The sequence below is a fragment of the Saccharibacillus qingshengii genome, assembly GCF_013185195.1.
Classification (GTDB): domain Bacteria; phylum Bacillota; class Bacilli; order Paenibacillales; family Paenibacillaceae; genus Saccharibacillus; species Saccharibacillus qingshengii.
The window spans coordinates 1-57671 of the sequence record NZ_JAAZWC010000024.1 but is presented as its reverse complement, the minus strand read 5'-3'; the positions used below and the strand labels follow the sequence as shown (position 1 = coordinate 57671).

The following is a 57671-nucleotide window of genomic DNA, read 5'->3' as shown; positions in this document are numbered from 1 at the left end:
CTACCGTAACTTCTTTGCTGCGGCCGAAGTCGCCTTCATAGCGGAATTTGACTTTCTGGCCGTCGGTTCCGTACAGAATCTTGTTCGTTTGTTCCGCAGTCAGCTCGGATACCGGCACGTTGGTCGGAATCTTGTAATGTTCGCACATGGCGGCGAGGAACTGCGGATAATAATTGGACAAGCCTCCGCTCCAGGCGGTAAAAGCGCCGTCTTCGATCGATTTGCGTTCGTCCGGCACCAGCAGTTCCGGATCGACCACCATCTTGACGCCAAGTCCGTCACAGTCCGGGCAGGCGCCGAACGGGCTGTTGAACGAGAACATGCGCGGCGCCAGCTCGTCCATACTGAATCCGCAGATCGGGCAGGCGAAATTGGAACTGAATCTCAGCTCTTCCTGGCCCATGATATCGACCAGCAGCTGACCGCCGGACAGCTTCAGCGCCGTCTCGATCGAATCGGCCAGACGGGTCTGAACGTCTTCCTTGATCACGATCCGGTCGACGACGATCTCGATCGTGTGCTTCTTGTTTTTCTCCAGCTCGATAGTCTCCGACAGATCGCGCAGTTCGCCATCGACTCGGACACGGACGAAGCCCTGCTTGGAGATTTCGGTGAACAGGCTTTTGTGCTCGCCTTTTTTGCCCGCGATAACGGGAGCCAGAATCTGCAGCCGGGTCTTCTCGGGGAACTGCATGATCCGGTCCACCATCTGCTCGACGGTCTGGGAAGTGATCTCCACACCGTGGTCCGGACAGTGGGGCTTGCCGATCCGCGCAAAAAGAAGCCGCAGATAGTCGTAAATTTCCGTAACGGTACCGACGGTCGAACGCGGGTTGCGGCTCGTCGTCTTCTGATCGATCGAGATCGCCGGCGACAGTCCGTCAATCGAGTCGACGTCCGGTTTTTCCATCTGGCCCAGGAACTGCCGCGCGTAAGCGGACAGCGACTCGACGTAGCGGCGCTGCCCTTCGGCGTAAATGGTATCGAACGCGAGCGAAGACTTGCCCGAACCGCTCAGGCCCGTCAGGACGACGAAACGATCGCGGGGGATCGTGACGTCTATGTTTTTTAAGTTGTGTGCTCTGGCACCTTTGATTACGATATTTTCGCTTGCCACCGGCCTCAACCTCCACATAAATCATTCTGTTTGTCTACTTTCTCGGCAGGACGCTTTTTCAAAAAAGAACGTTTGCCGGCTGGCCAATCGTCTGCGCTCGGAGAGACGCTGCGGGTCCGGCCGTATCCTTACGATCGCGTGTTGAAATCGGATTTCTTGGATGATGTTCTCTAGGGGGAGAAATCCGATTTCAAAGGCGAGCGCTGCGCTTCTTCAGGATACAGCCTCCCCCTGCGCTGCTGCTCGCCGTACGCTTCCGGTAGATCCGTGCGGCCATTCTTTTTGGAGAGCTTTTCTGCAGGAAAGTATTGTTCTTGGGAAAAAGATTGCGTCCGCACGGATGCGGACGCTGTATATGAGATAGAATAGGCATGATGTCGGAATAAAAAACCAGGGTATGCGGCGGCTCAGTCCGCCGCGCGGAGTTCCAGCAGAGCGTCGCGAAGTTCCGCGGCGCGTTCGAAGTTGAGGTTCTTGGCGGATTCTTTCATTTCTTTCTCCAGACGCATGACCAGCTTCTCGCGATCCCGTTTCGTCAGCTTGGTCGTTCCGTCGATGCCCGACAGGAAGTCGCTGCCGCTCTCGGCGGCTTTGGTCGCTTCGATGACATCGCGCACTCTCTTCTTGATCGTCTGCGGCGTAATGCCGTGCTGCAGGTTGTGTGCGTGCTGGATGTCGCGCCGGCGCTGCGTTTCGTTCATCGCTTTTTCCATCGAGTCGGTGATCTTGTCGGCATACAGGATAACCCGGCCTTCCGAGTTCCGGGCCGCCCGGCCGATTGTCTGGATCAGCGAACGTTCCGAGCGCAGGAAGCCTTCCTTGTCGGCGTCGAGGATCGTGACAAGCGAGACTTCCGGAAGGTCGAGACCTTCGCGCAGCAGGTTGATGCCGACAAGCACATGGAAGACTCCGAGCCGCAGATCGCGCAGAATGGCAATCCGCTCCAGCGTCTTGATGTCCGAATGCAGGTAGCGGACCTTGATCCCGACTTCCTTGAGGTAATCGGTTAAATCTTCGGACATTTTCTTCGTCAGCGTCGTGACGAGCACGCGCTCGTCCTTCTCGATCCGGTCGCGGATCTCGCCGATCAGATCGTCGATCTGTCCGTCGGTCTTGCGCACTTCGATGATCGGGTCCAGCAGACCCGTCGGCCGGATGATCTGTTCGACCATCGTCGGGCAGTGCTCGATCTCGTACGGACCCGGCGTCGCCGAGACGTAGATGAGCTGGTCCGCTTTCTGTTCGAATTCCTCGAACTTCAGCGGACGGTTGTCGAGTGCCGAAGGCAGACGGAAACCGTAGTCGACCAGAACGTTCTTGCGCGCCTGGTCGCCGTTGTACATCGCCCGGATCTGGGGCAGCGTCACGTGCGATTCGTCGATCACGATCAGCAGGTCGTCCGGGAAGTAGTCCATCAGCGTGTACGGCGTCGCCCCGCGTTCGCGGAAAGTCAGCGGACCCGAATAGTTCTCGATGCCGGAGCAGAATCCGACTTCCTTCATCATCTCGATATCGTAGCGCGTACGCTGTTCCAGCCGCTGCGCTTCGAGCAGTTTGCCTTCTTCCTTGAACACGGCAAGGCGCTCTTCGAGTTCCCGCTCGATATTCGTGATGGCGATCTTCATCTTCTCTTCGCGGGTGACAAAGTGGGAAGCCGGGAAAATCGCGACGTGATCGCGTTCGCCGGTGATTTCGCCGGTCAGGACGTTAATCTCGCTGATCCGTTCGATTTCGTCGCCGAACAATTCGATCCGGACCGCGTGCTCTTCGCGCGAAGCCGGGAAGATTTCGACCACGTCGCCGCGGACGCGGAACGTGCCCCGGACAAAGTTGATATCGTTGCGCTGGTACTGGATATCGACCAGGCGGGACAGGATCTCCTGCCGGGACTTCTCCATGCCGACGCGCAGCGACAGCAGCAGATTGCCGTACTCCTGCGGCGAACCGAGACCGTAGATGCACGATACGCTGGCGACGATCACGACGTCGCGGCGTTCGAACAGCGAACTGGTCGCGGAGTGGCGGAGCCGGTCGATCTCCTCGTTGATGCTCGAATCTTTTTCGATATACGTATCGGAAGAAGGAACATAGGCTTCCGGCTGGAAATAGTCATAGTAACTGACGAAGTAGTCGACGGAGTTGTTCGGCAGGAATTCCTTGAATTCGCTGGCCAGCTGGGCGGCCAGGGTCTTGTTGTGGGCGATGACCAGTGTCGGACGGTTCAGCTTCGCAATCGTCTGGGCGATCGTGAACGTCTTGCCCGTACCCGTCGCTCCAAGCAGCGTCTGGTGTTTCTTTCCGGCGTGTATGCCCTCGACCAGCTGGTCGATCGCACGCGGCTGGTCGCCCTGCGGTGTGAATTCCGAGACGATCTCAAACGGTTTGTTGCTGATTACAATATCGCTCATTGGCCCTATTTCACCCTCGTCGTTTGAAGTGATAGTATTTGAAGCAGAGAATACGAAAAACCGGCGCATCGCTTTCGTTTGACACGCCGTTCGGATGCTTATATTGTAAATAACCACATTTCCGCATGGAAAACTTGCACCGGCTAAGCGGCTGTCGATCGAAAATGCGGAAAAGACTGTAGGTGCCGCGTTTCCATGCCTGCAAAAAGCCTTGAAAATAAAGGCGGCGTTCGTTGTCGAAGAGCTTCGGCTTTGCCGGAATCCGGACAAAAAATGGCACAGTTCGGCAGCGAAGAACAAAATTCTCCGCTCGTCGAACATCCCGGAATAGGAATGCTTGTTCCCGTTAAGTATACTCTCTTTTTGTCCCTGATGCAATTATTTATGAAAACGGAAGACGCTCATTTCAAGCTTTTGCTGCAGAGAGGAACGAATGCATGGACATTACGACTGTTATCGGAATTATCGCCGGATTTGCCGCTTTGATCGGCGGATTCTTGTGGGAAGGAGGGCAGGCCGGAGGCCTGCTCCAGGGCGCTGCCGCCCTGATCGTATTCGGCGGAACGGCGGCGGCGGTAGTCATCAGCTTCCCGTGGAAAAGACTGCGGCAGCTCCCCGAAGCGCTCCGTCTGGCTTTTGGTTCGCGCCCGTCCGACTCCGAGGAATTGATCGAAGATCTCGCCGGCCTGTCTTCCGTCGCCCGGCGTTCGGGGATTCTGGCGCTTGAACAAACGGCGGAAACGCACGAACATCCTTTTATGAGGGAAGGTCTCAGCTTGATCGTGGACGGAAGCGACCAGTCGCTGATCCGGCATATTCTTGAACTCGAGATCGACAAACGCCAGGACAAGTTCGACGGCTATGCCAAAATTTTCGAATCCGCCGGAGGCTATGCGCCTACCATGGGAATTATCGGAACCGTGATGGGATTGATCCGCGTGCTGGGCAGCCTGACGGAACCGGCGAATCTCGGTTCGTCGATCGCCGTCGCTTTTATCGCTACCCTGTACGGAGTCGCCAGCGCCAACCTGATTTTCCTGCCGATCGCATCCAAGATCCGGGCGCGCGGCGAAGAGGAGGTTCAAGTGATGGAGATGATGCTCGAAGGCCTGCTGTCTGTCCAGAACGCGGAGAATCCGAATCTGGTCCGCAAGAAACTCGGCACTTACCTCGACGATGAACGCAGCGATAGACCGGCCGGAGCGGTTTCGCGATGAGCAGACGCCGCCGCAAACGCCGGGAAGGCCCCGCGCATCAACAGGAACGCTGGCTGATTACGTATGCCGATCTGCTGACGCTGCTGCTGATCTTTTTTATTATCATGTATGCGGTCAGTACGATCGATGCGGAGAAATACGAAGCCGTCTCGGGATCGCTGCAAACGACGTTTCAAGCCGGTACCAGCATTCTGGATGGCGGACCGAAAATCACGGGCGAACAGGGGCAGCAGATCCCCGGCAGCGAAGGAGATGACGAAGGCACGGGCGGAGAACAAGCCCAGATCGAACCGGTGCCGGAAGACGAGCCGACCACGCGCGAACTGGCTTTCCGCGAACAGGAACGGCAGCTGGCCGGCTTCCTTCAGACCATTCAATCCTATGTGGAAGAAAACAACCTGCAGGACCAGATTTTTGTCGCCGACAAACCGCAGGGGATCTCGATCACGCTGAGCGACCGCTTCCTGTTCGATATCGGCCGGGCCGATCTCAAAAGCGGCGCCGCGGGTATTCTGGATCGGCTGTCGAGCTTGTTCGGCACGATCGGCGCGACGATCAGTATCGAAGGCCATACCGACAACCAGCCGATCAAAGGCGGACGGTATGCCGATAACTGGGAGCTGTCGGGCGATCGGGCGCTGTCGGTCCTTCGCTACTTTATCGATGTCCGCAGCCTGCCTCCGTCCCAATTCCAATATGCCGGTTACGCGGATACGCGGCCGGTCGGCAACAATGCTACCGTGGAAGGCAGACAGCAGAACCGGCGGGTAGAGATCACCGTGCTCCGCCAGCTTCAGTCCGACGGTGCCGCGGCGCCGGCTGCCCCGGCCGGATAGATTTCGCAGAAGCGTATTTCAAAACTCGAAAAAGCCCCGGCCGAACCCCGTATACTGCGAGGTTTGGCCGGGGTGTTTTCGTCTGCCGCCGCTTCAGGCGGCGCGTTCGCCCGGTTTCAAAATGACGGAGCCGATTGCGAGCAGCACGAACGCCATCAGCAGCAGAATCAGCAGGGGCATGGCCGCTTCGTGCAGTCCTCCGCCATCCGCCACCCGCTGCACCGCTTCGATCGCCCATTTTTGGGGCATGAAATTCGAAGCGGTCTGCAGATAATCCGGCATAATCGAGATCTTCCAGAAACAGCCTCCCAGCATACAGGTCGGCGTAATGATAAAGGTGTTAAGCATCGGGGCATTGTCGGGATTTCGCACGATACCGGCCAATGCGCTGGCAAGTCCGATCGTCACCAGCATAAAAGCCGTCAGCACGGCGGCATGCAGCCACAGCGGAACCCCGTAATCGTAACGCAGCACTCCCCGCGTGACGAGCAGCAGCAGGCCGATCTGCAGCCAGCCCAGCACGAAACATCCGAGGAAATTGCCCAGCGCAATCTGGAGCGATCCGGCCGGTGCCGTGAAAATGCGGGCCATCGTGCCTTGTCTGCGGTCTTCGAGAATAAGCGATACGCAGGTGCCGGCCAGTCCCATCAGAAACAGCAGCGTGAACCCGATCACATTGTGGATGCCGTCTTTCGGATAGAGCTGCGGGTCGGTCACCACCGCGCGGACAGCTTCGTTTTCCTGCGCTTCAAGCAGTTCGCCGAAACGTCCGGAGACCTCTTCCGGCGAAGACGAACCGCTTTCCGCCGCTTCTTCCCGGACCACCGCCGCCGCATCGGACAGCCGTTTATGTTCCGAAGCCACGGACAGCTTCAGCAGCATCGAATCTTCGGTCGGATTCAATTGATAATAGATCGGCGCGGCGGAGCCTCCCTCGATCAGGGCGCGGCTGTATCCTTCCGGAATCACGACGCCGAACTGCAGATCGCGATCCGTCACGCCCCGCTTGATCGCCGCCTCGTCCGGTTCGGCCTGAAGTTCCCGGCCTTCGCGGACAGCCAACCCGGCCAGAAGCCGCTCGCCCGCCGGTCCGCTGTCCAAGTTGACGTAAGCGATCGGCGCATCCGGCGAGGATATTCCGCCGCCCAGCAGTCCCACGGCCCCCGATACGACTGCTACCGGAAGAATCAGATACGAGAGAATGCCCCTGAAGTTTCCCAAAGCCCGCTGAACCAGATTCCGGGCGATCCATATGCTATTCATACGCGTACCCCTTTCTTCCGTATACCGTAAGCGCCAAGGCAAGCAGCAGTGCGCTGATGAGCGCCAGTATGGCGATCGAAGCTCCGATATGCCCGGCCGGTTCGTGCAGCATCATACGCAGAATACTTTCCGAAGCCCAGCGGTTTACCGTGAAATTGCCGATCTTTTGGATCCAGCCTTCAAAAGGAACATATCCTCCGCTGAGAAACGTCATGGCCACGATCAGCCCCTGCATGATCGAAGCGCTCTGCGGCTGCGTCGTTGTCAGGAACGTAACGGTAATTGCCATGCCCATCGTGAAAACGATCATCAGCAGGCATACCGCCGCCAGCATCCACGGCCGCCCGCCCCAATCGACGCCAAAGCCCCATTTGGATATCAGGATAATGTTGAGCGACTGAAGTCCCGCTACGGCACCGGCCGCCGCCACTTTGCCCGCGAACAGATGAATCGGCCGGATCGGCATGGCATACATCCGCTGCAGCGTCCGGTTTTCCCTTTCCCCGTGCAGGCTGCCGCTGAGGCTGAGTCCCGAATACATCATGAACATCACCAGCATGGAGGCCGCATAATATTGAAACGCCGTATAACTCCCGCCCTCCGCTCCGAGTACGCCGTCCTGCACCTGCGCTAACGCAGCGGGCAGCTGTTCGTAGGTCTGCAGCGCCTGAGGCCCCAGCAGCTTGGCTGCCGCCGAACGGTCGTTCAGCGCATCGATAAACGGCCGCAGCACATTTTCCGCTACCCGGTTCTCCGAATGGCTGCTGCCGCGGATAAGCTCCAGCGAAGCGGCCCGGCCAGACACCACCGCCCGATCGAAGCCCGGAGCTGCGATCAGCGCATAATCGGCTTCTCCGGTCCGCAGATTCTCCTGCGCCCGCTGCCGATCCGGCACTTCGACAACGTTCAGATAACGCGCCACGCCTTCGTCGGACAGGTAACCGTCCAGCAGCGGCGAGTCTTCGCTTTTGACCAGCGCAAGCGTAACCGGATCAATCTTCGCGTCTTCGGCTCCGCCCATGTCGTTTACGCTTCCCAGTGCCGTCCCCAGCAAAGAGATGACGATCAGAGGCAGCAGGAACATATTGATCAGCACCCTGCGCATCCGCAGCGTCCGTTTGAGCTGATTGAGCGCCACGATATAAAAAGTTCGCATCGTCTATTCCTCCTCAGTCTCTCAGCGTGCGTCCGGTCAAATTCAGGAACAGCGATTCGAGATTCGGCGCTTCGCATTCGAGCGAGCCGATCAGCGCTTCGTGCCGGGCGCAGATAAACAGCACATCCTGCAGACTGCGCTGCGCCGAAGACAGGTAGAGCGTGATCCGGTCTCCGTCGGCCTCGACCGCTTCGATCCGCGGATGCTCCTTCAGTTCTCTCAACAGTTCTTCCGTAACCGGCGTGACCTGCAGCAGAATGCGTTCCTGCTGAGCGGCGCGCTCGCACAGCTCCGACTGGGTGCCGGAAGCGATCAGATGTCCGCGGTCGATGATCGCGACCCTCGAACTGACCGCTTCGACTTCTTCCATGTAATGACTGGTATAAATGACGGTCGAACCCGCCCGGTTCAACTCGCGCACCGCTTCCAGGATATGATTGCGCGACTGCGGATCGATCCCGACGGTCGGCTCATCCATAATGACGAGCTTGGGCCGGTGCATAATCGCACAGGCGATATTCAGACGCCGCTTCATGCCTCCCGAGAAAGTCGCCGGCAGCTCCTTGGCCTTGTCTTCCAGACCGACGAATTCCAGCGCTTCCTTCACGCTCTGCTTCAGCAGGGAACCGCGCAGGCCGTGCAGCCGGGCAAAAAACATCACGTTTTCTTCGGCGGGCAGTTTCTCGTACAGCGCCAGATCCTGCGGCACCAGGCCGAGCATGCGTTTGACTTCCATCGGCGATTCTTTGACCGAGAGGCCGCCTACCCGGACCTCGCCGCTGTCGATTCCGATCAGCCCGCAGATCATCCCGATGGTCGTACTTTTTCCCGCGCCGTTCGGTCCGAGCAGCCCCAGCACTTCGCCTTCTTCGATATTCAAATTCAGATGATCGACCGAAATCCGGCTTCCGTAACGCTTGACAACATCTTTGATTTCTACAAAAGACATCTTCTTGTCCCCTTTCGCGGTTTCCGCTTCACTGGTTATATCCGTATTGTACGGGGCTTTCTTTATTGGCACAGGTACAGAAAGTCATGGGTTGGACGCAGGGAGATGACCAAAGTCACCTCCGCTCCGGCCGGACCCGCATGCTATAATCGAAAAAAGACAAGGTGCCGCGGCAAAATGCAGGGATAGCGACGGGAGTGGAAAATATTGAGGTTTGCGATACGCGGAGTTCTGATTTTGATTTCGGCCGCCGCAGGCCTGTACACGGCGCCAAGCGGGGAGATCAAAACGTATGTAGCGGGCGTTCTGCTGTTTGCGGCTCTGACGGCTGCGGAACGTTTGGGTCTGCCGGAGCGGCTGCGGACTGCGTTTCAGGTCGTGCAGATTCTGATTTCTTTCTGGCTCGTCGAACGTTTCGGCCCGGCTCTGCTGTTTCTGTCGCTGTCCAGTCTGCCCGGTTATATGCAGAGCGATCCGTTTTCCAAAGGGCTGATGGCCGCCGGCCACCTGCTGGCTTTGAACCTTGCGCTCGCGGGAGCGGAAATCTCCGTGCGGCTCAATGCCAATCTGGCTTTTCTGCTCAGCGCCGTTCTGCTTCTGATGCTTGAGATCAGCGAACGCCGCCGCCTTGAAGACGTGGTGCGGTACGACGAGCTTCGGATGCATCATTTCGAACTCGGCGAAGAACGCGAGCGCCTGGCGGCTTTTGCCCTGCGAATCGAAGAAGAAGCCCAGGACGAAGAACGGGTACGGCTTGCGCGCAAACTGCACGACGATATCGGTCACCGGCTGATCCGGATCAAGATGATGATGGAAGCGGCGATGCGCATTCTGCCGACGGAGCGCGAGCGGGCCTCCGGCATGCTGGAACAAATCCGCAGGCAGTTGGAAGAAAGTATGGAAGAAATTCGGCTGTCGGTCAAAAAAGGAACCACGGTCAGCCGGGCCGAGCACGAATATGCGCTGGACCGGCTGCTGGACGATACGGGCCGCGAAACCGGCATGCGGACGACGTACCGTATTCAGGGCATTCCCTACGCGCTGTACCCGAGCTACCGCGTCGCCCTGTATCAGAATGCCCGGGAGTCGCTGACCAACGCGCTGCGGCACGGTCGGGCGGAGTACATCGAACTGACCCTGATCTATGAGCCGGATGCCGTCACGACAAAAGTGTGCAGCGGCCAAGCCGGCGACATCAAACCAGACGACCTGCAGACCCAGGCGGCGCCGACGGTCCGGGCCGGTATGGGCATCCGCGGTATGACCGAGCGCACCCGTCATCTGGGCGGCGAACTGCGAATCGATCCGGGTCCGCCTTTTACCGTGGTGACGCGGCTGCCGATTCGTACGGGTACGACGGAATAAGCACGGCCGAAGAACGCTTCACCTACCCCGAATAGAAAAAGCGAAAAAGAAGGCAGCGGACTGCCTTCTTTTTCGCTCCAAGGAGGAACAATCATGATCCGGATCATCATCGCGGACGACGACATTTTTATCCGGGAAAGCCTGCAGATCATGCTGGGCATGGATCCCGGGATCGAGGTGAGCGGCTTGGCCGGCAACGGACGGGAAGCGCTGCTGCTGCTCGAACAAGGACTGGCCGTGGATGTGGTCCTGATGGATATCCGTATGCCGGTCTGCGACGGGGTCGAAGGAACCCGGCAGATCAAAGCCCGCTTTCCTAAGGTGCGGGTATTGGTCCTGACGACTTTTGACGATGACGAGTTCATCGTCGAAGCGATCCGCGGCGGCGCCAGCGGCTATCTGCTCAAGAATATCGCGCCCGACCGGATCATCCAGGGAATCAAGACCGTGCACGAAGGCAGTATGCTGATCCACCCCGATATCGCGGCCAAGCTTGCGGGCCTGCTGCTTCCTTCCCCTCCGCCGGTCCAGGCGCCCGCTGCGGAAGGCTCCGAAGACCCGGATGCTTCCTTACGTTTGGCGGCCTACGGCCTGACCCCTTCGGAACGGCAGGTGGTCGGCCTGATCGCCGAAGGACTGTCCAATCGCGAAATTGCGGGCCGGCTTTATCTGAGCGAAGGTACCGTCAAAAATTACATCACCGAAATCTTGTCCAAGCTGTCGCTGCGGGACCGGACCCAGATCGCGATCTTGTATCTGCGGGGACGTTAGGCTACCGTGTGGAGCGGTTCTTGGCCGGAACTCTTGTCCGTCTCCGCCAGACCGTTCTCCTCTGCGGCTTCTTCGAGACGATCCGGTTCGGCGGACTGCGGCGCAGCGCCTTCTTCCCCGGGCGATGCTTCCAACGTGAAACGGGACAGGGTCGTCTGCAGCTCCTCGGCCAGTCCGGAAAGGAATTTTGCGGATCCCTGCACTTCTTCCATGGTGGACAGCTGCTCTTCTCCGGCGGCACTGACCTCCTCGATCCCGGCCGCCCCTTGGCGGGCAATCGCGTTGACTTCGCGCATAGCCTCGGCAATCCGCGAAGTCTGCTGCGAGAGAACGCGAATCAGCCCGCTCGTCTCGCTTGTCTCCTGCCGCACTTCGGAGACCGTGCTGCGGATTCGTCCGAACACTTCCGAGATCTCCCGGCCGCTCTCCACGCCGAGCCTGGCCCGATCCGCCCCTTCGTTCAGCGAGATTACCGCAGCTTCCGACTCTTCGCGAATCGCGGCAATGATCTCCCCGATCGTCCGCGTGGAAGCCGCCGCACTCTCGGCCAGCTTGCGGATTTCCTGGGCGACGACCGCAAATCCCCGGCCCGCTTCCCCGGCTCTTGCCGCTTCGATCGAAGCGTTAAGCGACAGCAGATTGGTCTGCCTCGCCACCTGATCGATCAATACGGCGGCCGTGCCGATCTCCTCCGAACGGCGGCGCAGGCTGGTCACCACGTCCAGCGCGTGAGTGACGCTGTGGTCGATCTCGTTCATCCGGCCGATCGTTTTCTCAAGCTCCCGGCTGCCCAGCTCCGCCGCGGCATTCGCGGAGTCTACCGAGACCGCCACTTCTTCGCCGCTTCGATCCAGCTGCCGCATGCCCTTCTCCATCTCGTCGACGAACCCGCCGACATCGGCAATGGTATTGACCTGCTGCTCGAATCCGGCCGACAGCTCCGAAGACGAAGTGGCAATATGCGCGGCGGCTTCGGTCGTCTGCTCCGCCCCCGCGGCAAGCTGCTGCGAAGAAGCCGACAAGGTTACGGCGCTTTCGTCGACCCGGCGGATCATATCGCGCAGCCCTTCGATCATCCGGTTGAACGACAAGGTCACCTGCCCGATCTCGTCGCGGAACAAATAGGTGCCCTGCACGCTCAAGTCGCCGGCTTCCGCCTGCTGCATCAGCTTCTGCATCCGGTGCAGCGGCAGGGAAACCAGGCGCGAGATCAACAAACCGCCGGCCGCGATCAGCAGGACGCCGACTCCGATACAGATCACAATAAGAAGGGTCGAACTTTGAGCCAGCTCGGTTGAAGCTTCATTGCTGCTCTGCGCTTCTCTCAGCAGCTGCGAGTTGAGTTTGTTCATCGTCTGGTTGACCTGTTCGCGAATCGGCTGCAGCTCTTCTTGGAACATACGGTAAGCTTCTTCGCTCTGGTTGCGCGTCGCCAAGTCCACGATCCGGGAGCGGACGTTAAAATAGTTCGGTGTCAGCTGATTGTATTCGGCATACAGTGCCTGGGCGGCCGGGCTCAACTGGATTTTCTCCAATTCGGCGTAGGCCATCGCATTGCGGGCCGTTCGGTCGCTGATGCCCATCGACAAGTTCTGGTCTGCCGTATAGTCTTCGTTTAGCATCATTTCCATCACATAGGCTTCGATCGCGCTGTTGTTCGAACCGACCTGCCCGATCGCATTGAGAGACCGCAGATTGTTCTGATACATCGTCTCCGAAGTCTCCGCCATCTTTTTCATCGTGGCAAACCCCGTGTATCCCACTGCCACAAGCATGACCCCGGACAGCAGTACCAGCAGCAAAATCTTTGTTTTCACCTTCAGGTTTCTCATGTGCCCCACCGCCCTTTTTCATCTAGTCCCTTGTCAACACTAAAGGTAAGGTTACGCTCCCCTGAGATTTCGTACTTGAAGCGTGTACGAAGTCTCCGACGGAATTGTTATTTCAGGCGAACGTAAACCTCCGATTAAGAGTTGAAAGGATAGTAGTCTAAAAGTCTCTTACTCGCTTATTTTTCTTCATTCTATCAGCTTCCCGTAAAATCTGTGCGCGAATTTTATGAATAAAGTTCCAATTTATCGTCGTTTTTTCGTGTAAACGGATACATATCCAGATGGTATTCAGAGTCTTAAGAACTACCTGACTTCAAGCGGCAGATTCGGATTAAAAAAGCGCAAAAAAAGACGGAATTTTCACTGGGAAAATTCCGTCTTATCCGGCTGATTCGGCAGAGGCTGCTGTTCGTTGGAAGAAACCTGTTCCGCAACTTCCCGCTGCGCCGGGTCGGCCGCGGCTTCGCTGCGCGGCAGCCTGTCTGCAGGCTGCGGTTCGGCCGGTTTCTCTTCACCGCCCCGGGGAGCGGGAAGAACCGCGGCCGGAAGCTGAAGTCTTTCCGAAGACCCCCGCCCCTGCTCGGCCTGCACGCTCCACAATCCCGGCAGCGAAAGCGGACGGAACGGCTGCTCCGAAGCCGAAGACGCATCCGGAGCAAACACAAAGCCAAGCTGATGGTGGTCGCCCGCATAGATCGGCCGCTGCAGGAACTTGCTGTCTCCCCTGCGGTTCTGAACTTCAAGCTTGCAAAAAGCCGAATTGATCCGCAGCGCTTCATGCATCTGCTGCGTAGTGCCTACCGGAAGTCCGTTGACTTTTAGCAGCGTCTCGCCGGGCAGAATGCCCATGTCTTCGGCCGGACTGCCGGGCTGAACAGCCAGGATCTTGAGCCCGCGTCCGGAGTGCGCGTACATCGCCGGCTGTCCGTCTTCTTCGCGGACACCGTCGCGGATCAGCGCTTCGCGCAGCACGATACCGGCGACGGCGGCAATCACCGTCATCGGCGGCCAGAATACGGCCCCGAGCGCCAGCACCAGCAGCGCCGCGCCGAACATAAGACCGCGCCGCGCCGCGCGGGCGGCTTTGCGCTCCGGCAGCAGCGTCCAGGTCGCTTCCGCCATGCCCAGCATGACGGGAAGGGCGAGCAGCGTATAGCTCGCCGCCTCCGGCAGACCCAGCCACGTATTCAGCGGCGGCTGCCAAGGCAGAGGACCGATCGGCCCGCCTTCGGCCGGCACAAGCAGCAGCGTCGGCGCAAGCCAGAGCATGCGCAGGACGTAAGCCCCGACCGGGCGGCCGCGCTTGCCCGGGATGTACGTCGGCAGGGCGAAGTCTTTGCCCTGCCAGGCGATCAATCCGCTCTCCGCCAGATGCAGCAGAGCAGCCAACAGCAGCAGCGCGGCGATGTTCAAGCCGCTCAAGGCGGCGAGGATGCTGCCTGCGGCGCCCTCATCCGGCAGTCCGGGAATCAGACGCAGCACGAACTGCAGGGCGCCCAATACGCCTACCGCGTAAGCGAAGTTGGCGAACCGGATCCGGAACACCAGCAGTACAAGGGCAGTGACCCAGAGCAGGGTCGCGCCCTGCACCGTCAAAGTGAATCCGAGTCCGGCCATGATCAGCGATACGAGCGCACCGGCCCCTATTCCGCCGAGCAGTGCACGCGCCGCATATCCGCCGTATCCATGCAGGCGGATATGGAAAAGCTTTCGCTCCAAAATGCCTTGACGGCGATAATATAACAGCAGAATCAACAATCCTGCCCAATAGAAAGGCTGAATTACAAGTTCCAGCAGTGCCGACAGGATGATTTCCAGGTATTCGTTCATCGGTTTCTCCTTTTCGTCCCGCTTCTAAAAAAGGGAAGGCTTACGCCTTCCCTTTGTTCAAACCGCTATGTTTAGGAGTTCGACGCCGGAGCAAGCGTTTCCTGCTTCAATTCTTCGATCGCTTTGTTCAACTGGGTGTCGTGGGTCGGATCGGTAATTTGTTTAAGCGTAGCGGCTTCGAGAGCGGCTGCCGTTTTGGCTTCGATCATGCCGCTGACCGTCAGCTTTTGCGCTTTCTGGAAAGCTTGAACCTGCTTTTTGGTCTCGGCATCGAAATAACCGTCTTTGCGTTTGGTCTCGTAACCGAGTCCGCTCAGCATGATCTGCGCGCTTTTGACATTTTCGTTGTTCATGTTGTACTTGAGCGTTTTCTCTTTGTTGATCGGCGCCACCTTGAAGTAATCCGGCTGGCTGACTTTCTCATCCGGTTTGATTCCTTTTTCGTGAATCCATTCGGCGTCCGGCGTCAGCCATTTGGCGATGGTAATCTTGAGCAGCGTTCCTTTGCCCAGGCTGTCCGAAATACTCGTCTGCACGGTGCCTTTGCCGAAAGAGTTTTCTCCGAGCAGTTTCGCTCCCGCGGATTCTTTCAATGCGCCCGCCATGATCTCCGAAGCGCTTGCGCTGCCGCCGTTAATCAGCACGGTAACCGGATAATCCTTGCCTTTGGCCCGACCTTCGGAACGGACAGCCTGACGTGCGCCGCCGCGTGTTTCTTCCTGTACAATGATGCTGCCTTTCGGCACGAATTGTTCGGCCATGTCGACCACGACGTTAAGCAGGCCGCCGGGATTGTTGCGCAGGTCGATGACCAGGCCTTCCATGCCCTGCTTCTCCAGCTTGGTCAGTTCCTGTTTGAAGCGCGCCCCCGTATTGGCCGAGAACTGCGTCACTTCGATCACGCCGATTTTGCTTTTTTCCATATGCGCATTGACGGTTTCAAGTTCGATATCGTCGCGCGTGATCTCGAATTTGATCGGGTCCTGCGTTCCCGGACGCTGAACCATAACGGTGACCTTGCTGCCTTTCGGACCGCGAATCTTCGACACGGCCGTCTGCAGATCAAGGCCCGCCAACGACTTGCCGTCGACCGAGAGCAGAACGTCTTTGGCTTGAATGCCCGCCTTCTCGGCCGGAGATCCCTTGATCGGCGATACGACCGTCACTTTCTCGTTCTTGAGTTCGACTTCGGCGCCGATTCCCGTGAACGAGCCTTCGATCGATTCGTTGAATTCGCTTGCCTGTTCGGCTGCCATGTACGCGGAATAAGGATCGTCCAGCGCACCGACGATGCCGTTAATGGCTCCCGTCACCAGCTTCTCGTGGTCCACATCCTTATAATAGTTGTCTTCGATCAGCTTGACCGCCGCATTGAGTTTGTTTATTTCGGTCGTATTGAGCCCCGTGCTTGCGCTCGCTCCGCTGCTCGCGAAGATCGGATAGTTCGTCAAGGCAAGCACCGCTCCCCCTCCGATGATCATTGCGACAATGACCAACAGAATCGCTGTCCGTTTTTTTATCATGGTGCAAGCCTCCTTGGCAGAATCCTCGAATTGTCGTGTTTTCTATTGTGTACGATGCCCGGAAAAAGCGCAAGACCCGCCCGGACATACGCCGGGCGGGAACTTGAAGTGCTGGGGCTTACCAGCCCAGATAAGGTACCGGATCGATCGGTTCGCCGTTCTGCCGCACCTCGAAGTGCAGATGGGGCCCCGTCGAATTGCCGGTCGAACCGACTTCGGCGATCTTCTGTCCGCGCTGGACCGTTTGTCCCGAAGAAACCATGATGCCGCCGTCGCGAATATGGCCGTACAGCGTCCAGATTCCGTTGCCGTGGTCGATCACGACCGTATTGCCGTAACCGTTCCACCACTGGGCGACCGTAACGACGCCGCCTTCGGCCGCATGAATATCGGTTCCCTGCGGAGCCGCCATATCCACGCCGGTGTGCTTTTTCACTTTGCCGGTGATCGGGTGGACGCGCGTTCCGAAGCCCGAAGACATCCGGAAGCTGTCGACCGGAGTCAGCATTGCGCCGCCGGAAGAAGCCGAACCCGACGAAGTCGAAGGTGTTTCCGGCGTTGGTGACGGCGACGGTGTAGGCGCCGGATCACCCGTTTTGTACGAATAGTCGCCTGCGGAAGGAGCCTGGGCCGCTTGAACTTCGGCCGCCGCACGCGCCGCTTCGGCTTCCGCCTGCCGCTGTTCTTCGGCTTTCTCCGCCGCCGCAGCCGCACGCGCTTTCTCCTGGGCTACGCGAAGAGCTTCTTCTGCCGCGGCTCTGCGCCGGGCTTCTTCGATCTCGCGCTTCTCGCGTTCCAGATCGGAGCGCTTGGTGGCGAACTCGACCAGCATGGAATCCTGCTCCTGGCTGATTTCACCCGCTTCTTCGATATCCAGTTCAAACTTGGCAATCAGCTTGCGCTTCTCTTCTTCCTTCGCATCGAGCTCTTTCTTGTGGGACTCGACTTCGGCCAGAAGGGTCTTCTGGCGGGCATGCTGGCTTTCCAGTTCCGACTGCTTCTCGATCACGATCTCCTGGTCGCGCTTGTGATCTTCCAGAATCGTGTTGTCCTGCCCGATGATCCGCTTAATCGAATCGGCCCGGCTCAGGAAGTCGCCGAAGTCGGCCGAAGCCATCAGCACATCCAGATAGGAAACGGCACCGTCGGTATACATCATCCGAACCCGGGTATCCAGCAGTCCTTCGCGCTCAAGGATACGCTGCTTGGCGGCTTCGAGTTCTTTCTCGGTCTGCTGCAGCTGCATTTCGGTCTCCGACAGCTCCATGCTGACCTGGGTCAGCTTGCTGCCGACCGCTTCGATATTCGCGAGGACCTGTTCCAGATACTCGTTGGTTTTGTTTTTATAATGCTCGGCTTCCTGCTTGTCCGATTCGGCCGCTTTTTTTTGCGCCTGTGCTTCTTTTTCTTTTTGCTGCAGTTCCTGAAGCTGACGGTCGATCTTGTCCGTCGAAGGCGCGGCATGCAGACTTGCGGGTTGAACGATCACTGCGGCCAACAACACGCCGGCCAATAACGAAGCTGTTTTTTTCAAAGCGGGTTCCCATCCTTTTTTCCGAATTGTTGGGGCAGCTTACCGTCAGACCTTCAAAAACTTACGGATCGAAATGGTACTGCCCCAGGCTCCGATCAGGAATCCCAGCCCAAGGATCAGAATACTGAACCAGAGCCAGATCTCGTGAAGGGGAATCATCGTAAACAGGGAGGCTTTCCAGCTGGATGCGGCCAGCTCTACCCTGGAATATCCGTACAGCAGAATTGCCAGCGTCAGCGCTGAACCCGTCATGCCGACCAGCACGCCTTCAATGAAGAACGGCCAGCGGATAAAGCGGTTGGTCGCACCGACCAGCTTCATGATCGCGATTTCTCTCCGGCGGGCGATAATCGTGACTTTGATCGTATTCGCGATCAGGAACATGGCCATGACGCCGAGTCCGATCACGAGCACCAGTCCGACGACCCGGATGGTCTGCGTCCACTGGAACAGCCGTTCCGCCGTTCCTTTGCCGTAATCGACTTCGTAAATCGGCGCTTCCGGGCGTCCGTCGTTCAGCGCCAGAATCTTGTCCGCCACGAACGGCACCGTCGTGGCCTCGATGACCTGAACCTTGTACATATCGGGAAGCGGGTTCGTTCCCGTCTCTTCGTATCCTTTGACCATGGCATCGCCGAGGGTCTCGCGCATCTCCTCGAGCCCTTCTTCTTTGGAGACGAAGGTGAGTTCCTGCACTTCCGGCATGTCCCGGATCTCTTGTTCGACCCGGTCGCGGTCGGCCTGCTGAATGTCGAGATTCAGATATACGCTGATCTCTACCTGCCTGTCGACCTCGTCGGCCGCCCGGTCCAGGTTCAAGACGAGCAGCAGCGCGACGCCGAGCAGCGAAAGCGAGACGACGATGGACAGCATCGAAGCGACCGACATCCAGCCGTTGCGGAATACGTTTTTCGTGCCCTCGCGAAAGTGCCGCAGAAGGGTGTTAAAATTCATAACCGTATTCTCCCCTCAGCTGGTCGCGGACGACGTGTCCGTTCTCGATCGCCAGTACCCGTTTGCGCATCGTATTGACGATTTCCTTGTTATGGGTCGCCATGACGATGGTGGTGCCGCGGAAATTGATCTCGTCAAGCAGCTGCATGATGCCCCAGGATGTCTCGGGATCCAGGTTGCCGGTCGGTTCGTCCGCGACGATCACCGACGGGTTGTTCACGATCGCACGGGCGATCGCGACCCGCTGCTGCTCGCCGCCCGACAGATGGGCCGGTTCGCGGTTGGCTTTGTTCTTCAGCCCGACCAGGTCGAGCACTTCCATGACTCTCTTCTTCATGATCTTTCTCGGCGCTTCGATGACTTCCATCGCGAATGCCACATTCTCGTAGGCAGTCAACTTCGGCAGCAGCCGATAATCCTGGAAAATAACCCCGATATTCCGGCGCAGCAGCGGAATATTGCGCTGCTTGAGCTTGCCGAGGTTAAATCCGTTTACGGAAATCTGCCCCTTTGTCGGAACTTCTTCCCTATAGATCAGCTTCATGAACGTCGATTTGCCGGCGCCCGAAGGACCGACGACGTAGACGAATTCGCTGCGGTCAATCTGGAGCGAAACCCCTTGAAGCGCATGGGTTCCGTTCGGATATGTCTTCCACACATCCTGCATGTCGATCACGGTATCACTTCCCGAATTTGGATTTGAAGCTCAAGGCGCAATCGCGTCCCCCGCGCGCCTCTCGTTCCTTGGTACCGCCTGTCCGGCACATTCCATCTATCTTACAGCCCGACCGTCGATCGTCAATCGGTCGTACAGCCTATGCTCCTGCTTATGTATCCCATTGTAACAAATTTGTAGGGGCATGAGTAGAGAGCCGGACTTCCCATCATGCATAAAGCCGGGGGGAGGTTTTTCTTATTTTCTTGCTCTTGAAAAAAAGCCCCGGGCACGCTAGCAAGCGGCTCCGAAGCTTACGGGGGGCTTCCCCGGCACTAACGTTATGGTTTTGTACGTCATTGATTCCCAGTATAACCGATGCCGAAGGCGGCCGTCCAGTTTGTTTCGTGTCGGTTATGGGGCAGGATCCACAGCGGCGTCTGTCGCGGCAGGATCAGCGACTGCGGTCGAGGGGAGGTAGCTGGCTGTGAAGGTAATGGTCGCGGCCAAAAGCGTATTCGGCTGCGCAGGCTGTTGAAAAGCAATCGAATCCACAGTCGTGACGCGATCCGTTTTTTGAACGAGATCGATCCAAGTACGCAACTGCGTATAATTTCCTTCTACGTTAACCGTGACGTAAACCGTATTCAAACCATTCGCACTCAGGACCTGGGAAATAGACGTTCCGGCCGTTGCGTCACTTTCGCCTCCATAAGCAAATGCAGCATCGGATAAACGGACGCTTGCTTGTTCGCCGATTTGCTTAATATCCAAAATCAATTGCTCGGCATCCGCATTCGGCGGGAGTGCCGCAGCAATCGCTTCTTCTGTCAGGCTGTCGTCTTGCGACTCTTGATCACGCTCGTCAATCTTGCTTTGCAAAAGAGCATTCTGCTGGTTAAGGCTGGAGATTTCGCTTTCCTGCGTATTCCATAGCTCGACCTTCGGTTTGATCGCAAGCATATAGAACGCAAGGATCAGAAGAAAAAGCCCCGTGATGCCAAGAATAATACCTTGTCTATTGTTAAGGATTCGTTGCATCATCGTTCACTTCCTCCAAATCCGTATTATCCGCGCCGGAACCGGCTTCCGGAATCAAAGCATTTGCCGCTTCGCCTACCGCAGCGGTTGTCGTGTTCGGAAGCATGTTGATCCGATATACGGCTCCGTACAATCGCGCCGCTGCTGTTCCCGTATCCGTCTCTTGATAAAGTCTGGAGATGGAAGCATCAACCGTAAAGCTCATTTCTTTCAAACTAGCCAGAAAAACGGATGCCTGATCCATCTGCGTAAAGTCTACGGTCAAATCAATCGAAGTACCTTGCTGATAAGCAATATTGCGGATAATCCCTCTTTGCGGAATCGCGCTATTGATCTCGTTCAGAACCGCAGCCGCATCCGTGCGCGTTTCCAAAATAGCCTGAATAAGCTTTTGCGGCGAAGCCGCACCCGTATTGGATTCCTGCAGTTTAAGCTGCTTGACCTGAAGTTCCGTATTCAATTGTTCCATCTGCACGACCTGGGCTTCCGTCTCGTTCTGTACGGACACATAGTAGAAGACGGTTCCTCCCGCAGCCAAAATCCAGACCAAAAGCAACGCGCCTAACGCGTAAGGAAGCGTCTTGGTTTCGCGGTCTTTGCGAGGCAGTAAGTCAATCAAGCTATTCTTCTCGTCTCGTAAGGCTGCGCCTACCGCTACCCGGTACAAGTTGAGCGAAGGATCTTCCTGCTTGCCCGGCGAAGATTCCAGTTTCAATTCATGAATTTCGATCTCTGCCAATGCCTGACGCAGTTCTCCGACCAGTTGGCGCCGATTGGCTTCCGTTCCGGTCACGACCAGTTCGGTAATTCGCGCGGCGCCGTCATGCAAACTATATTGATAGAAATTAAGCATCCGGGAAATTTCGGCTGTAATCTCGACAAGCTGCTCCATCGAGAGTTGGTCTTCGGCCAATGAAGACTTTTGCGCCAAATAAGATTCCGATTCGAACAACGGAACTTCTTGTTCGATATCGAGCAGATTGATCGTGCGCAGGAAGATCGGATGTCCTTCGCGGAACATGTAGACATCCAACTGAGCATGTTCAAGATGAACGAGCATCGTATCCGTAAAAGGATGCCCCTGCGAAATCTCGGCCATACGAGACAATGCGGTTGCGGATACTTCCACACTGTCCGTTTTAATGCCCGCGTCGTCCAAAATCTCGACATATTCGGAAATCAGTTTTCGAGGCGCGGCGAATACGAGCACACGCGTGATCTCTTCTTCGCGACCGTCTTCTTGGACCTGTTTCTCGCGTCCGATCGGAATAAAGTCATACACGGGTTCTTCGAAAGGAAGGTGCAACCCCGTCTCCACTTCAAGCGCCACAAGCTGCTGGACTTGCTTGGGTTGAACGGCCGGAATCGCCATTTTGCGAATGATGACTTGAGAAGGCGGCACGGACAAAGCGACGCGGCTGCCCTTTAACCCTTCTTGCTCCGCCCACTGACGAATTTGAATACGCAGCTTTTCCTCGTCGGCAATCTGATTTTCGATAATCGTACCGGAATCGAGAGGCAGAAAACTCTGTTTTTCGACTTCCCAGGTTTTGTTGTTTTTAAGTTGAATGAAGCGGACGCCGTTCTGTTCGATCGTAAGTCCCGCTTTTTTGCTTCCGAATCCCAGCATGCCGAGTATGTCCTCCTAACCGATCAGCGAGAAATATCCACTGATAATTTGCGTTCCGTAAAGATAAGCAATCAAAGTACCCAGCGCGAGCCACGGTCCGAACGGAACGGGCTGTTTGCGTTGAACAATTTTCGAAGCGATCAGTATTAAGCCGACGATCGTTCCGAATGCGCAAGCCAACATAAAAGCCAATATTGCAGGTCCAATGCCCAGCACAAACCCGCACAAAGCAAATAGCTTAACATCTCCCATCCCCATACCGCCTTTGGTCAGCAGCACGATCAACAAAATCAATCCGCCGCCGAATACGCCGCCGAGTATGTAATGCCACCATGCCGCGTCCATAAAAACAAAACGAAGCACGATCAAAATCGGCGCAAAAAAAAGCAGCACTTTATTGGGAATCCGCATATATTTCAAATCCGCGACCGTAACAATAACGCATAGGCTGGCAAGCACAATCCCGATTGCCATTGCGCCCGTCAGACCGAAGCGGAGAAACATCCATAAGAAAAGTAGCCCGGCTGCCGCTTCGAATAACGGATAGACCGGTGAGAATTTGACGCCGCAGTGTCGACATTTACCTTTTGAAAACATGTAGCTGAATACCGGAACCATATCTTTTGCGCCCAGTCTCGTGTTGCAGCTTCCACAACGCGACGGCGGGTGAATGACGGACTCACCGAGAGGGACCCTGAGTCCGACGACATTGAAAAAAGAACCGAATAATAGGCCGACGATGGTGATGTAGATCGCGATGAAAATGGTCATAAGTCATGGAGGATTGGAATAAGGCGCTTCCCGCCAAAAGGTTGTTCCAATCGCTGTTACCCTCCAATTTCTTGATTAGGTTATGCCGAAAGGCGAAATTAGAGCGTAAAAGCGACTGCTCCGGTTTTTCACAATTTTTTTGGCATTCTGCTGAGATTCCAATCTTAGACGAAGAGGTAGAAGAGTAAACATAAAGAGAAACCGGAAAAACGGTGGTTTTTCCGGTTTGTTAAACATTTTACTTTTAAAGTTAAGGGGTAGTTTCTTCAGCTGGTGCCGCTGGTTCAGCTCCTAGAACTTCTTCTGCGCTGTAAGCACCTTTAGTACTTTTCAGATTTACCGATTTAAGCTCACCTTTTTCAAATACAACTTCTCCTGTAGTATCAAGTTTATTTTTGGTACTTGGAAGAACAACTGTTTTTTCAAGGTATCCAGCTGTTTGAAGTTCCTCAACCGTTACCTTGGCTGTCGTATCGAAAGCACCGTTCTTTTCACCAATGATGTACATACGCGAAGCGTCATAAACTTGTCTTGCTGTCGAGAGGTCGGCGTCTTGACGCGAGTTGTTGATAATGTTACCAATCAGTGGAATTGCAATAACTGCGATGATTGCGATGATGATAAGAACAGCCAAGAGTTCGATCAAGGTAAAGCCTTTTTCTTCTTTACCCATTTTTGCCCATACGCGTTGCATGAATGTCGACTTGCCGGATTCTTTCACTTCTACTTCGTTAGCCATTTCTACTGCTTGATTCATCTAATCTTCACTCCCGTGAGTTAATTTTCCGGAGAATCTCCGGTATTGCCATTGACCCCAAATTAGGATCAGATCGCGGCGCCGTACATATCCGAATCAAAATTCGGCACTTCACACAGAGCCGCGCGCTTTTTAACCGATACTACCGTACAGTGTAAACATCGGAAGCATGATAGCGGCCATGATGACACCGATCACCGCTGCCAAAAATGTAATAAGTAACGGCTCTAGTAAAGACTTGAGACGATCAACCGTATTATCTACGTCCATTTCGTAAAAATCAGCAACTTTACCAAGCATATCGCCCAAAGCGCCAGTTTCCTCACCAATCGCGATCATCTGGGTGACGAGCGGCGGAAATACCCATGATTTTTCCAAAGGAGCCGATAACGACCGTCCTTGGCGAAGCGAATCGCCCGCGCTGCGGATTACGTTACCGATCACTTTATTGCCCGCTACGTCTTCGACAATCGTTAATGACTGGAGCACAGGAACCGCACTTGCATACAATGAAGAAAAGGTACGAGTGAACTGTGCAATCGAGCTTTTTTGATTCAACTTGCCGAATACCGGAACTTTCAGCTTCATGTAGTCGATCCAGTAGGAGCCTTTATCTGTTCTTTTCGCAATAAAGAATGTAGCAATCAATATCAAAATCGCCAAGCCCCAAAAATACCAGTGATGCTGAATACTGTTGCTTAGTGCAAGAACTGCTATCGTAATCGCGGGTAGCTCCGCGTCGAACGAAGCAAACATTGTAATAAACTGCGGTACAATCGCCCAAAGCAGATACACCGTAGATACGATCGCAAGAACTGCTACTGTCGCCGGGTAAGTTAGCGCCGACTTTACTTTTTCGCGAGTCGAGTGCTGCTTTTCGAAAAAGAACGCCAGACGGTCCAACGTCCCTTCCAGATCCCCGGTCTCTTCCCCCGCGCGCACCATGCTCACGAACAACGAAGGAAAAATTCGCTTATGCTCTTGTACGGCTTGCGAGAACGGAATCCCTTTGAGCAGGCTCGATGAGACTTGGATCAACGCGCCTTTGAGCGCTTTGCTCTCTGTCTGTCCCGCCAAGATCGTAGTCGCATCCACGATCGTAATCCCTGCACGGATCAAGGTCGCGAACTGACGGCAATAGATAATGAAGTGAATCGACTTGACCGGATTGCCGATATAGATTTCTTTCGACAATACCGTATTGTTTTTCTCGACGAGCGAGAAGACTTTCAATCCGCGTTTGCGGAGTTCTTCCATCGCGGCGGCTTTGTCGCTCGCGTTCAACTTTCCTTTGAGCTGCTTGCCGCTGCCGGTTCGCACCTGATATTCGAACTGCGCCATCAGGCGGTCACCTCCGTCATGTATTCTTTGGCGGCGGTCGGATCAACCTGTCCGCGCTGCAAGTGTTCGCGGATATTCATCTCCAGCGTATGCATGCCGTGTGCCTTGCCCGTTTGCATCACGCTGCGGATCTGGTGGATCTTCTCCGAGCGGATCAAGTTGGCGACAGCCGGTGTGTTGACCAGAATCTCGGTTGCGCATGTTCGTCCTTGACCACCACGGTTCGGAAGCAATCTTTGCGAGATCACTGCTGTGAGAACCGATGCAAGTTGCGTACGAACTTGAGGTTGCTGATGGCCGGGGAAAGCATCGATGATCCGGTCGATCGTCTTGGGCGCATCCGTCGTATGCAGCGTTGCCAATACCAAGTGCCCCGTCTCCGCTGCGGTAATCGCCGCCGAGATCGTCTCCAGGTCCCGCATTTCCCCGACCAAAATGACGTCTGGATCTTGCCGGAGCGCAGCTCTCAGCCCGTCCGCGAAGCTTGCCGTATCCAATCCGACTTCCCGTTGGTGCACCAGCGATTTGCGATGCTCGTGCATGAACTCTATCGGATCTTCCAGCGTCACAATATGTTTGCTGCTCTTGCTATTTACATCTTGGATCATGGCTGCCAATGTCGATGACTTGCCGCTTCCCGTCGGGCCGGTAACCAGAATCAGTCCCTGCGGCCGATGGGCGAGTGCAGCCAGTGAAGCAGGTAATCCCAATTGTTCCATTGTCGGAATTCGTTCGGGGATGGAACGAGCCGATATGGCCGCGTATCCCTTTTGCCGATACACGTTGATCCGGAAACGATCGGCTCCCGGCAGCGCATAAGCGAAGTCCAACTCGCCTTCCGTACGGAACCGAATCGCCCGTTCCTCGCCAAGCAGCTCATCGGCCATGCTTTCCGCTTCTGCCGGACTGACGATACCGCCGGCCAAAACCATCAGCGAGCCGTGAATCCGCACATTTGGCGGAGCACCGACTGCAATATGCAAGTCGGATGCGCCTTTAGCGTGCATTTCGCGCAGCAGCTCCTCGATTGTCCGTGTTTGTTCGTTCATCCTCAGCAGCTCCTCGCCATTGTTCGATGCCCTTCCGTTAATGGGCGACGGTTTCTTTCATGACTTCCTGCAACGTCGTGATGCCCATGCCGACTTTGCGGAAGCCGTCTTCGAGCAACGACTTCATGCCTTCTCTTTTCGCAACGTCACGCATGTCTTCGATACTGCCGGATTCATTGACCAGACGCCGCATGGAATCTGTCATAGGCAGAACTTCGTGAATGGCTACCCGACCGCGATAACCTGTCGTACTGCAATTGCCGCATCCTCTGCCTTTGTACAATTTATCGGCGAAAATCCCGTTACTCTGCATAAGAATTTTTTCCTGTTCCGAAGGCGTGTACTCCGTTTTGCATTCCGGGCATATTTTCCTGACCAGACGTTGAGCCACGACTCCAATGAGCGATGAAGCAATCAGATAGGGCTCAATGCCCATGTCCCGAAGCCGTGTCACACTGCTTACCGCATCGTTGGTGTGAAGCGTAGACAGAACCAAGTGACCGGTGAGCGAGGCACGAACCGCGATCTCTGCCGTCTCCGTATCCCGGATTTCCCCGACCATCACGATGTTCGGGTCCTGCCGGAGAATGGAACGCAGACCCGCCGCAAACGTCAAGCCTACCGCCGGGTTCACGTGAACCTGGTTAATGCCTTCGATCTGGTACTCGACCGGATCTTCGACCGTAATGATGTTCGCTTCTTCGGTATTCAAGTGGCTTAGTGCCGAATACAGCGTCGTCGTTTTGCCGCTGCCGGTAGGACCCGTAAGCAGCAAGATACCGTAAGGACGTTCGATCATTTCTTTGAACACGGTCGTATTGCGGTCATCGAATCCAAGCTTATCCATCGACTGTACGCCGGTCGTCAAGTCGAGCAACCGAAGCACGATCTTTTCGCCGTGCACGGTAGGCAATGAAGATACCCGAATATCGATCATGCGATAATCGACCTGCATCTTGATCCGGCCGTCCTGCGGCAGACGCCGTTCGGCGATGTTCAGCTTGGCCATGATCTTGAGGCGCGCGGTAATAAAGCCCTGCATCTGCTTGGGAATCATCCGTTCGGTTCGCAGCGATCCGTCGATCCGATAACGGATCGCCAGATTGTTCTCGCCCGGATCGACATGAATGTCGGATGCCCGCAGTTGAGCGGCCTGCTGGATCATCTGGTTGACCAGTTTTACGATCGGCGAATCTTCGTCGGTGATCTCGGTCTCCTCGATCTCTTCCGCGCTCGGCAGCTCGCCCATCATGAGGTTCATCGAGTCGCGCATGCCGTAATGCCGGGCGATCGCGCGCTGCAGTTCGTCCCGCGTACAGATGGCCGGCTCGATCCGGAAACCCGTGCTCATCCGCAAATCTTCGATCGCGAAATAATCAAGCGGATCGGCCATGGCGACCATCAGCTTCCCGCCTTCTTTCATGAAAGGAAGCACTTGATAGCGCTTGGCCATGCTTTCCGGAATGATCTGCGTGATCGCCGGGTCGATCTGGTATTTAAACAGGCTGACGTGGGGAATTCCGAGCTGGAACTCCAGCACTTCGATCAACTGCTGCTCTGTGATGGTGCCCTGCGCGATCAGGTGGTCGCCGAGCTTACGCTTGGTTTCCCGCTGCTCGACGAGCGCCTGCTGCAGCTGCTCTTCGGAAATAATACCGTTCTCGACGAGCAGGTCGCCGAGCCTTTTTTTAACGATTGCCATTCCCGCTTCATCTCCGCCTATATTTATTGAAATTTGAGATTCAAACTTTGTCGTTTCCAACCGAAATAGATTAAGGATTAACAGGCGCCTGAGACAAATGGTTCACCAAAATTGGGACCGACGGCCCGAAGCGTCTTTTTATATATCGTAGAATCGGGAGGGTTTTTTAAGAGGATTTGAGAAAAAAATCGAAAAATCGTGTATACTCGCAATTTCATACATTTTTTTTCGAGTACTGAGTAAATAGTATTGAGAACGTAAGTCTTATGACCTAAAATGATTATATATCATACAGGCAGAATTTTGACAATTCATTTAGCTGAATTCGAAGTTTTTTACTGAATAATGAAATAATCTAGGAAAAAACGATTACAAACGAGTAACCAAATAGATCGGATGAAATAAAGGAGGAATTACTTGATGAAGAAGAGAATGATGTGGGTCTGGACGATGCTTCTGGCTCTCGTGTTGATCAGCGTGCCGTTCGGGATCTGGAAAGCCATGGCGTCTGATCCGCCTTATAAAATCAAAATTTTGGAGATCGTGGATAATCCCAAACCGGACGGAAGCTATTCTTTGTCCTCAGCGCTCGGTGTTAACGGAAACGTCGTCGTCGAGACCATGCGCATGAAAAAATTCGTCGCCCTGCGCGACGAATTGGACGGCAAATACGACGCGATCTACTTCGGAGCCGAAAAAGCAGAAAATTCCGGATTTTACAGTACCGAACAACCAAGCAAGTTTACTTCCCAATCCGGAGACGCTCAGTCGCAGGCACACGATACGACCAAAAAAATGAACGATATCACAAAGCTCAAAGTAGAAGAAATTAAAAAGAAATACATCAGCCGGAATCTGCCGGTGATTTTTAATACCGCGATCGCGGACAAACAACCGTCCGGCGAACTTCGCTCTTTCTACAATACTTATTTGACCGAGCCGGCCAGCAGCGTTTCTTACGTCGGAGCCTCCGACAGCGCCACTTTTCGGGCTCTCGTCAGCAAGATTAAAGCAGGCGACGCTTCGTTCAAACAGCGCCCGCAGCTTGAAGTTCTGTCCCAACCGACCGACTTCATTAAAGATCCTACAAAAATTTATAGACCCGGCGATACGCTGACTTTCAATTTCAACGCAAACTACGTCAAAGACTTCTCCACGCCGGTCAACGTGACACTTTACGCCAGCGTAGATAAAGTACTGCCGATGACGGCCGCTAACGTCGTCGCCAGCAAAACCATCAATCAACAAAACGGCACGATCACTTATACGCTGCCGCAAACTTTTTCGGGTCCCATCTATTGGAAACTGGTGCTCAACGCCAACAATCAAAGCGATTACGTTTCCGGTGCTTTCAGGGTCAGAGACCAGAAAACGACCATCCGCGTTCTCCAGGTCATGCCGAGCGACAATGCCAGCAGCCTAAGAACGGAAACGAACATGAAACAAGATTATTTGAAATCGGACGACTACGATATTCAAATTACGCCAATCTTGTTCAAAGATTTTAATACGGAAAGCAATGAAAATTCGTATTCCAAGTTGAACGGAAAATACGACATGGTCATCTTCGGATTCATAGATAATTATAATTCGAAAACTTCCAGCGAGTTAACCGACCAAACCGCCAAATACGTAAATGATTTCATTAATACCGGTCAGGCGGTCATGTTCACGCACGATACCATGATTGGCGGCAATTCAAACGCTTGGGTCAAGAATTTCCAAACGACGACCGGGCAAACCGGACTTTATACGAACCTGGGATTAGGAGCTCCTAATCCCTCCACGCGCACGAAGATTGTAAACAGCGGCATGCTGACGCAGTTCCCGTTTGATCTCTCGCTCAAACCTTCTAATGACGGCGGCTTTGTGGGCCAGGTCCTTCAAACGCATGACCAGTATTACATGCTGAATCTCGAGGATCCCCAGGTCGTTCCTTGGTATAACATCGTAAGCGAAGACGCAGATACGTATAAAAGGGATAGCGACGACAGTTATGATCATTATTATACGTATTCCAAAGGAAACGTGACTTACTCCGGAACCGGCCACGTCAATAAAAAATTCCCGGAATGGGAACAAAAGTTATTCGTCAATACGATGTTCCGTGCATTCATCGGTTCGAATCATGCTCCGTCGATTCAAGTGATCACTCCCGAAGCTTCCGATCGCACGCTTCCTTCGTATCTCAGCGATCTAAGCTTTAGTTACAAAGTCAACGATTTGGATATCAAAGATCTTAATCTCACTTCTTCTGCAAAAATTTGGGTAAACAATCAAGAGCGTCCCGACCTGGCCATCGCCAAAAAGACGATCGGAAAAGGACAAGTCATCAGCGAAACCTTTGCCAATCCTTTGGCCGTCGACGGCGGGAAGATTCGGATCGAAATTACGGCAATGGACGAACAGGGAGCCAAAGCGACTCAGAACATCGACCTTGTCATTGAAAAAAAGGAAGCGATCCTGAAAACTTCCCGCACGATCAATAATGCGAACGCGCAAAAAACATTTAAGGTCGGCGATTCCATCGAAATTGACTACAAAGTAGAAGCGCAGCCTATCGAGCTTAGCAAAGTAACGACCAACGGCACGCCGATGCCAACGATGGAACTTACCAAGGTCAAATATACGGAGACGCTGCCGCCAAATCTGGACTTTCCCAAGAACCCGGCGACAGGACTTTCGATTCTGCCGGATGGAGTGGTCATTGACAGCGGCGATGCGAATACAGGATACGTGATCAGCAAAACGTTCACCAATCCGATCACTTACGTGCTGTCCGACGACAAAAAATCGTATAAAGCCAAAAGCGGCAGCGATATCTTCTTCACACTAACCGTTATTCCCAAAAAGACGCGGGAAAACCCGTACCTTTTGAATAAAGCGCATTTGTCTTACGTCGATTTTCCGCAGCCGGCAGCAGACCCGACGTCTACGGCATTGAAAATATTAAAAGATTATAGTCTGATTTTGACCGGCAACGTGGCAAGTACCATTAATGGAGGAGGTCCTATTAAAGGATCTATCATTTCTAATTCGGATATTAATTTCACTTCATTTGCTGTAGCTAACCAAGCTGTGATTTCAAACAAAAGTTTAAATTTCTCTAATCCTGGGGGTGGAGCTAGAATAACCAACGGTTCAATTTGGACGACAGGAAACCTATCGGTTGGCAATGTTGGACTGTTGGATAGCCAGTTATACGCTGTAGGTAATTTGACCTTAGGTACCCAAACAAATTTGAATTCTTCCAACGCGGTGTTTGGTGGTACAATCGATATTGCTAGCGACCGAGCCATAAAAGATGCTCCTGCAGCTATTCAAGATAAGCTTAATGAGCGTCTGCTTTCCTCCGGCATCAACGGCTTCCCAACCATGATTCAATCGTTCTCTGCCCTTTCTGACGGTTATAAAAACATGGCTGCTAACGGGGTTGTAGAAGCTAAATGGGGCAACTTATATCTGACGGGTAAAGATCCTACAATGAACATTTTTAATATTAATACTGATACTACGCCTCTTGCAAAAACTAACCTTACCGTGCCAGAAAACTCTACCACAATCATAAACGTCAGCGGCAACAACGCTGGTTTTACAGACGGGTTTCTCACAAAGGGTACAACTACACAATCTTTGCTTGTGAACTATGTAGGAACTGGAACTTTCTCCGTCAGCAATGCAGTAATTGACGGAACGCTTTTAGCTCCTACGGGAACTGTTGCATTTACGGGAAGTAATGTTCAGGGTGCAATAGTAGCCAGTAAAATAACGGGCAATGTTGCTATTTATAACAAGACATTTACAGGATTAGGTCCTACTATTTCTTCAGCACAACCGACGCCTGGTAAAAACCAGTCCGTCATTTTCCCGCCCGTCGACTTCTATGTACCGGTCCTGGTTTCTTCGATCGAACTGCAGGATAGCTTTATTTGGATCAAAGACAGTCTCACGATTTCTGCCAAAGTCCTTCCTGAGAATGCATTGAATAAAACGTTGACCTGGGAAAGTGAGAATCCTTCCATCGTAAGCATCTTGAAGAATGGACCTACTGACCGTACAACTACGATTACAGGCATCTCTCCGGGTACCACCCGAATCTGGGCAATCGCCAATGACGGAAGCGGCATCAAAAAATCGGCCGAAGTTACCGTGGCTGTTTCTCCGCTTTCGATTGAAGGCAGTCATTCCGTTGGGCTGAACGAAACGATCGACGACATTAGAGCTGTTGTCAACGATGACTCGTTGGAACTCACGAACATCAGATGGACCTTGTCCGGCGGAACGGAAACGGCAGACGGCAACCAAAATTCTATTGCTCTCCTTAAAAAGCCTTTAAGCGAAGCCAAGGTTTCTCTGAGCGGCAAAAAGATCGGTTCGGCAGATGTGCAGCTAACGGCAACCGTAATTAAGAAAAACAAAGCCGGAAACGAAATCAGCCGCCGGGATTGGACGGCGCCCGTCCATACCATCTATGTCATCAATCCGTTGGAAAGCATTTCGGTCGACGGTCCAAATTGGATTCCGGTCACCAAAAGCGGTTCTTCGACTAGTCATTCAATCGATTTGATCGCAAAAGTGGAACCGGAAAAAGCAGTTTTGAAATCGGTGCTATGGAGTGTAAGCGAAGGAGACACGTCGGGACGCCTTACCAACACGGCTTCGAACGGAACTCCTCTTGCCAATTCACTTATCTCTTTGGACAAACCCGGAGAAGTCGTCGTAAAGGTAACGGCTACTGCCGAAGGTGCGGCAGCTCCGGTAGCTCCGGCGTTCAAATCGATTCGCGTAGTCGACGTGAATATCCGTAAAGTGACAGGCAAAGAACCCGAAACACTTGAATCGCTTCCTGAACAGCCTGTCGTTTACTTCAACAGCCAGCTGGATTTGAAAGCAGCTTTCGACACGTACGATCTTAACAGCTGGACGAAGCGCCCGACCGATTATTCATGGACCGTACAGAATCTTACAAAAGGTACGGACGGCAGGTGGACCGTTGATTCTTCGAGCACTCAGCCTTATGCGCAGCTCTCCGATACAAAGAACGGCTACGCTACGTTGAAACCGGACAACGGTCTCGAAGGCAAAGTCAGAATAACGGTAACCGTCGGCGGTATGACCAGTTACCAAGACATCGAGGTTCAAGCCCGACTGACCGGACTGCAGCTGCCGAGTCCGATCACGGTTCAAGAAGGCCAGAGCCTCAACCTGAACGCTCTGCTGAACCCTGCGCCGGGAGTCATGGTCGGCAAATTGCCGCAGATTCTTCCGGTGCTGGATTGGAAGAGCGACAATCCGAACTCGGCTGCTGTAGGAAACGAGAAGAACGATAAAGGGTTAGTGACCGGCGTCAAAGGCGGTACCTCCACGACGGTGACCGTGATGTATCCGTCACCGGACGGATCGCTGGACAATAGGATTACGGCGACCACGGAAATTCGGGTCACTTCCAGAAATACGCCAGTCAATCCGACGGATCCGACCGACCCAGGTAGCGGTCCTATCGGCGATAACTTGTTCTAAAATTTGAATGATGCTTAAGACTGACACACCTACGGAAAAAACAAAAGAATCCCCCGATGCTCAAATCGAGCATCGGGGGATTCTTTTGTTGCGTCATAGCCGAGCAGGTTGATCTCGCATACAGTTTCCTATTCCAACTGCAATTTGCCCACGCTCAGACTGACCTGTTCGACCTGCGGCAGTCCGATCCTTTGGTGCGCATAAACATCGTCATTGTAATGAACTTTGAAGCGGGAATCGGAAGCCTGACTGCCGTCAGGTCCCTGGGTAGCAAAAGCAATATCGCCGTCTCCCTTCGCGGAGTTTCCGATCACCGCATTGATCGTTAGATTGCCTTTGGCAAAAAATCCGCCGTCCAGCACGAAGTTCGAACCTACCCCGTATAAAACAGCCGTCGAATCCGTATAGAAGAAACCGCGCAGAGTCTGAACCGCAGCATTGTTTTTGAAGGCGTCCACCCGATTCAGCAGAACGGAGCCTTTGGAGATCAATACGATCTCCTTCTTTTGCCCGTCTTCTTCTTTGCCGAGAATTGTCGCGTCTTCGATGGTCGTATCCCCCATGACGAACATGGTGGAGTCGACGTTCACCGTGTTTGTGAATCGCACGCTTCCCGTAACCAATACGTTGCCCAATACGTTGGTAGGCTGCTCTTCTCCGGCGAGCGTCAGGCTGCCGTTGACAATCAACCAGTTTTTTTTGTTCTTTGCGCCCAACGTCGAGAATATTTTGCCGTCGAGCGCCAGGTCGCCTTTGAAAACGGCCGTCGAAGACAGGCTTCTCAGTTCGTTTTCGAGCGTTCCGATTTCCCGATTGTATCGGTCGGTTTCTTTCTGATTGTCCTCAATAACTTTTGCGACTTCTTGGTTATGCTTGAGGATCTGCGCCGTCGTCGCGGTTTCCGGATTCTCAAGCACCGGAAGAGGCTCAATCTTGGCGGGTTTGGGCATTTCCAGCACTTTGATGCCTGTATCCTGCAAACTATTGACGACTGCCGACATGCTGGCCGAAGGCGAAGCTCCCTCGCTTTTATACCTTGCCAACAGGTCGCTCGACGAGGCTCCGGTATACGTTAACGCTTCGGCGAGTTTGTCGATAAACGATTCCTCCACATTGATCCGGACAAATTTCTGCCGGTCTTTGATCTGCAGCTGCGAAACGCCGATACCAAGCGCTTGCTTCACCCGATCCTCTACTTTGGCGTCACCTTCCGCGATAATCGGGGTCACGCGATCTTTTTGGTCGCCGCTTAGAAAACGATCCAGTCCTTGAATGAAAACCAGGCCTCCGGTGACCATTTTCGGATATAAGCTCGTTGTATCTAATTTATGGCCTTCATACACGTACTCCGGACGATTCGTTACGATCAGATTGCTGCCCGCATAGATGTTGCCATTGATGTACGGAGCACCGTTGAGAATCAGATTTTGTTCGGAACCGAATGCGTATTTCAGAAAATCAGGGTACATGTTAATTTTAACTTCCTGGGTCAGCGTTCGTTTAACGTCGTTGACGATTCCCGCCGCTTTGAGCGTAACCGTATAGGCCGTACCGGCTCGCAGAGAATCATCATCCGGAAAATCGGCGACGACCGTCGGCCGTACGATCAAACTTCCCGAAGCACCGGGCAAAACGCTCGTCTGCACGTTATCTTTACTTTCCGGAATCCCGTCGGGATTCACCGGAATCGTATTGACAATATTCTCGATCTCGATTTTCAGATTCTTCGCATCAAAACTTGGCTGTGCCACTCTCGCGTTCAGCTTCGTCGAAATAAACGCTACCGACTCGTCCAGCACTTTCTGCGTCAACTGAAGGCTCTGAATGTCGTTCTCGCGCGTCAGCGTTCGTCGCGATCCGGCTACTGTCGCACTGAGGATCGTCACACCGAGCAGGGTCAGGATCAGCATCATGAACATGACCATTACGAGCGCAGAACCTTTTTCTTCACGCCACCGTTTCATTTTCGCTCTCCTTTTCATAATCGTGCCGTCAGAATCCAAAGCGGCTCTCCAGCGTAATCTCCGACGCATCCGAGCCGTTGTCCATCCAAAGGACCAGCTTGATCTTAATCAATCCGGTCTCCAAATAACCAAAGACGTTCAAGTTCTTGCCCTCGAGTCCGATGTACGAATCCGCATTGGCTGAAGAAACTACCAACTTGCCCCCCCCTCTGATTCTCGTCGCTTCGTAGGAAGCCGTCGTGTCCGTCTTGGAGCGATGAATCTCCAGTTGACCGTCCTGAATAACGATTTCCTCGGCTGTGTCCATATTCGGCGTACCATCGGCATTCTCTTCCACGAGCTGAATGCCGTAAGTATTGCCGCTGTCGTCGGTCAGCGGATATACCCGATCAGGTGCCGACGTGTACAACTCCGTAATAATCGAGGACATCAGCACATCGCCCTGATCGCGCAGGTTGTTCTCCACACTGATCCGATTGTAACTGCGAAATCCGAAAAAAATCGTCGTCGAGATAATACCGAGGATAATGCTCATGATCGACAACACTGCAATCAGTTCGATCAATGTCACGCCTTCTTCTCTATGCAGTTTAGCGAATAACTTTCGCATTCACGTATCCCTCCACCGTAACCTCATCGGCTCCCAGGCTACTTTTTCCCGCCGATATAGGCCTGATCGTTGCCGTAATCGGCAGCAGCAGGTTCCCGCCCTCCGCATCAGACTTGGCAAGCTCGCTCTGATGGGTGATGACGATTCGATAATCGATGCCGTTGACGGAAGGGCTCAACACAGCAGTAATCACATCCGTGCTGCCGTCGTCGAAAATATCGGCAAACGCACAAGCGCCCGGGGACGAAGTTCCGCACGAGGCGAACGTTTGCGAAGTTATTTCCGGAGAGAACGAATTGAAATAAGCCTCAAGCCGATCGAAGTCCTGCTTCTGCATATAGACAACCGCGCTGCGCGCCAAGTTCGACATAATTGTTTTGTTCTGGTTCGACTTGGAGAAGGTCAGCGCATTGCTGAAATAAGCCGTGAACGCCAATGCCACAATCGCTAGGATAAGCATTGCCGCCAACACTTCGATAAGCGTAAATCCTTGCTCTTGTTTAAACCTTTTCAGCAAAAAAGTTCTCCTCCTTCCGACACGCCCATGTCATATTCCGTACACCGGGAAACGGGCCATATTCGTCTATATATCGGTCTTTTTCACTTCTTTCATTATATGTTGAGGCAGGAGGAGGAGCAACGATTATTTAGGTCTTTCGGCCCTGATCCCAATGACTTGTGGAAATCGCATGAAAGTCAACAAAAGTGGTATGATAGACAAGTCGAATAAAGCGTTTTCTTCAACGATCATCGATTGGATCTCGACTCTCGCATTATGCATTCAAGGTACTTACACCGAAGGAGGAACTTTACTTATGGCATTGTTGTCCTGCAACTTTTACTCCGAATCGCTCGGCCTCAGCACGTCGATGAACGTCATTCTGCCGCAGCAGACCCGTTCGCAGATCGGCTTGGCAAACGTCAAACGTCCCGGGCCGCATAAAACGCTGTACTTGCTGCACGGATTGTCCGACGATGACACGATCTGGGTACGCCGGACGTCGATCGAACGATACGCCGCCGCTTACGGAATCGCGATCGTCATGCCGCAGGTACACCGGAGTTTCTATACGGACATGGCTTACGGGGAAAAATATTGGGAGTTTATCAGCGAAGAGCTGCCGGAATTGGCGCGCTCCTTCTTCCCGCTGTCGGCCGAGCGCGAAGACAACTTCGCGGCAGGACTGTCGATGGGCGGATACGGGGCATTCAAGTTGGCTTTGCGCAGACCCGATTTGTTCTCGGCGGGAGCCAGCCTCTCGGGAGCTCTGGACATCGCTTCGATGACCGAAAACCCCGACAACCCCCGCTCCGGCCTCCTGCGTACCGTTTTCGGCGAGGAAAAAGTACGCGGCAGCGAAAACGATCTGCTGTACCTGCTGGATCGCGTATCGAAATCGAGCATGCCGAAGCCGAAGCTGTACCAGTGCTGCGGCACCGAAGATTTCCTGTACAAAGACAACCAGACGTTCAAAAAAGCTGCCGAAGGCAGCGATCTGGACTTTACGTACGAAGAAGGTCCCGGCGAACACGAATGGGGATATTGGGATAAAATGATCCAAAACGTGCTGGAGTGGCTCCCTCTCGGCGATCCGAGCAAGTAAAGAGCGTTCGCCGGCTTTGTTCGTATCATTCTAGACGGAAAAGATTGCGAAATGACAAACGACTGCTATTATGCGCGAATGCGAAAAAGCCATGTCCCGGTAACGATGAGACATGGCTTTTTCGGCGTTGAAGCTCGGCGAAAACTTTTTAAGATCCTATTCGGAAGTCGGAGCATCGGTTCGGCCGGCGGACGATGCGGCTTCGTTGGAGCGCCCTAATTCGTTGCTCGCTTTGCAGATCCGATTGCGCCCGCTTTCCTTCGCGCGATACAAGGCATCGTCGACGCGGCGGAACAAGGTTCTGGGGGCTCCCGCGTACGACAAGCCGTAACCGAGCGAGACCGTCAACTCCAGACGGGTTCCGTCATCCAATACGAAAGCATGCCCCTCTACGACCGATCGTATCCGTTCCGCGACGCGCACGACCGACTCTTCTTCGTGACGGTCGATCACGATCGCGAACTCTTCGCCTCCGTTACGGGCCGCATAGCTATCGACAGGCGAACACGAGGTCAGAATTTTGCCGAGCTGCCTGAGCACGATATCCCCGGCCGGATGTCCGTGCGTGTCGTTTACGCGCTTGAAGTGATCGATATCGAGCAGGATTAGGCCGAACTCTTCTCCGTGCTTCTGGGCACGCTTCACGCGTCGATCGTACAGCATATGAAAAGCTCTCGGATTATGCAGGCCTGTCAGGAAGTCGCGATGCGCGGCGTCTTCCATAAAAGCGAAAAGTTCGTTGGAATTTTTGAGATGGCGCAGCATGAGGAAGGTAAAGACGGCGGTTCCCGCGATGATCACGGAATAGACCGGTATGATGCTGACGAAACTCGGGCCGATCATGATATAGAAACTGACCAGCAGCACAACGACTTGAACGGCGAAAGCCAAAGCCCATCTTTTAGGTTCCAACTGTCCTTTCTTCAATACCAAAATGACGAGCAGGAACGTGACGAGCGCGTTGGACGCACCGACGTACGAAGATAAACCGAAATCGCCGAACAAGAAAAAGCGGAATACCGCGATGATCACGCTCGCCGCAAGACCGCCGGGAATTCCCGCGACGTACACGCCGATAATGATCGCCGTTTGACGAAGGTCGATGACCGAATTTTCTCCGATCGGAAAAGAGAATTCCATCATGAGGATGCCCGCGACGCCCAAAGCGACTCCGGTGAACCAAGGCAACCAAGAACCGGAACGCGCAGCCAGCGAGGATTTACGAAAACGATTTAAAAAAACATTACCGAAAAACAACAACGTCGCCAGAATCGTAAAGTTGATAAATAACTCTTTGAACATAATTAAGATTGCGCCTCGCAGTCTGCAACAATGCGAATTAAGCGGCCGACAGATTAGCCGGCCGCTTTTTCTACATTTTACCCGATTCCCGAGTTTCTGCAAACAAACTTTGCTTTTTTCAAAATAAAGGAAAAAGCAAAAAACGCCTTCGCGGAGGAAGACGTTTTTGCTTTCGCAAAGGCTTACTACGACGAACGAGCATAAGGACTGCGGAAAAATCCGTTCGAGCCGACCTTTGAACGAAGCGGTCGAGAGCAGCATACGCAAGCCTGCGAACGCGCATTTTCGGCTGCATTCGCGATCTGCGCAGCTGCTTTACCGCACTTTCTTCAACCGTTACCTCCGCACTTCGGCATTCATACTGTTCCGGGTAAGATAAAATAACGGCTTACAGTCGGGTACTCAACCACTCGGTGGTGCGTTCAAGCGTTGTCGTCGCGCGTTCGATAGCCGCTTCGACTTGAGGCTTGGCCGTGCCGCCATAGACGTTGCGGGCATTGACCACGTTCTCCGGCTGAAGCACATCGTAGATTTTGTCGTCGAACAGATCGGAGAAGGTCTTGAATTCTTCGAGCGTGAGGTCAAGCAGATACTTGCCGTTCTCGATACAGTACAGGACCGTTTTGCCGATGACTTCGTGCGCGTCGCGGAACGGAAGGCCTTTGCCGACCAAGAAATCCGCAATGTCGGTCGCGTTCGAGAAGTCTTTGTTGACCGCTTCACGCATGCGGCCGGTACGAACCTGCATCGTCGCGATCATCGGAGCGAACAAACGCAGCGCGCCGTCGAGCGTCGCTACGGTGTCGAACATGCCTTCTTTGTCTTCTTGCATGTCTTTGTTGTACGCAAGCGGCAGAGATTTCAGCACCGTCAGCAGACCCATCAGATTGCCGTAAACACGGCCCGTTTTGCCGCGAACCAGCTCGGCCACGTCCGGGTTCTTCTTCTGCGGCATGATGCTGCTGCCCGTGCAAAACGCGTCATCCAGCTCGACGAAGCCGAACTCGGTGCTGCTCCACAGAACCAGCTCTTCGCAAAGACGGGACATGTGCATCATAAGAATCGAAGCGCCGGACAGGAACTCCAAAATGAAGTCGCGGTCGCTGACCGCGTCCAGGCTGTTCTCGTACACGCCGTCGAAGCCCAGCTGCTCGGCCACGAAATGGCGGTCGATCGGAAATGTCGTTCCCGCAAGCGCGCCCGCGCCCAACGGCAGTACGTTGATGCGCTTGTAGCTGTCCATCAATCGCTCCGCGTCGCGTTGGAACATGGAGACGTAAGCGAGCAGGTGATGCGCGAACAGGATCGGCTGCGCTCTTTGCAAATGCGTGTAGCCGGGAATGATCGTGTCGGTGTGCTGCTTGGCTTGGTCAATTAGCGCTTGTTGTACCGCTTGCACCAGACCTGTCAGTTCGACGACGCGGCTGCGCAGGTACAAGTGCATGTCGGTCGCGACCTGGTCGTTACGGCTGCGGCCGGTATGCAGCTTGCCGCCGACCGGACCGACTTCCTGGATCAGGTGCTTTTCGATATTCATATGGATGTCTTCGTCGGAAACGGAGAATTCGACTTCGCCGGCTTCGATCTTGTGCAGGACTTTAATCAGGCCTTCGGCGATCGTGTCGGCGTCTTTTTGCGGAATGATCCCGCATTTGCCCAGCATGGCGACATGCGCCAGGCTGCCTTGAATATCTTCTTCGGCCAGTGCTTTATCGAAATCGATGGAGGCGGTATACTCCTCGACCAGACGGTCGGTCGGCTTGGTGAAACGGCCTCCCCATAGTTTATTCATCATTGACCTCCCCCCTCCCAAACCCTCCCCGAGGGAGGGCCCCAAAGGGCGACTGCCCTCTGGACACCTGTAAAGGGCAGAGATTGCGGTCGGCTTCGGGCGGGAGGTTTGCTTAGTTTAGTGGTGGTGCTGGCGGTACGTGCCGCCGCGCTTGCCCGGCCTTCGGCGGGCCGCGGCTGACTGCGGTGCGGGATGCGCTCGATGCGGGCAGCGGCTTGCTGCCTGGTGCGACGCGCGGACGGGACTTCAAGACGGGCCGGAGACGGAACACTTCGTGGTTCCTGTCCGGCCAAGGGCGGTGTCGAAAGCGGGCCGCTTCGCGTGGCCCTGTTCGACCGGAAGACCCGGAGCCGGAGGCAGGCAGCTGCGCTTGCCTTGTCCGGCTAAGACCCGAGGCTGGATACAGGCGGCTGCGCCAGCCTTGTCCAGCCAAGACCCGGGGCCGGAGACGGAACACTTCGTGGTTCCTGTCCGGCCAGGTTCCCGTTCGGGGAACCCTGCTTTTGGCTGCGCAAGGTCAAGGTCAAGATCTTGTCCGGCTTCTCGCGCAAGCCGGACGCCCTTTTACTTCCTTATAAAAAAGGCGAATAGCGTGGGTGGAGGGGGGAGTTTCAGTGTAGGAGCTACAGACTTTCGAAGAAAGTCACTTCGGAAGCATAAGCTTGGCGTTCGCCTTTGCAATTGGGAAGCCTCCTTCTAGTCTAATCAAGCTTCCCAATTGCAACACGCGACCGGAACGAACCTCCCCCCGGAACCCACTCTTTTTCACCTCAAACCATTACTTTCTTTGATTTTGCTCTACGCCTTTTCCCACTTTCAATCTCAAAGCGTTGAGGCTGATAAACCCTGTCGCGTCATTTTGATCGTAAGCTTGGCTCGGATCGGCTTCCATCGTGGCGATGTCCGGGTTGTACAGGCTGACCGGGCTTTTGACGCCGGCGCCGATAACGTTGCCTTTGTACAGCTTCACGCGGACGGTGCCGCTCACGTTCTTCTGGCTTTCGGTAACCAGCGCCTGGAGCGCAAGACGTTCGGGCGCGAACCAGAAGCCGTTGTAGACGAGCGTGCTGTAGCGGGTCAGCAGGGAGTCGCGCAGGTTCATGACCTCGCGGTCCATCGTCAGCGATTCCATCTTGCGGTGGGCGGTGAACAGGATCGTGCCGCCCGGCGTCTCGTACACGCCGCGGCTCTTCATGCCGACAAAGCGGTTCTCGACCATGTCGACGCGGCCGATGCCGTGCTTGCCGCCGAGTTCGTTCAGCTTGTCCATCACCTGCAGCGGGCTGAGCTTTTCACCGTTCAGGGCAACGGCGTTCCCCTGCTCGAATTCGATCTCCAGCATTTCCGGCTCGTCGGGCGCATCCTGCGGGTCGGCGCTGAGCAGGAACATTTCTTTGTTTTCCGGAGCGCTCGGATCGAACCAAGGATCTTCCAGTACGCCGCTCTCATAGCTGATATGCAGCAGGTTGCGGTCGGTGGAATACGGCTTGGCGGCGGAAGCGGTGACCGGAATACCGTGCTTCTCGGCATAGGCGATCATCTCGGCGCGGCCCGGGAAGGTCTCGCGGAACGTGTCGAGTCTCCATGGAGCGACCACCTGGATGTCCGGGGCAAGCGCGGCGACGCCGAGTTCGAAGCGAACCTGGTCGTTGCCTTTGCCTGTTGCGCCGTGGGCGATCATCGTCGCGCCTTCGGCGCGGGCGATTTCGACCATCCGCTTGGCGATCAGCGGACGCGCGATGCTGGTGCCCAGCAAATATTGGCCTTCATACAAGGCGCCGGACTGGAACATCGGATAGATGAAGTCCGAAGCGAATTCGGCCTGCAGGTCGTCGATATACACTTTCGAAGCGCCTGTGGCAAAAGCCTTTTCTTCGAGGCCGTCCAGCTCTTCCTTTTGCCCGATATCCGCGGTAAAAGCGATAATCTCCGCGTCATACGTTTCTTTGAGCCATTTCAGAATGATCGAGGTATCCAGTCCGCCGGAATAGGCGAGTACGATTTTTTCTTTTGCCATAAGTCTATATTCCTCCGCTCTAAAAGTTCACTGTCTGTATGCGATCCATTAAATTCAATCTATTCATGTTCGGCGCAGAAACGTCGTTTTCCTGCCTGGGCCGAATCCGCCGTTTTTCTTTTTGCACGCTGCGATCCCGAGTCCGGGCAGAGCGTTACGCCATCAACGTCGCCATAACCGCTTTTTGCGCATGCAGCCGGTTTTCGGCTTCATCGAAAATCACGCTGTTTTTGCCGTCGATCACGCCCGCGCTCACTTCCTCGCCGCGGTGCGCCGGGAGACAGTGCAGGAACAGATAATCGGATTTGGCGTGCTGTACCAGCTCTTCGTTGACCTGGTAGTCTTTGAACGCCAGTTCGCGCACTTTCTGTTCTTCCTCGAAGCCCATGCTCGCCCAGACGTCCGTATACACGGCGTCGGCGTTCTCGATCGCTTCGCGCGCGTCGCGCACGATCGAGATCTTCGCGCCAGTGACGTTCGCGATCTCGCGGGCCTGGCGCACGATGTCGGCATCCGACTCGTAGCCTTCTGGACTTGCGATGCTAACGTCCATGCCCATCTTCGCGCCGCCGAGCAGCAGCGAATGGGCCATGTTGTTGCCGTCGCCGATGTAGGCCAGCTTGCGGCCGCGCAGCGAACCTTTATGCTCCTGGATCGTCTGCAGATCCGCCAGCACCTGGCACGGATGGCCGAGATCGCTCAGCGCGTTGATGACCGGGATGTCCGCGTATTTGGCGAGCTCCGTCACGTTTTCATGGCCGAACGTCCGGATCATGATGCCGTCGAGATAGCGGGACAGCACGCCGGCCGTATCCGGAATCGCTTCGCCGCGGCCGAGCTGAATATCGTTTTTGCTGAGGAAAAGAGCGTGTCCGCCAAGTTGGAACATGCCTACTTCGAACGAAACGCGGGTACGCGTGGACGATTTCTCAAAAATCATGCCCAGCGTTTTGCCTTCCAGCGGCCGGAACGTCTCGCCCGCTTTCTGCTTGCGTTTGAGTTCGATCGCGAGATCGAGCAGGTACTGGATTTCTTCCGTCGTATAGTCGGTCAATTCGACAAGGTCGCGTCCTTTGAGAGCGAGCCCGTGCGCCTGTTGATTCAGATCCATATCAAACCCTCCTGGAATTCATCGATTTCGTAAAAAGGGAGCGTCTGCGAGCCGGATGCTGCGTCCCGGTCCGCCAAACGCTCCGTCGGCGTCGTTCATAAGGCCGCATCGGCGGCGGATTCTTTCTTGATTAAGCGCTCGGCGTCGGCACTTTCTCTTCAATCACCGAAGCGACGATCTCTACCGCCTGCATCACTTGTTCTTCGGTCACATACAAATTCGGCAGCAGCCGGATCACGTTCGGACCGGCCGACACGAACAGCAGACCGCGCTTCTGTCCGGCCAGAACCAATTCGCTTACGGGTTCCGCGCATTCGATACCGATCAGCAGACCGAGTCCGCGCACTTCTTTGACAAAAGGATTGCCCTGCAGACGCTCGCGCAGTTTGTTCATCAGCAGATCGCCGATTTCCGCGGCCCGCTCCGGCAGACGGTCTTCCTGCATCGTCTCGATCGTCGCGATGATCGCGGACGAAGCCAGCGGCGTGCCGCCGAACGTCGTCGCGTGACTGCCTGCGGTGAAGGCTTCTTTGAGATAGGCGCGCCCGATCATCGCCCCGGCCGGGAAGCCGGAAGCAATGCCTTTGGCGACGGTGAAAATGTCAGGCTTGATGCCGTAGCGATGATGCGCGAACCAGGCTCCGGTCCGGCCCATGCCGGTCTGCACTTCGTCGACGATCAGCAGGATGCCTTTGTCGCGGCACAGCTGTTCGATCTGCTGCGCGTACGCTTGATCCAGCGGATAAACGCCGCCTTCGGCCTGTACCATTTCGATCATGACCGCGGCCGTATGCTCGTTGATCGCCTGCTCGATCGCATGGATATCATGCGGAGGCACCGTAACAAATCCGGCGGGAAGCGGCAGGAAGCCTTCTTTGACTTTGTCCTGTCCGGTCGCGGTCAGCGTAGCCAGCGTGCGGCCGTGGAACGATTTGCCGAGCGTAATGATCTCGTAGCGATCCTCGCCTTTGACCTTCTGGAAATAGCGGCGTGCCAGCTTGATCGCGGCTTCGTTCGATTCGGCGCCACTGTTGCAGAAAAACACGGCGTCGGCCTGCGCCACTTCGGCCAGCTTCTTCGCGGCCTCTTCCTGCTTCGGAATGACGAACAGGTTCGACGTATGCCACAGCGTATCGATCTGCTCTTTGAGCTTGTCTCCGACCTTCTTCGGCGCGTGGCCGAGGTTGGTGACGGCGAGGCCGCTCATAAAGTCGAGATACTTGTTGCCTTGGTCGTCCCACAGCCAGCTGCCTTCGCCTTTGACGAGGGCGAGGGGATTGCGGGCGTAGGTTTGAAACAATGCGCTTTCTTCGGTCATGGTCTTGCACGCTCCTTCCTGGGTTCGGCGAGAAGCGGAGGGAGAAGTGCGTTGGCACTCCTCCCCTGCACTTCTCCCTCCGCTTGGCCTGCTTCATCGGGGTAATCATTCACAAAAATCAGGGATTAGGGTATTGTTCAAGTCCGTTCTTCCGAACGTCATCGTCGGATCGCAGTCCCGATCTGTTCGCCGGACAGAAGCCGGCTCAGCACGCGTTCTTCGCGGCCGTCGACGATCATGACTTCCTGCACGTCTCCGTGGATACATTTCATCGCGGCGCGGACTTTGGGAATCATCCCGCCGTAGATCTCGCCGCTTGCGATCATCTCTTCGATCTCGGCAAAAGTAACGGACGGCAGCGCCGCCTTGACGCCGTCCACCGTCTTCAGGATGCCGGGCACGTCGGTCACGACGATCATGCGCGGCGCACCGACAAAGGAAGCGACCGCGCCGGCCGCCGTATCGGCGTTGATGTTGTAGCGCTGTCCTTGGGCATCCACGCCCAGAGGAGCGATGACCGGCATATAGCCCATTCCGAGCACGCCGGAGACTATCCCCGCTTCCACGTGTACGACGTCGCCGACCAGACCGACTTCGGCGGCGTTGGCAACCGGCTCCGCCTGAATCAGCGAACCGTCGGAGCCGGACAGTCCCAGTGCTCTGCCTCCGGCGGACTGGATCCGCCGCACGATCAGCTTGTTGATCGTTCCGGCAAGCACCATTTCCACGACGTCGAGCACTTCTTCGGTCGTGCGCCGAAGTCCGTTGACGAACTCCGTCGGAATACCGAGCTTATCCAGATTCTCGGAGATGGCCGGTCCGCCGCCGTGCACGATCACCGGCCGCACGCCGTCTGCCTGAAGCTGCGCCAGATCGGCGAAAAAAGCTTCAGGCAAAGCGGCCAGCGTGCTGCCTCCGCATTTCATGACGAACGAGGCCTGCACGTTCGGTTGGTCCGTGCCCGTCCGAAGCGGGGCCGAAGAGCCGTTGTCGTGCGGGAACCGGTACACTTGTCGCTGCATGACTATCCCTCCAGAAGCGCCGAACAGTTCCGGCTAAGTATCAATTCGCAGTCCGGCCGCAGCCGGCTGCGCTTTTTTCACAAATTCAAGCTTATGTCCGGTACGCCGCGTTGATGCGCACATAATCGTAAGTCAGATCGCAGCCCCATGCCGTCGCCTGCTTGTCGCCCATATTCAGCTCGACCGAGATCGTTACGGTATCGCCTTTTAAATATTCCAGCGCCAGTTCCTCATCGAATGCGACCGGTTGGGAAGAGGTCAGCACGACGATATCGCCGAGCTTGATATCGACTGTATGCGGATGAACGGGCACGCCAGCGCGGCCGACCGCCGCGATGATGCGTCCCCAGTTGGCGTCCGCGCCGTATACGGCCGTTTTGACTAGGCTTGAGCCGACAACCGTCTTCGCGATCGCCCGTGCGGACTCTTCGCTCTCCGCGCCGCTTACGGTGACTTCGACCAGCTTGGTCGCGCCTTCTCCGTCGCGGGCAATCGCTTTGGCCAGATGCTCGCAGACGCGTACGAACGCTTCGGCAAAAGCCAGCCAGTCCGGATGGGTTTCGTCCAATTCCCCGGTTTGGCCGGACAATCCGCTCGCCATCACGACCAGCATGTCGTTGGTGCTCGTATCGCCGTCCACCGTAATCATGTTGAACGTGTTTTCGGTCGTGCGCCGCAGCAGTTTGTGCAGCGCTTCGCTGCCGATTTTGGCATCTGTCGTCATAAAGGCCAGCATGGTCGCCATATTCGGATGAATCATGCCGGAGCCTTTGGCCGCGCCCGCGATTGTCACAGTTTGTCCGTCGACCGGCAGCGAGACACACAGTTCTTTTTTGACCAGATCGGTCGTCAGAATGGCCTGGCTGAACTGTTCTCCGGCGTCCGCGTCGTTTGCCAGCACATCCGCAAGACGGGCGATACCGCTTCGTACGCAGTCCATCTTCAGGTTCTCGCCGATGACGCCCGTCGAAGCGACCGCCACGTCTTCCGGGTCCACACCGAAACTTTGGGCCGCCAGATCGCGCATTTCCGCTGCATCCGCGTCGCCTTGGGTGCCTGTGCAGGCATTGGCGTTCCCGCTGTTCACGATGACCGCACGCAATACGCCGTTCACAAGGCTGTCGCGCGTCGTCTGCAGCGGGGCTGCCTGGAACAAGTTCGTCGTATAGACGGCAGCCGCCGAAGCAGGAACCTCGCATACGATCGCACCGATATCGTTTCTGTCCGCTTTTTTCAAACCGCAGTGAAGACCGGATGCCCGGAATCCCTTCGGCGTAATGATCGATCCGCCTTCGACGACGGTATAAGAAGGAACTGCCATGAGCCGCTTCCGCCTTTCGCTGTATAATCGCTGTGGAATCAAGGATACATCGGAACGAAATGAAGACCTGTCGCCTCATCCCAGCCCATCATGAGATTGAGATTCTGTATAGCCTGTCCGGCGGCGCCTTTGACCATGTTGTCGATGACCGACACGATGGTCACGCGGCCGGTCCGTTCATCCGCCGAAAAGCCGATATCGCAGTAATTCGAGCCCGAGACTTCTTTGGTTGCCGGCATGACGCCGTTGTCCCGGATGCGCACGAACGGACGTCCTGCATAAAAGGTTCGATACAAATCGATGAATTCCTGCGTACTCCGCTTTTCGTTGACCGAAGCGTACATCGTACTCAAAATACCGCGGGTCATCGGAATCAGGTGTGTGGTAAACGTCACGACCACTTCTTGGCCGGCCGTCTCGCCCAGCACCTGTTCGATCTCCGGAATATGCTGATGCGCGTTCACCTTGTAGGCTTTCACGCTTTCGTTGATTTCGCTGTAATGCGTGCCAAGCCCCGTTCCGCGGCCCGCTCCGGACACGCCGGTTTTGGCATCGATGATGATCGTCGCCGGATCGATCCAGCCCGCCTTGACCGCCGGGATCAGGCCCAGCAGCGTCGCCGTCGGAAAGCATCCCGGATTCGAGATCGCCGCTCGGCCCACCACCGATTCTCCATAGACTTCGCTCAACCCGTATACGGCCTGGGCCAACACCTCTTCGGATGCCGGAGGACGCTTGTACCATTTCTCGTAGACAGCTCCGTCCTTGAGACGCAGATCGCCCGACAAATCGATGACTTTGAGTCCTTGTTCCAGCAGCTTCGGAGTCAGTTCGGCACTTACGCCGGCAGGCGTGGCCAGGAAGACGACATCGGCTTTGGCTTTGATCTTCGCCGGTTCGATCTGCTCAAGCTCCAGCTCGACGATATCCGTCAGGTGGGGAAAGCTTGCGCTCAGCGGCGTACCGCTGCTCGAAGACGACAGCACGCAGCTCACTTCCACCTGGGGATGCGCCTGCAGCAGACGGATCAGCTCCGCACCGCCGTAACCGGTAGCGCCCACGATCGCCGCTTTGATCTTGTCTTTGCTCATTCTTTCTGGCCTCCGCTCTGTAGGGTTCAAACGCATGCCTGCTGCACATCCATGCATATAGGCTGTATAGAACCCGAATAATATGTATTATTATACGTTCGACGTCATATAAATACAACCTTAAGAGGAAAAGTTCACATTCTGCGGGAGGAAGGGGAATCCGTGCGTTTTTACAAAAAAACCGTTCCCCAAGTCTCTGGACTTTGGAAACGGTTTTCTTACGAATCAAGAGCTGCGGTTACAGTTGAATCTTGAACCCTTTGCCGAGCACTTCCTGCGCGTTGCTGATCACGACAAAAGCTTCCGGATCCACCGAACGGACCAGCGTTTTAAGGCGGCTGGTTTCGCTCTGGCCGATCACGACCATCAGCACCGGACGGGATTCGCCGGTATATCCGCCGCGCGCGCTGAGTTCGGTCAACCCGCGGTCGAGGTCTTTCAAGATAACCTGTGTGAGTTCTTCGCGTTTATCGGTGATGATGTAGGCGACTTTGGTATAACCCAACCCCATCTCGACCGCATCGATGACTTTCCCGGTCACGTACAGGCCGATCAGCGCGTACAGCGCATTCTCGAGCGACAAAGTAAAGCCCGCCAGCACGATAACCGTGCCGTCGACCAGCATCACGCACAGCGAGAGACTGAGCCCACTGAACTTTTGCAGCAGTTGGGCGACGATCGAGAGTCCGCCGGTGGAACCGCGCCCGCGGAACACGAGCCCAAGTCCCAAGCCGACGCCGATTCCGCCGTACAGCGAGCCGAGCAGCGGATTGGTCGTGGAGATCGGCCAGTCGCGCGTGAGGAAAATGAAAAGCGGCAGACAGACGGTACCGACCAGCGTACGCGCCCCGTACTGTTTGCCCAGGAAAATCACTCCGGCGATAAAAAGCGGAATATTGAAGATCCATTGGGTAAAAGCAGGTTCGAAATCGAACCATTCCTTGATGATAATCGACAGTCCGGATACCCCGCCGGACGCGATCTGATTGGGCAGCAGGAACAGGTTGAACGCGATCGCCGTAATAAAAGCGCCCACGACGATAAGCGTCGTATCGAGGGCATTTCGTTTGGCACCGTGAAGCGGGACCAGCGGCTTTCTGCCGCCTTTGCTCGTTGACATGGCTCCCGCTTACTCCGACGGTTCGATCTTCAGCTGGCTGCGCAGATAAGCATCGATGAATCCGTCCAAATCGCCGTCCATAACCGCGCCGATGTTGCCGACTTCATGCGAGGTGCGATGGTCTTTGACCATGCTGTAAGGATGGAACACGTACGAGCGGATCTGGCTGCCCCAGCCGATCTCAGACTGTTCGCCGCGAATCTCCGCCAAATGCCGCTTCTGCTCTTCGATCTCCCGCTCGTACAGCTTGGAGCGGAGCATCTTCATAGCCTGTTCGCGGTTCTTGATCTGTGAGCGTTCATTCTGACAGGTCACGACCACTCCGGTCGGAAGGTGGGTAATCCGAACGGCCGAATCGGTCGTATTGATATGCTGACCGCCCGCGCCGCTGGCACGGTACGTATCGATCTTCAGGTCTTCCGTGCGAATATCGATATCGATCGTGTCGTCGATCTCCGGCACGACGTCGCACGAGACGAACGACGTGTGGCGTCGGCCCGACGAATCGAACGGCGAGATGCGGACCAGGCGGTGCACGCCTTTTTCCGCTTTGAGATAGCCGTAAGCATTATGGCCTTTGATGAGCAGCGTCACGCTTTTGATGCCGGCTTCTTCGCCCGGCAGGTAATCCAGCGTCTCGACTTTGAAGCCGCGCTTCTCGGCCCAACGCGTGTACATCCGCAGCAGCTGCAGTCCCCAGTCCTGCGACTCGGTACCGCCGGCGCCCGGATGCAGCTCCAAAATGGCATTCAGCTTGTCGTAAGGCTCGCTCAGCAGCAGCTGCAGTTCGAACTCGCCCATGCGCGTCATGAGATCGGCCACGCTTGCCGCTACTTCGTCCGCCATTTCCTGATCGTCTTCGTCGTCGGCAAGTTCCGCCATCAGCACGGCATCGTCGAAATCCTGCTGCATTTTCAAGTATTGGTCCAGCGAGCCTTTGACCGCGTTCATGTCCGAGATCAGTGCCTGCGCTTTATCGCTGTCGTCCCAAAAACCTGGAGCGGCCATTTTCTCTTCGAAGTTGGAGATCATTTCTTCTTTGAGATCTAAGTCAAAGTGACCCCCTAAGGTTGGTTAATTTCTGCGTCAACTCGCGCAGATCGTGTCTGACATTCGGATCGATCATTTTTCTTCACCTCGTTGGTAGTCTAAAAAGCCGCTTGCGGCTTCTCTTTTTTATGTCGGCGGATAAACCGCCCGTAAACAGCCCTTCGGCCCGGCCCCCGAAAAGCATATCGGAAACCGGGCCGTATCCCCGGCATGCGCCGGGAGAGCTTTCACTGATTTGCTGCCTGGCCCGGGAGATTATCGCTGAGCGCGGCGTTCCTTGCGGGAAGCTTTCTTGTCCGGTGTCGGGCTGTTCGTGCTGATCTTCTTCTCATCGATAACCGCTTCACGCTGCTGATTCGATTCGACGCGGGCTTTCATAATATACGTCGCAACCTCTTCTTGAATGCTGGCGATCATCTGATTGAACATCTCGAACCCTTCGAACTGGTATTCGCGCAGCGGATCGGTACCGCCGTAAGCGCGAAGGTGGATACCCTGACGAAGCTGATCCATCGCGTCGATATGGTCCATCCACTTCCGGTCGACCGCGCGCAGCGCGATGACTTTCTCGAATTCGCGGACCATGGCTTCGCCAAGCGAATCTTCGCGTTCGTTATAGCGCTGCAGCACCCGGTCATACAGATATTCCGTAATTTCCGAAGCTTCCTTGCCCCACAGCTCGTCGCGGGTAATTTCGCCTTCTTCGAGCAGCTTGGCATTGATGTAATCGGCTACCTGCTCCAATTCCCAGTTTTCCGGGATATCGTCGCCGGTATGTGCCGTTACGATCCGTTCGATCGTGGCGCGGATCATATCCAGCACGATCTGCTTCACGTTCTCGGATTCCAGCAGTTCAAAGCGCTGCTTGTAGATTACGCCGCGCTGCTGATTCATCACGTCATCGTACTGGAGAACGACTTTGCGCGTATCGAAGTTGTTGCCTTCGACCCGTTTCTGGGCCGATTCTACCGCGCGGGTAATCATGCGGCTCTCGATCGGCTGGTCTTCTTCGAAGCCCAGGCGTTCCATCATGTTCAGCACGTTGTCCGCGCCGAACCGCTTCATCAATTCGTCGCCCAGCGACAGGTAGAATTGGGTCGAACCCGGATCGCCCTGACGTCCGGCACGGCCGCGCAGCTGATTATCGATCCGGCGCGATTCGTGACGCTCCGTACCGATGATATGCAGACCGCCGACTTCGGAGACGCCTTCGCCCAGCACGATATCCGTACCGCGTCCGGCCATGTTGGTCGCGATCGTTACGGAACCGGCTTGACCGGCGCTCGAGATGATCTCCGCTTCTTCGGCGTGATACTTGGCGTTCAGCACCTGGTGGCGGATGCCTTTTTTCTTCAGCATTTCCGACAGTACTTCGGAGTTCTCGATCGAGACCGTACCGACCAGAATCGGCTGATTCTTGGCATGGCGCTCTTCGATCTCCGCTACGACTGCCCGGAACTTGCTCGGTACGCTCTTGTAGACGATATCCGGTGCGTCGTTCCGCTGGTTCGGCCGGTTGGTCGGTACCTGCAGCACTTCGAGGCCGTAGATTTTCTTGAATTCTTCTTCTTCCGTCTTCGCCGTACCGGTCATGCCGGCAAGCTTGCGGTACATCCGGAAGTAGTTCTGGAACGTGATGGTCGCAAGCGTCATGCTCTCGTTCTGAACCGTGATGCCTTCCTTCGCTTCGATCGCCTGGTGCAGACCGTCGCTGTAACGGCGTCCGGCCATCAGACGGCCCGTGAATTCGTCGACGATCACGACTTCGTCTTCGACCACGACGTAGTCGACATCGCGGCGCATGATCACGTTCGCTTTGAGCGCCTGTACGATATGATGGTTCAGCATGACATGCTTTTGGTCGTACAGGTTGTCGATGCCGAAATCGCGTTCGGCTTTGGCCGCGCCTTTATCCGACAGCGAAACCGATTTGATCTTGATATCGACAGTGTAATCCTCTTCCGCCTGCAGACGCTTGACGAAGCGGTCCGCGAGGAAATACAGTTCCGTCGATTTCTGTGCCTGACCGGAGATGATCAGAGGCGTACGCGCTTCGTCGACGAGGATGGAGTCCACTTCGTCGATGATACAGAAGTACAGCGGACGCTGTACCATTTGTTCTTTGTACAGCACCATGTTGTCGCGCAGATAATCGAATCCGTACTCGTTGTTCGTGCCGTACGTGATATCGCAGCCGTAGGCTTCCTGCTTCTGCGAATGCTCCATCCCGCTCAGGTTCAGACCGACGGTCATGCCGAGGAAATTATAGACCTGGGCCATTTCCTCGCTGTCCCGCTGGGCGAGATAATCGTTGACGGTTACGACGTGAACGCCTTGGCCCGTCAACGCGTTCAAATAAACCGGGAGCGTGCCTACCAGCGTCTTGCCTTCCCCTGTTTTCATTTCCGCGATCCGGCCGTTATGCAGAGCGATACCGCCGACCAGCTGCACATCGTAATGGCGCTTGCCGAGCGTGCGCTTGGAAGCTTCGCGCGTCGTAGCAAAAGCTTCCGGCAGCAGGCTGTCGAGCGTTTCCCCTTTGTCCAGGCGCTCGCGGAACTCGACGGTCTTATGCTTCAACTGTTCGTCTGTAAGCTTTTCGAAATCGGGTTCCATTTTATTGATGATCTCTACGGTACGCATGAACTTCTTGACGTCCCGTTCGTTCATATCCCCGAAGATTTTTTTGACAAGTCCTAACATGTTGTGCCCCTTTCGTGCAAAACGGATGGTTTGCCTAAATTGTACCAGCTTGAGCGGGCACGGGCAACCGCGCAAAAGGCCGCCTGGCCGCTCTTCCGTAAAACTTTCCAACATATTATATACGCGCAAAGAGCCTCATCCGATGCGGATAAGGCTCTTTTTCTTTAAAAAAATTATTTTTTTGTGAAAGTGATGCCTTATTCCTGTTCGATCAGGCCGTATTTACCGTCGTTCCGGCGATAAACCACGTTGACCGTTTCGGATTCGATGTTCGAAAATACGAAGAAGTTGTGGCCGATCATGTTCATCTGCAGAATGGCTTCTTCAACGTCCATCGGTTTAAGCAGGAATCGCTTGCTGCGCACAACCTGGAGTTCGTCCTCTTCCTCGTCGGTAGACGGGGAAACGGAAGCATTGGCACCTTCGTCCACGAACAAGCCTTTGAGGCTCTCGTCTTGACGGAATCTGCGGTTCATCTTGGTCTTGTGTTTCCGAATCTGGCGCTCCAGTTTCGACAATACCGAGTCGATCGACGTATACATATCGTCGCTCCGATCTTCCGCACGAAGGAAAATACCGCCTGGGAGAGGGATGGTCACCTCTACCTTGTGAATACCTCGGGTCACGCTGAGCGTAACCGTACCTTCCGTAGCAGGGGGGATATCGAAGTATTTGTCGAGTCGGCTGAGTCTCTTGTCGACATAGTCTTTCAGAGCGTCAGTAACCTCAATTTGTTGTCCTCGAATCGCAAAGTCCATAGGGCACTCCTCCTTATGTCACCATTATAACACAGCGTTAACGCCGAGTAAAAAGAGTGTTAACGCTTTATCGACAAATCGGACAAAATTGTCAGGGACAACGTTTCCGAATGCCGTTATCTTCTCTTTTAACCTCAAAAGCGGCCGGGCAAACGCGGGAATGTATCTGCGCATAGAAGCAGGAGCCTCATACAGATAAAAAACCCCGCTTCGCTGCAATCGCGAAAGCGGGGTTGGGCTGCACATCCATCACTGCGACACGCAATCCGTTATTCGGCGTTCTTAACCGAGCGGCGTCTCATCAGCAGTCCGAAGAGGATCAGACCGGTTCCAGCCATCACATAGGGTAGGCTGCTGCTTTCTCCCGTTTGCGGCAGTGTCTCTTCGCTTGGTACTACCGTTCCGGTCACAACCGGCACTCCTTGTGGGACGGGCTCATCCGGGATCGAAACGATCGGCTGCATCGGAATCGGCTGCTCTTGGACCGGAACGATCAGAGGTCCGACCGGAGTCGTTTCGTCCGGAATCGGCATCATCGGTTCCGAAGGTACGGCCGGCGGTCCCTGCGGGATCGGCTCGTCCGGAATCGTCGTGTCAGGTTCCGTCGGCACGACTGGAGGTCCGATCGGAGTCGGCTCGTCCGGAATCGTCGTATCCGGAGTTGGAGTTACCGGAGTTGGCGGCGTCGGAATCACGACCGGAGGTCCTACTGGAACCGGATTTTCCGGAATTGTCGTATCCGGTGGCGTCGTTGGTGGCGTTGTTGGCGGTGTTATTGGTGGCGTCGTCGGCGGTGTTATTGGTGGCGTCGTCGGCGGTGTTGTTGGTGGCGTCGTCGGCGGTGTTACCGGAATCGTCCCGGCACCCGAACCGGAACCCGTTGTTACGCGTACCGTGATTTTGCTTTGGCTTTCCACGATACCGCCCCGAATGCCTTCACCTGTAAAACGAACGTTGTTGACGATTTCCGTAAGGTCTTTCGTCTCAGCGGCGTTGAAGGTCGAAGCATACTCTAGCACGTAAGTGGAATTGATCGAATTGTTGAACGTCAGGGTAAATCCGGTTGTCCCGTCCGCTGCCATATTCAACACATAATCCGTGCCTTCTGTCAGCAGGGTACCCGTCTTGGTTACCACGCCGTTGCGATCCACGGCTGCTTGGTAAAGACGGAATGATTCGCGATCCAGCGTCTGGCTGTTGCCTGCCGTATCGATGATGGTAGCATTGGTGATCGTGGACTGGTTTTTGTTGATCGTGATCGACCAATTCAGGCGATCTCCGCTTTGCGCGCCGCCTTTGTCAACGAAAGGCTCGTAGAAGGCGATCTGCGATTCTTTGGCAATCTGTTCCGCAGGACCTTGTCCGTCTTTCCCAAGGATCTCGGCGGTCAGGTTCGCTCGGTTGACGAATCCTTGATTCACTGTAGCGTCGGTCAATTTATTGCTGTCGTAATTGGTCGTATACGTAATTCGAAGACTTTGCGTTACCGGCTCATTGAATGTTACGACGAAACCTTTACGCAAATCGTTTTCCAATACGTCTACCGTGTAATTCCCTGCGTAAGCACTGTACTGACCGTTTCCTTTGCCGTTTTCAGTGCCTTCGACTTCGACAGCGATCGAAGCTTTGACCAGCTCAAGCCCACCATTCGGGAATGTGTCCTTTACGACGACCTTGTTCAGCGAGAGCATGTCTTTGTTGATGAAAATGCCCCATGCGGCCTGTTTATTCGCGTAATTAGTAGAGGTGTGCAGTTTGTAGAACAGGTTGGCATCGTTTCGAATCGGATCGGTATTGTCCGGTTTTGTGACATAAAGGATAACCGGTACAAGTCCGCCCGCGATCGGGAAAGAAATGGTCACCTGCTCCTGCTTGTTTACGGTTTGTTCCGTCAGTACCGTACCGATCTTCAAGCTGCCTTTTACATCGGAATGCTTGGCAATGTAATCGTTAAACGTAAGTTTGACGTGACCGTCTGTGGTAACTTGAAGCGTACCGATCGTCTCGCCTGAGCTATCGGTAGCGAACAGCGATGTGTTGACTGCGTTGTAAATCGGGAACTGCGAAGGAACGTCAAAATCGAAGGTCGAACCGTCTCCGTATCCTTTACCGTCCGGCAGCGCGAACTGATAGTTCAGTTGAAGCGCATCGTTTACATCAACCGGGTGGTCGGCATCGATTATGCTTCCGCTATCGGTTGTAATCGACACGTTCGTGATGATGTTTTCTTCAATTACGGATGTTACTTTTGCGTCTGCCTCTGCTGCTGCTTTGGCAGCCAGTTCGGCTTCTTCTTTGGCCGATTTTTCTTTGGCCAATTCTTCGTCCGTTGCAGCCGTGTCTTCTTCTGCAGGCGTCTTCACGTCTGCTTCCGGAGTCTTTTCGTCTGCCGGAGGGGTTTGGGCATCGACAACAGGAGTTCCAGAATCCGCTGCCGGAGCAGCTTCTATGACTTCTTCGCTTTCGCTTGCCGCACTTTCTTCAATGGCTGGACTTTTCTCGACTACGGGACCTTCTTCATTTACGATTGGGTCTTCGGTCTGTCCGGATTCAGCCTGTATCTCTTCTTGAATAACTTTACCCTCTGTCGATGGTACGATTTCTTGCTCTACGGTTTGTCCGGTTGGCGTCGCTTCTTCAGCCTGTGCCTGTCCGATTCCTGCGCCAAGCATCGTATGTAGTACGAGCACTAGGGCAATTAACATCGCCCATACTTTCTTGTTCGTTCCCCTCACTGTGTGTGATCCCTCCTCAGATGTTGTTAAGCAAACGTGCGTGAAGCAGAACCAGGCAAATAGTCCTATCTACCTAATGCGTTTTAAACGCAAATCCCTTCTCGTAAACGCTTATTTTCTGAATATGTATATTTTCTATGAATTTTATCGCATTAAATCTATTTTAACTTTTTTACAATTGAAAAATATAGTGGAATCAGATATTTTGTGATTCAAACCCATACAAAAAAGACCCCGCATAAGTGGGGTCTTTCTGTTGAGCCATGTGTCTCCAACCAGCATAAATCATTAGTGCTTAATCATCTATGTAGGTCAGGTATACGGCTGCGACGACTTACAGAGGAGTGACGTTGGATGCTTGCGGTCCGCGAGCGCCTTCAACGATGTCAAACTCAACGGATTGTCCTTCTTCCAGCGTTTTGAATCCTTCGATTTGAATCGCCGAGAAGTGAACGAAAACGTCGCCGCCTTCTTCCGTTTCAATGAAACCGTAACCTTTTTCTGCGTTAAACCATTTCACTTTACCTTGCATGCACGAACATTCCCTTCGTTATCAGATAAATAGGTGTGATCCACTACTCGAATATACCATCGTGTCTTCGGGGATGTCAATTGGAATTTGAAGGGATTACATTCAATTATATTCCAGACTCTATGTATGAAGTTCTCATCAATTTTTAAGTGGAGAACATTTTCCATTTACCCGACCGTACCAAGAATGAAACAATTTTTTTAAAGACGAATTGTCAATCCAAGTGCAACAGTTCGTCCTGAAACGATTCGTGGGTGGACTTCCAGCCTAAACATTTGCGAGGGCGGTTGTTGATCAGATTCAGAGCTCGTTCCAGTTCGTCGTCGGTCACCTGCGCAAAATCGTAGCCTTTGGGGAAAAACTCTCGAAGTAGACCATTCGCGTTCTCGTTGGAGCCACG

The 57671-nt window shown here is 54.8% G+C and carries 43 protein-coding genes (1 of these 43 running past the window's edge); 7 read left to right on the top strand and 36 right to left on the bottom strand.

Annotation, left to right across the window (positions count from 1 at the left end):
• Both uvrA and uvrB read right to left on the bottom strand, forming a co-directional pair.
• Positions 1-1117 carry the beginning of an excinuclease ABC subunit UvrA gene (gene uvrA / locus HRQ60_RS18070; protein WP_172198364.1) on the bottom strand. The gene continues 1760 nt to the left of window position 1, outside the view, so 1117 of the gene's 2877 nt are visible here — the first part of the coding sequence; its start codon is at positions 1115-1117; its stop codon lies off the left edge, out of view.
• Positions 1118-1524: 407 nt separating this feature from the next.
• Positions 1525-3525: an excinuclease ABC subunit UvrB gene (uvrB, locus tag HRQ60_RS18065; RefSeq protein WP_172198362.1), complete on the bottom strand. Its 2001-nt coding sequence runs from the start codon at positions 3523-3525 to the stop codon at positions 1525-1527.
• A gap of 195 nt (positions 3526-3720) precedes the next feature.
• On the opposite strand from uvrB, the gene HRQ60_RS18060 reads away from it, so the two are divergent.
• From HRQ60_RS18060 to HRQ60_RS18050, 3 genes are read left to right on the top strand one after another with little or no spacing between them, the layout of a single operon-like run.
• Positions 3721-4011, top strand: coding sequence for a hypothetical protein (locus HRQ60_RS18060; RefSeq protein WP_172198360.1), 291 nt, complete (start codon positions 3721-3723; stop codon positions 4009-4011).
• Positions 3963-4742 carry a flagellar motor protein gene (locus tag HRQ60_RS18055; RefSeq protein WP_172198358.1) on the top strand — a complete coding sequence of 260 codons (780 nt, stop codon included), beginning with the start codon at positions 3963-3965 and terminating at the stop codon, positions 4740-4742. Before HRQ60_RS18060 ends, HRQ60_RS18055 begins: the two co-directional genes overlap by 49 nt.
• Positions 4739-5578, top strand: coding sequence for an OmpA/MotB family protein (locus HRQ60_RS18050; protein ID WP_172198356.1), 840 nt, complete (start codon positions 4739-4741; stop codon positions 5576-5578). The genes HRQ60_RS18055 and HRQ60_RS18050 overlap by 4 nt, the downstream gene beginning before the upstream one ends.
• A gap of 93 nt (positions 5579-5671) precedes the next feature.
• On the opposite strand, the gene HRQ60_RS18045 is transcribed toward HRQ60_RS18050, so the two are convergent.
• From HRQ60_RS18045 to HRQ60_RS18035, 3 genes are read right to left on the bottom strand one after another with little or no spacing between them, the layout of a single operon-like run.
• Positions 5672-6841, bottom strand: a complete 1170-nt coding sequence (locus HRQ60_RS18045) for an ABC transporter permease (RefSeq protein ID WP_172198354.1) — start codon at positions 6839-6841, stop codon at positions 5672-5674.
• Positions 6834-7997 carry an ABC transporter permease gene (locus HRQ60_RS18040; protein ID WP_172198352.1) on the bottom strand — a complete coding sequence of 388 codons (1164 nt, stop codon included), beginning with the start codon at positions 7995-7997 and terminating at the stop codon, positions 6834-6836. The genes HRQ60_RS18045 and HRQ60_RS18040 overlap by 8 nt, the downstream gene beginning before the upstream one ends.
• 13 nt (positions 7998-8010) lie before the next feature.
• Positions 8011-8946 carry an ABC transporter ATP-binding protein gene (locus HRQ60_RS18035; protein WP_172198350.1) on the bottom strand — a complete coding sequence of 312 codons (936 nt, stop codon included), beginning with the start codon at positions 8944-8946 and terminating at the stop codon, positions 8011-8013.
• A gap of 207 nt (positions 8947-9153) precedes the next feature.
• Here HRQ60_RS18035 and HRQ60_RS18030 point away from each other — a divergent pair, with 207 nt between their 5' ends.
• The gene (locus HRQ60_RS18030) at positions 9154-10311 is read left to right on the top strand and encodes an ATP-binding protein (protein WP_172198347.1); all 1158 of its coding nucleotides are present in this window, start codon (positions 9154-9156) and stop codon (positions 10309-10311) included.
• A gap of 93 nt (positions 10312-10404) precedes the next feature.
• The gene (locus HRQ60_RS18025; protein WP_172198346.1) at positions 10405-11082 is read left to right on the top strand and encodes a response regulator; all 678 of its coding nucleotides are present in this window, start codon (positions 10405-10407) and stop codon (positions 11080-11082) included.
• Here HRQ60_RS18025 and HRQ60_RS18020 read toward each other — a convergent pair.
• From HRQ60_RS18020 to HRQ60_RS17960, 13 genes are all read right to left on the bottom strand, one after another.
• The gene (locus tag HRQ60_RS18020) at positions 11079-12914 is read right to left on the bottom strand and encodes a methyl-accepting chemotaxis protein (RefSeq protein WP_172198344.1); all 1836 of its coding nucleotides are present in this window, start codon (positions 12912-12914) and stop codon (positions 11079-11081) included. The two genes, HRQ60_RS18025 and HRQ60_RS18020, sit on opposite strands and share 4 nt — an antisense overlap.
• Before the next feature lie 360 nt (positions 12915-13274).
• Positions 13275-14744 carry a PDZ domain-containing protein gene (locus HRQ60_RS18015; RefSeq protein WP_172198342.1) on the bottom strand — a complete coding sequence of 490 codons (1470 nt, stop codon included), beginning with the start codon at positions 14742-14744 and terminating at the stop codon, positions 13275-13277.
• Positions 14745-14815: 71 nt separating this feature from the next.
• A complete protein-coding gene (locus HRQ60_RS18010) occupies positions 14816-16267 on the bottom strand; it encodes a S41 family peptidase (RefSeq protein ID WP_172198340.1) in 1452 nt (483 codons plus the stop codon).
• 118 nt (positions 16268-16385) lie between these two features.
• Positions 16386-17801 (bottom strand): peptidoglycan DD-metalloendopeptidase family protein, encoded by a 1416-nt coding sequence (locus tag HRQ60_RS18005; RefSeq protein ID WP_172198338.1) that lies wholly within the window; start codon positions 17799-17801, stop codon positions 16386-16388.
• A gap of 45 nt (positions 17802-17846) precedes the next feature.
• Entirely contained in the window at positions 17847-18755 is a 909-nt protein-coding gene (ftsX, locus tag HRQ60_RS18000) for a permease-like cell division protein FtsX (protein WP_172198336.1), read from the bottom strand.
• Complete coding sequence (gene ftsE, locus HRQ60_RS17995) at positions 18745-19431, bottom strand: cell division ATP-binding protein FtsE (RefSeq protein ID WP_172198334.1); 687 nt, start codon at positions 19429-19431, stop codon at positions 18745-18747. The genes ftsX and ftsE overlap by 11 nt, the downstream gene beginning before the upstream one ends.
• Positions 19432-19824: 393 nt before the next feature.
• Positions 19825-20454: a type II secretion system protein GspM gene (gspM, locus tag HRQ60_RS17990; RefSeq protein ID WP_172198332.1), complete on the bottom strand. Its 630-nt coding sequence runs from the start codon at positions 20452-20454 to the stop codon at positions 19825-19827.
• Complete coding sequence (pilM, locus tag HRQ60_RS17985) at positions 20435-22081, bottom strand: pilus assembly protein PilM (protein WP_172198330.1); 1647 nt, start codon at positions 22079-22081, stop codon at positions 20435-20437. The genes gspM and pilM overlap by 20 nt, the downstream gene beginning before the upstream one ends.
• A gap of 15 nt (positions 22082-22096) precedes the next feature.
• The gene (locus tag HRQ60_RS17980) at positions 22097-22852 is read right to left on the bottom strand and encodes a prepilin peptidase (protein ID WP_172198328.1); all 756 of its coding nucleotides are present in this window, start codon (positions 22850-22852) and stop codon (positions 22097-22099) included.
• A gap of 250 nt (positions 22853-23102) precedes the next feature.
• The gene (locus tag HRQ60_RS17975) at positions 23103-23609 is read right to left on the bottom strand and encodes a prepilin-type N-terminal cleavage/methylation domain-containing protein (protein ID WP_246281391.1); all 507 of its coding nucleotides are present in this window, start codon (positions 23607-23609) and stop codon (positions 23103-23105) included.
• A 132-nt stretch (positions 23610-23741) separates the two neighbouring features.
• The gene (locus HRQ60_RS17970; RefSeq protein WP_172198324.1) at positions 23742-24950 is read right to left on the bottom strand and encodes a type II secretion system F family protein; all 1209 of its coding nucleotides are present in this window, start codon (positions 24948-24950) and stop codon (positions 23742-23744) included.
• Positions 24950-25999: a type IV pilus twitching motility protein PilT gene (locus HRQ60_RS17965; protein WP_172198321.1), complete on the bottom strand. Its 1050-nt coding sequence runs from the start codon at positions 25997-25999 to the stop codon at positions 24950-24952. The genes HRQ60_RS17970 and HRQ60_RS17965 overlap by 1 nt, the downstream gene beginning before the upstream one ends.
• Positions 26000-26036: 37 nt before the next feature.
• Positions 26037-27701, bottom strand: coding sequence for a GspE/PulE family protein (locus HRQ60_RS17960; RefSeq protein WP_172198318.1), 1665 nt, complete (start codon positions 27699-27701; stop codon positions 26037-26039).
• 420 nt (positions 27702-28121) lie between these two features.
• Here HRQ60_RS17960 and HRQ60_RS17955 point away from each other — a divergent pair, with 420 nt between their 5' ends.
• Complete coding sequence (locus HRQ60_RS17955) at positions 28122-33221, top strand: choice-of-anchor A family protein (protein ID WP_172198315.1); 5100 nt, start codon at positions 28122-28124, stop codon at positions 33219-33221.
• A 128-nt stretch (positions 33222-33349) separates the two neighbouring features.
• On the opposite strand, the gene HRQ60_RS17950 is transcribed toward HRQ60_RS17955, so the two are convergent.
• Genes HRQ60_RS17950 through HRQ60_RS17940 form a run of 3 tightly spaced genes read right to left on the bottom strand, consistent with a single transcriptional unit; the run spans position 33350 to position 36312 of the window.
• Positions 33350-35185, bottom strand: coding sequence for a hypothetical protein (locus HRQ60_RS17950; protein ID WP_172198312.1), 1836 nt, complete (start codon positions 35183-35185; stop codon positions 33350-33352).
• A gap of 28 nt (positions 35186-35213) precedes the next feature.
• The gene (locus tag HRQ60_RS17945) at positions 35214-35795 is read right to left on the bottom strand and encodes a type II secretion system protein (RefSeq protein ID WP_172198309.1); all 582 of its coding nucleotides are present in this window, start codon (positions 35793-35795) and stop codon (positions 35214-35216) included.
• Positions 35776-36312, bottom strand: coding sequence for a prepilin-type N-terminal cleavage/methylation domain-containing protein (locus tag HRQ60_RS17940; protein ID WP_172198306.1), 537 nt, complete (start codon positions 36310-36312; stop codon positions 35776-35778). The genes HRQ60_RS17945 and HRQ60_RS17940 overlap by 20 nt, the downstream gene beginning before the upstream one ends.
• 298 nt (positions 36313-36610) lie before the next feature.
• Here HRQ60_RS17940 and HRQ60_RS17935 point away from each other — a divergent pair, with 298 nt between their 5' ends.
• Positions 36611-37399 (top strand): alpha/beta hydrolase, encoded by a 789-nt coding sequence (locus HRQ60_RS17935; RefSeq protein WP_172198303.1) that lies wholly within the window; start codon positions 36611-36613, stop codon positions 37397-37399.
• Positions 37400-37555: 156 nt separating this feature from the next.
• Here the strand turns inward: HRQ60_RS17935 and HRQ60_RS17930 are convergent, their stop codons facing one another.
• From HRQ60_RS17930 to HRQ60_RS23500, 15 genes are all read right to left on the bottom strand, one after another.
• Positions 37556-38542 carry a GGDEF domain-containing protein gene (locus tag HRQ60_RS17930; protein ID WP_172198300.1) on the bottom strand — a complete coding sequence of 329 codons (987 nt, stop codon included), beginning with the start codon at positions 38540-38542 and terminating at the stop codon, positions 37556-37558.
• A gap of 547 nt (positions 38543-39089) precedes the next feature.
• Complete coding sequence (gene argH, locus HRQ60_RS17925; RefSeq protein WP_172198406.1) at positions 39090-40493, bottom strand: argininosuccinate lyase; 1404 nt, start codon at positions 40491-40493, stop codon at positions 39090-39092.
• A gap of 778 nt (positions 40494-41271) precedes the next feature.
• Positions 41272-42510 carry an argininosuccinate synthase gene (locus HRQ60_RS17920; protein ID WP_172198297.1) on the bottom strand — a complete coding sequence of 413 codons (1239 nt, stop codon included), beginning with the start codon at positions 42508-42510 and terminating at the stop codon, positions 41272-41274.
• 154 nt (positions 42511-42664) lie between these two features.
• Positions 42665-43621, bottom strand: coding sequence for an ornithine carbamoyltransferase (argF, locus tag HRQ60_RS17915; protein ID WP_172198294.1), 957 nt, complete (start codon positions 43619-43621; stop codon positions 42665-42667).
• Positions 43622-43751: 130 nt separating this feature from the next.
• Positions 43752-44939, bottom strand: coding sequence for an aspartate aminotransferase family protein (locus tag HRQ60_RS17910; RefSeq protein WP_172198291.1), 1188 nt, complete (start codon positions 44937-44939; stop codon positions 43752-43754).
• A 158-nt stretch (positions 44940-45097) separates the two neighbouring features.
• Positions 45098-45865, bottom strand: coding sequence for an acetylglutamate kinase (argB, locus tag HRQ60_RS17905; protein WP_246281393.1), 768 nt, complete (start codon positions 45863-45865; stop codon positions 45098-45100).
• 187 nt (positions 45866-46052) lie between these two features.
• Positions 46053-47282: a bifunctional ornithine acetyltransferase/N-acetylglutamate synthase gene (gene argJ, locus HRQ60_RS17900; RefSeq protein WP_172198285.1), complete on the bottom strand. Its 1230-nt coding sequence runs from the start codon at positions 47280-47282 to the stop codon at positions 46053-46055.
• A gap of 38 nt (positions 47283-47320) precedes the next feature.
• Positions 47321-48373 (bottom strand): N-acetyl-gamma-glutamyl-phosphate reductase, encoded by a 1053-nt coding sequence (argC, locus tag HRQ60_RS17895; protein ID WP_216671634.1) that lies wholly within the window; start codon positions 48371-48373, stop codon positions 47321-47323.
• Positions 48374-48611: 238 nt separating this feature from the next.
• Complete coding sequence (locus tag HRQ60_RS17890) at positions 48612-49493, bottom strand: YitT family protein (protein WP_172198283.1); 882 nt, start codon at positions 49491-49493, stop codon at positions 48612-48614.
• Between the two features lie 9 nt (positions 49494-49502).
• Positions 49503-50619 (bottom strand): peptide chain release factor 2 gene (prfB, locus tag HRQ60_RS17885; RefSeq protein WP_246281390.1). Its coding sequence is split into 2 segments (ribosomal slippage): positions 49503-50546 and positions 50548-50619, totalling 1116 coding nucleotides; the frame shifts between segments, so codons are not numbered across the junction.
• A gap of 179 nt (positions 50620-50798) precedes the next feature.
• Positions 50799-53246 (bottom strand): preprotein translocase subunit SecA, encoded by a 2448-nt coding sequence (gene secA / locus HRQ60_RS17880; RefSeq protein WP_172198279.1) that lies wholly within the window; start codon positions 53244-53246, stop codon positions 50799-50801.
• Positions 53247-53443: 197 nt separating this feature from the next.
• On the bottom strand, positions 53444-54004 hold the full coding sequence (gene hpf / locus HRQ60_RS17875) for a ribosome hibernation-promoting factor, HPF/YfiA family (RefSeq protein WP_172198277.1): 561 nt from the start codon (positions 54002-54004) through the stop codon (positions 53444-53446).
• A 269-nt stretch (positions 54005-54273) separates the two neighbouring features.
• Positions 54274-56739, bottom strand: a complete 2466-nt coding sequence (locus HRQ60_RS17870) for a collagen binding domain-containing protein (protein ID WP_172198275.1) — start codon at positions 56737-56739, stop codon at positions 54274-54276.
• 334 nt (positions 56740-57073) lie between these two features.
• The gene (locus tag HRQ60_RS17865) at positions 57074-57271 is read right to left on the bottom strand and encodes a cold-shock protein (protein WP_037287260.1); all 198 of its coding nucleotides are present in this window, start codon (positions 57269-57271) and stop codon (positions 57074-57076) included.
• A gap of 214 nt (positions 57272-57485) precedes the next feature.
• Positions 57486-57671: transposase (locus HRQ60_RS23500; protein ID WP_425501708.1), on the bottom strand; the 186-nt coding region annotated here is incomplete at its 5' end.

Coding starts and splice junctions, on each gene's coding strand:
- HRQ60_RS17920 (WP_172198297.1), bottom strand. CDS start 42,510: ATGGCAAAAGAAAAAATCGTACTCGCCTATTCCGGCGGACTGGATACC.
- HRQ60_RS17980 (WP_172198328.1), bottom strand. CDS start 22,852: ATGACCATTTTCATCGCGATCTACATCACCATCGTCGGCCTATTATTC.
- HRQ60_RS17975 (WP_246281391.1), bottom strand. CDS start 23,609: ATGAATCAAGCAGTAGAAATGGCTAACGAAGTAGAAGTGAAAGAATCC.
- argJ (WP_172198285.1), bottom strand. CDS start 47,282: ATGGCAGTTCCTTCTTATACCGTCGTCGAAGGCGGATCGATCATTACG.
- HRQ60_RS17965 (WP_172198321.1), bottom strand. CDS start 25,999: ATGAACGAACAAACACGGACAATCGAGGAGCTGCTGCGCGAAATGCAC.
- HRQ60_RS17935 (WP_172198303.1), top strand. CDS start 36,611: ATGGCATTGTTGTCCTGCAACTTTTACTCCGAATCGCTCGGCCTCAGC.
- HRQ60_RS18025 (WP_172198346.1), top strand. CDS start 10,405: ATGATCCGGATCATCATCGCGGACGACGACATTTTTATCCGGGAAAGC.
- hpf (WP_172198277.1), bottom strand. CDS start 54,004: ATGGACTTTGCGATTCGAGGACAACAAATTGAGGTTACTGACGCTCTG.
- HRQ60_RS18045 (WP_172198354.1), bottom strand. CDS start 6,841: ATGAATAGCATATGGATCGCCCGGAATCTGGTTCAGCGGGCTTTGGGA.
- HRQ60_RS17945 (WP_172198309.1), bottom strand. CDS start 35,795: ATGCGAAAGTTATTCGCTAAACTGCATAGAGAAGAAGGCGTGACATTG.
- HRQ60_RS17865 (WP_037287260.1), bottom strand. CDS start 57,271: ATGCAAGGTAAAGTGAAATGGTTTAACGCAGAAAAAGGTTACGGTTTC.
- secA (WP_172198279.1), bottom strand. CDS start 53,246: ATGTTAGGACTTGTCAAAAAAATCTTCGGGGATATGAACGAACGGGAC.
- HRQ60_RS17955 (WP_172198315.1), top strand. CDS start 28,122: ATGAAGAAGAGAATGATGTGGGTCTGGACGATGCTTCTGGCTCTCGTG.
- argB (WP_246281393.1), bottom strand. CDS start 45,865: ATGAAATGCGGAGGCAGCACGCTGGCCGCTTTGCCTGAAGCTTTTTTC.
- HRQ60_RS18050 (WP_172198356.1), top strand. CDS start 4,739: ATGAGCAGACGCCGCCGCAAACGCCGGGAAGGCCCCGCGCATCAACAG.
- argC (WP_216671634.1), bottom strand. CDS start 48,373: ATGAGCAAAGACAAGATCAAAGCGGCGATCGTGGGCGCTACCGGTTAC.
- gspM (WP_172198332.1), bottom strand. CDS start 20,454: ATGATGCAACGAATCCTTAACAATAGACAAGGTATTATTCTTGGCATC.
- HRQ60_RS18020 (WP_172198344.1), bottom strand. CDS start 12,914: ATGAGAAACCTGAAGGTGAAAACAAAGATTTTGCTGCTGGTACTGCTG.
- HRQ60_RS18035 (WP_172198350.1), bottom strand. CDS start 8,946: ATGTCTTTTGTAGAAATCAAAGATGTTGTCAAGCGTTACGGAAGCCGG.
- HRQ60_RS17970 (WP_172198324.1), bottom strand. CDS start 24,950: ATGGCGCAGTTCGAATATCAGGTGCGAACCGGCAGCGGCAAGCAGCTC.
- HRQ60_RS17950 (WP_172198312.1), bottom strand. CDS start 35,185: ATGAAACGGTGGCGTGAAGAAAAAGGTTCTGCGCTCGTAATGGTCATG.
- uvrB (WP_172198362.1), bottom strand. CDS start 3,525: ATGAGCGATATTGTAATCAGCAACAAACCGTTTGAGATCGTCTCGGAA.
- HRQ60_RS17930 (WP_172198300.1), bottom strand. CDS start 38,542: ATGATGGAATTCTCTTTTCCGATCGGAGAAAATTCGGTCATCGACCTT.
- HRQ60_RS18015 (WP_172198342.1), bottom strand. CDS start 14,744: ATGAACGAATACCTGGAAATCATCCTGTCGGCACTGCTGGAACTTGTA.
- HRQ60_RS18040 (WP_172198352.1), bottom strand. CDS start 7,997: ATGCGAACTTTTTATATCGTGGCGCTCAATCAGCTCAAACGGACGCTG.
- HRQ60_RS17890 (WP_172198283.1), bottom strand. CDS start 49,493: ATGTCAACGAGCAAAGGCGGCAGAAAGCCGCTGGTCCCGCTTCACGGT.
- HRQ60_RS17960 (WP_172198318.1), bottom strand. CDS start 27,701: ATGGCAATCGTTAAAAAAAGGCTCGGCGACCTGCTCGTCGAGAACGGT.
- HRQ60_RS17910 (WP_172198291.1), bottom strand. CDS start 44,939: ATGACCGAAGAAAGCGCATTGTTTCAAACCTACGCCCGCAATCCCCTC.
- HRQ60_RS18010 (WP_172198340.1), bottom strand. CDS start 16,267: ATGATAAAAAAACGGACAGCGATTCTGTTGGTCATTGTCGCAATGATC.
- ftsX (WP_172198336.1), bottom strand. CDS start 18,755: ATGAATTTTAACACCCTTCTGCGGCACTTTCGCGAGGGCACGAAAAAC.
- argH (WP_172198406.1), bottom strand. CDS start 40,493: ATGAATAAACTATGGGGAGGCCGTTTCACCAAGCCGACCGACCGTCTG.
- pilM (WP_172198330.1), bottom strand. CDS start 22,081: ATGCTGGGATTCGGAAGCAAAAAAGCGGGACTTACGATCGAACAGAAC.
- argF (WP_172198294.1), bottom strand. CDS start 43,621: ATGGATCTGAATCAACAGGCGCACGGGCTCGCTCTCAAAGGACGCGAC.
- HRQ60_RS18060 (WP_172198360.1), top strand. CDS start 3,721: ATGCCTGCAAAAAGCCTTGAAAATAAAGGCGGCGTTCGTTGTCGAAGA.
- HRQ60_RS18055 (WP_172198358.1), top strand. CDS start 3,963: ATGGACATTACGACTGTTATCGGAATTATCGCCGGATTTGCCGCTTTG.